Source organism: Desulfosporosinus sp. SYSU MS00001 (assembly GCF_049943955.1).
Lineage (GTDB): Bacteria > Bacillota > Desulfitobacteriia > Desulfitobacteriales > Desulfitobacteriaceae > Desulfosporosinus.
This window is the reverse complement of sequence record NZ_JBNFTW010000001.1, coordinates 57,672-115,342: the sequence shown is the minus strand read 5'-3', so window position 1 is coordinate 115,342 and position 57,671 is coordinate 57,672. Positions and strand designations below refer to the sequence as shown.

51 protein-coding genes (1 of these 51 only partly in view) are annotated in these 57,671 nt (G+C 44.7%); 7 read left to right on the top strand and 44 right to left on the bottom strand.

Annotated elements, in window-relative coordinates; translation table 11 throughout:
- From ACPUYX_RS00525 to ACPUYX_RS00425, 21 genes are all read right to left on the bottom strand, one after another.
- Positions 1 to 751: the 5' portion of an Rne/Rng family ribonuclease gene (locus ACPUYX_RS00525; protein WP_426377799.1), read on the bottom strand. 536 nt of this gene lie to the left of the window's left edge; only the first 751 of its 1,287 coding nucleotides appear in the window; the start codon lies at positions 749 to 751; the stop codon falls past the left edge of the window.
- 177 nt (positions 752 to 928) lie between these two features.
- On the bottom strand, positions 929 to 1,213 hold the full coding sequence (locus tag ACPUYX_RS00520; RefSeq protein ID WP_426377798.1) for a hypothetical protein: 285 nt from the start codon (positions 1,211 to 1,213) through the stop codon (positions 929 to 931).
- Between the two features lie 405 nt (positions 1,214 to 1,618).
- Positions 1,619 to 2,320, bottom strand: a complete 702-nt coding sequence (locus ACPUYX_RS00515; protein WP_426377797.1) for a TIGR03936 family radical SAM-associated protein — start codon at positions 2,318 to 2,320, stop codon at positions 1,619 to 1,621.
- A 5-nt stretch (positions 2,321 to 2,325) separates the two neighbouring features.
- Complete coding sequence (locus ACPUYX_RS00510; protein WP_426377796.1) at positions 2,326 to 4,182, bottom strand: TIGR03960 family B12-binding radical SAM protein; 1,857 nt, start codon at positions 4,180 to 4,182, stop codon at positions 2,326 to 2,328.
- A gap of 110 nt (positions 4,183 to 4,292) precedes the next feature.
- The gene (locus ACPUYX_RS00505) at positions 4,293 to 5,183 is read right to left on the bottom strand and encodes a M50 family metallopeptidase (RefSeq protein ID WP_426377795.1); all 891 of its coding nucleotides are present in this window, start codon (positions 5,181 to 5,183) and stop codon (positions 4,293 to 4,295) included.
- A 74-nt stretch (positions 5,184 to 5,257) separates the two neighbouring features.
- Complete coding sequence (locus ACPUYX_RS00500) at positions 5,258 to 6,040, bottom strand: murein hydrolase activator EnvC family protein (protein WP_426377794.1); 783 nt, start codon at positions 6,038 to 6,040, stop codon at positions 5,258 to 5,260.
- Positions 6,041 to 6,150: 110 nt separating this feature from the next.
- Positions 6,151 to 7,311 carry a rod shape-determining protein RodA gene (rodA, locus tag ACPUYX_RS00495; protein WP_426377793.1) on the bottom strand — a complete coding sequence of 387 codons (1,161 nt, stop codon included), beginning with the start codon at positions 7,309 to 7,311 and terminating at the stop codon, positions 6,151 to 6,153.
- Positions 7,312 to 7,484: 173 nt separating this feature from the next.
- Positions 7,485 to 7,763, bottom strand: a complete 279-nt coding sequence (minE, locus tag ACPUYX_RS00490) for a cell division topological specificity factor MinE (protein WP_426377792.1) — start codon at positions 7,761 to 7,763, stop codon at positions 7,485 to 7,487.
- Between the two features lie 29 nt (positions 7,764 to 7,792).
- Entirely contained in the window at positions 7,793 to 8,587 is a 795-nt protein-coding gene (gene minD / locus ACPUYX_RS00485; RefSeq protein ID WP_088228910.1) for a septum site-determining protein MinD, read from the bottom strand.
- 37 nt (positions 8,588 to 8,624) lie between these two features.
- Positions 8,625 to 9,305 (bottom strand): septum site-determining protein MinC, encoded by a 681-nt coding sequence (gene minC, locus ACPUYX_RS00480; RefSeq protein WP_426377791.1) that lies wholly within the window; start codon positions 9,303 to 9,305, stop codon positions 8,625 to 8,627.
- A 111-nt stretch (positions 9,306 to 9,416) separates the two neighbouring features.
- On the bottom strand, positions 9,417 to 11,522 hold the full coding sequence (mrdA, locus tag ACPUYX_RS00475; protein ID WP_426377790.1) for a penicillin-binding protein 2: 2,106 nt from the start codon (positions 11,520 to 11,522) through the stop codon (positions 9,417 to 9,419).
- A gap of 204 nt (positions 11,523 to 11,726) precedes the next feature.
- The gene (mreD, locus tag ACPUYX_RS00470; protein WP_426377789.1) at positions 11,727 to 12,233 is read right to left on the bottom strand and encodes a rod shape-determining protein MreD; all 507 of its coding nucleotides are present in this window, start codon (positions 12,231 to 12,233) and stop codon (positions 11,727 to 11,729) included.
- Positions 12,233 to 13,099 (bottom strand): rod shape-determining protein MreC, encoded by an 867-nt coding sequence (mreC, locus tag ACPUYX_RS00465; RefSeq protein ID WP_426377788.1) that lies wholly within the window; start codon positions 13,097 to 13,099, stop codon positions 12,233 to 12,235. Before mreC ends, mreD begins: the two co-directional genes overlap by 1 nt.
- A gap of 21 nt (positions 13,100 to 13,120) precedes the next feature.
- A complete protein-coding gene (locus ACPUYX_RS00460) occupies positions 13,121 to 14,140 on the bottom strand; it encodes a rod shape-determining protein (RefSeq protein WP_047810030.1) in 1,020 nt (339 codons plus the stop codon).
- Between the two features lie 135 nt (positions 14,141 to 14,275).
- Complete coding sequence (gene radC, locus ACPUYX_RS00455; protein WP_426377787.1) at positions 14,276 to 14,959, bottom strand: RadC family protein; 684 nt, start codon at positions 14,957 to 14,959, stop codon at positions 14,276 to 14,278.
- The gene (locus ACPUYX_RS00450; RefSeq protein ID WP_426377786.1) at positions 14,928 to 15,566 is read right to left on the bottom strand and encodes a Maf family protein; all 639 of its coding nucleotides are present in this window, start codon (positions 15,564 to 15,566) and stop codon (positions 14,928 to 14,930) included. The genes radC and ACPUYX_RS00450 overlap by 32 nt, the downstream gene beginning before the upstream one ends.
- A gap of 1 nt (position 15,567) precedes the next feature.
- Entirely contained in the window at positions 15,568 to 15,831 is a 264-nt protein-coding gene (locus ACPUYX_RS00445) for a DUF4321 domain-containing protein (RefSeq protein ID WP_088228917.1), read from the bottom strand.
- A gap of 1,129 nt (positions 15,832 to 16,960) precedes the next feature.
- Positions 16,961 to 18,370, bottom strand: a complete 1,410-nt coding sequence (gene aspA, locus ACPUYX_RS00440; RefSeq protein WP_426377785.1) for an aspartate ammonia-lyase — start codon at positions 18,368 to 18,370, stop codon at positions 16,961 to 16,963.
- Between the two features lie 431 nt (positions 18,371 to 18,801).
- Positions 18,802 to 19,278, bottom strand: a complete 477-nt coding sequence (locus ACPUYX_RS00435; RefSeq protein WP_426377784.1) for an N-acetyltransferase family protein — start codon at positions 19,276 to 19,278, stop codon at positions 18,802 to 18,804.
- A gap of 34 nt (positions 19,279 to 19,312) precedes the next feature.
- Complete coding sequence (locus tag ACPUYX_RS00430; protein WP_426377783.1) at positions 19,313 to 19,975, bottom strand: GyrI-like domain-containing protein; 663 nt, start codon at positions 19,973 to 19,975, stop codon at positions 19,313 to 19,315.
- A 3-nt stretch (positions 19,976 to 19,978) separates the two neighbouring features.
- Positions 19,979 to 20,815, bottom strand: a complete 837-nt coding sequence (locus tag ACPUYX_RS00425; RefSeq protein ID WP_426377782.1) for a MerR family transcriptional regulator — start codon at positions 20,813 to 20,815, stop codon at positions 19,979 to 19,981.
- A gap of 355 nt (positions 20,816 to 21,170) precedes the next feature.
- Between ACPUYX_RS00425 and ACPUYX_RS00420 the strand changes: the two genes are divergently transcribed.
- Entirely contained in the window at positions 21,171 to 21,734 is a 564-nt protein-coding gene (locus ACPUYX_RS00420; protein WP_426377781.1) for a hypothetical protein, read from the top strand.
- Here ACPUYX_RS00420 and ACPUYX_RS00415 read toward each other — a convergent pair.
- The 11 genes from ACPUYX_RS00415 to ACPUYX_RS00365 form a co-directional block, all read right to left on the bottom strand.
- On the bottom strand, positions 21,731 to 21,922 hold the full coding sequence (locus ACPUYX_RS00415; RefSeq protein WP_426377780.1) for a hypothetical protein: 192 nt from the start codon (positions 21,920 to 21,922) through the stop codon (positions 21,731 to 21,733). The two genes, ACPUYX_RS00420 and ACPUYX_RS00415, sit on opposite strands and share 4 nt — an antisense overlap.
- Before the next feature lie 128 nt (positions 21,923 to 22,050).
- Positions 22,051 to 23,655, bottom strand: coding sequence for a citramalate synthase (gene cimA / locus ACPUYX_RS00410; RefSeq protein WP_426377779.1), 1,605 nt, complete (start codon positions 23,653 to 23,655; stop codon positions 22,051 to 22,053).
- Positions 23,656 to 24,292: 637 nt separating this feature from the next.
- On the bottom strand, positions 24,293 to 24,925 hold the full coding sequence (locus ACPUYX_RS00405) for a redox-sensing transcriptional repressor Rex (RefSeq protein WP_426377778.1): 633 nt from the start codon (positions 24,923 to 24,925) through the stop codon (positions 24,293 to 24,295).
- Positions 24,926 to 25,123: 198 nt separating this feature from the next.
- Complete coding sequence (locus ACPUYX_RS00400) at positions 25,124 to 25,816, bottom strand: SPOR domain-containing protein (RefSeq protein WP_426377777.1); 693 nt, start codon at positions 25,814 to 25,816, stop codon at positions 25,124 to 25,126.
- Positions 25,817 to 26,009: 193 nt separating this feature from the next.
- Positions 26,010 to 27,017, bottom strand: coding sequence for an anion permease (locus ACPUYX_RS00395; RefSeq protein WP_426377776.1), 1,008 nt, complete (start codon positions 27,015 to 27,017; stop codon positions 26,010 to 26,012).
- Positions 27,010 to 27,636, bottom strand: a complete 627-nt coding sequence (locus ACPUYX_RS00390; RefSeq protein WP_426377775.1) for a DUF47 domain-containing protein — start codon at positions 27,634 to 27,636, stop codon at positions 27,010 to 27,012. The genes ACPUYX_RS00395 and ACPUYX_RS00390 overlap by 8 nt, the downstream gene beginning before the upstream one ends.
- Positions 27,637 to 27,820: 184 nt before the next feature.
- Positions 27,821 to 29,146: a bifunctional folylpolyglutamate synthase/dihydrofolate synthase gene (locus tag ACPUYX_RS00385; protein WP_426377774.1), complete on the bottom strand. Its 1,326-nt coding sequence runs from the start codon at positions 29,144 to 29,146 to the stop codon at positions 27,821 to 27,823.
- A gap of 22 nt (positions 29,147 to 29,168) precedes the next feature.
- On the bottom strand, positions 29,169 to 31,835 hold the full coding sequence (locus tag ACPUYX_RS00380) for a valine--tRNA ligase (protein ID WP_426377773.1): 2,667 nt from the start codon (positions 31,833 to 31,835) through the stop codon (positions 29,169 to 29,171).
- Positions 31,836 to 32,169: 334 nt separating this feature from the next.
- Positions 32,170 to 33,567, bottom strand: coding sequence for an FMN-binding glutamate synthase family protein (locus tag ACPUYX_RS00375; protein WP_426378290.1), 1,398 nt, complete (start codon positions 33,565 to 33,567; stop codon positions 32,170 to 32,172).
- A 317-nt stretch (positions 33,568 to 33,884) separates the two neighbouring features.
- Complete coding sequence (locus ACPUYX_RS00370; protein WP_426378289.1) at positions 33,885 to 34,415, bottom strand: nitroreductase family protein; 531 nt, start codon at positions 34,413 to 34,415, stop codon at positions 33,885 to 33,887.
- A 134-nt stretch (positions 34,416 to 34,549) separates the two neighbouring features.
- Positions 34,550 to 35,461 carry a TIGR04086 family membrane protein gene (locus ACPUYX_RS00365; RefSeq protein WP_426377772.1) on the bottom strand — a complete coding sequence of 304 codons (912 nt, stop codon included), beginning with the start codon at positions 35,459 to 35,461 and terminating at the stop codon, positions 34,550 to 34,552.
- A 170-nt stretch (positions 35,462 to 35,631) separates the two neighbouring features.
- Between ACPUYX_RS00365 and ACPUYX_RS00360 the strand changes: the two genes are divergently transcribed.
- Together ACPUYX_RS00360 and ACPUYX_RS00355 are read left to right on the top strand one after the other, a co-directional pair.
- Positions 35,632 to 36,369, top strand: coding sequence for a LysM peptidoglycan-binding domain-containing protein (locus ACPUYX_RS00360; RefSeq protein ID WP_426377771.1), 738 nt, complete (start codon positions 35,632 to 35,634; stop codon positions 36,367 to 36,369).
- 144 nt (positions 36,370 to 36,513) lie between these two features.
- A complete protein-coding gene (locus ACPUYX_RS00355; RefSeq protein ID WP_426377770.1) occupies positions 36,514 to 37,392 on the top strand; it encodes a DMT family transporter in 879 nt (292 codons plus the stop codon).
- On the opposite strand, the gene ACPUYX_RS00350 is transcribed toward ACPUYX_RS00355, so the two are convergent.
- The 9 genes from ACPUYX_RS00350 to ACPUYX_RS00310 form a co-directional block, all read right to left on the bottom strand.
- Complete coding sequence (locus ACPUYX_RS00350; protein WP_426377769.1) at positions 37,358 to 38,356, bottom strand: sodium:calcium antiporter; 999 nt, start codon at positions 38,354 to 38,356, stop codon at positions 37,358 to 37,360. The two genes, ACPUYX_RS00355 and ACPUYX_RS00350, sit on opposite strands and share 35 nt — an antisense overlap.
- Before the next feature lie 305 nt (positions 38,357 to 38,661).
- Positions 38,662 to 39,471: a ParA family protein gene (locus tag ACPUYX_RS00345; RefSeq protein ID WP_426377768.1), complete on the bottom strand. Its 810-nt coding sequence runs from the start codon at positions 39,469 to 39,471 to the stop codon at positions 38,662 to 38,664.
- Between the two features lie 793 nt (positions 39,472 to 40,264).
- A complete protein-coding gene (gene yihA / locus ACPUYX_RS00340; protein ID WP_426377767.1) occupies positions 40,265 to 40,855 on the bottom strand; it encodes a ribosome biogenesis GTP-binding protein YihA/YsxC in 591 nt (196 codons plus the stop codon).
- A 24-nt stretch (positions 40,856 to 40,879) separates the two neighbouring features.
- On the bottom strand, positions 40,880 to 43,300 hold the full coding sequence (gene lon / locus ACPUYX_RS00335) for an endopeptidase La (protein ID WP_426377766.1): 2,421 nt from the start codon (positions 43,298 to 43,300) through the stop codon (positions 40,880 to 40,882).
- Between the two features lie 72 nt (positions 43,301 to 43,372).
- Positions 43,373 to 45,118 carry an ATP-dependent protease LonB gene (lonB, locus tag ACPUYX_RS00330; RefSeq protein WP_426377765.1) on the bottom strand — a complete coding sequence of 582 codons (1,746 nt, stop codon included), beginning with the start codon at positions 45,116 to 45,118 and terminating at the stop codon, positions 43,373 to 43,375.
- A 402-nt stretch (positions 45,119 to 45,520) separates the two neighbouring features.
- Complete coding sequence (gene clpX, locus ACPUYX_RS00325) at positions 45,521 to 46,786, bottom strand: ATP-dependent Clp protease ATP-binding subunit ClpX (protein WP_426377764.1); 1,266 nt, start codon at positions 46,784 to 46,786, stop codon at positions 45,521 to 45,523.
- A gap of 39 nt (positions 46,787 to 46,825) precedes the next feature.
- Positions 46,826 to 48,109: a trigger factor gene (tig, locus tag ACPUYX_RS00320; RefSeq protein WP_426377763.1), complete on the bottom strand. Its 1,284-nt coding sequence runs from the start codon at positions 48,107 to 48,109 to the stop codon at positions 46,826 to 46,828.
- Positions 48,110 to 48,396: 287 nt separating this feature from the next.
- Entirely contained in the window at positions 48,397 to 49,686 is a 1,290-nt protein-coding gene (locus ACPUYX_RS00315) for a polysaccharide deacetylase family protein (RefSeq protein WP_426377762.1), read from the bottom strand.
- A gap of 144 nt (positions 49,687 to 49,830) precedes the next feature.
- Positions 49,831 to 50,982 (bottom strand): MGDG synthase family glycosyltransferase, encoded by a 1,152-nt coding sequence (locus ACPUYX_RS00310; protein WP_426377761.1) that lies wholly within the window; start codon positions 50,980 to 50,982, stop codon positions 49,831 to 49,833.
- A gap of 236 nt (positions 50,983 to 51,218) precedes the next feature.
- Between ACPUYX_RS00310 and ACPUYX_RS00305 the strand changes: the two genes are divergently transcribed.
- The 3 genes from ACPUYX_RS00305 to ACPUYX_RS00295 all read left to right on the top strand — a co-directional run bounded on the left by ACPUYX_RS00305 (position 51,219) and on the right by ACPUYX_RS00295 (position 52,995).
- Positions 51,219 to 51,911: a DUF421 domain-containing protein gene (locus ACPUYX_RS00305; protein WP_426377760.1), complete on the top strand. Its 693-nt coding sequence runs from the start codon at positions 51,219 to 51,221 to the stop codon at positions 51,909 to 51,911.
- A 106-nt stretch (positions 51,912 to 52,017) separates the two neighbouring features.
- The gene (locus ACPUYX_RS00300) at positions 52,018 to 52,341 is read left to right on the top strand and encodes a DUF4363 family protein (RefSeq protein ID WP_426377759.1); all 324 of its coding nucleotides are present in this window, start codon (positions 52,018 to 52,020) and stop codon (positions 52,339 to 52,341) included.
- 234 nt (positions 52,342 to 52,575) lie between these two features.
- The gene (locus tag ACPUYX_RS00295; protein ID WP_426377758.1) at positions 52,576 to 52,995 is read left to right on the top strand and encodes a hypothetical protein; all 420 of its coding nucleotides are present in this window, start codon (positions 52,576 to 52,578) and stop codon (positions 52,993 to 52,995) included.
- Between the two features lie 90 nt (positions 52,996 to 53,085).
- Here the strand turns inward: ACPUYX_RS00295 and ACPUYX_RS00290 are convergent, their stop codons facing one another.
- The 3 genes from ACPUYX_RS00290 to ACPUYX_RS00280 all read right to left on the bottom strand — a co-directional run bounded on the left by ACPUYX_RS00290 (position 53,086) and on the right by ACPUYX_RS00280 (position 56,006).
- Positions 53,086 to 53,532, bottom strand: coding sequence for a DUF6773 family protein (locus tag ACPUYX_RS00290; RefSeq protein WP_426377757.1), 447 nt, complete (start codon positions 53,530 to 53,532; stop codon positions 53,086 to 53,088).
- Positions 53,525 to 53,734 carry a helix-turn-helix transcriptional regulator gene (locus tag ACPUYX_RS00285; protein WP_047811522.1) on the bottom strand — a complete coding sequence of 70 codons (210 nt, stop codon included), beginning with the start codon at positions 53,732 to 53,734 and terminating at the stop codon, positions 53,525 to 53,527. Before ACPUYX_RS00285 ends, ACPUYX_RS00290 begins: the two co-directional genes overlap by 8 nt.
- A 295-nt stretch (positions 53,735 to 54,029) precedes the next feature.
- On the bottom strand, positions 54,030 to 56,006 hold the full coding sequence (locus ACPUYX_RS00280) for a cell wall-binding repeat-containing protein (RefSeq protein WP_426377756.1): 1,977 nt from the start codon (positions 56,004 to 56,006) through the stop codon (positions 54,030 to 54,032).
- Between the two features lie 779 nt (positions 56,007 to 56,785).
- On the opposite strand from ACPUYX_RS00280, the gene ACPUYX_RS00275 reads away from it, so the two are divergent.
- Positions 56,786 to 57,634 carry a DUF5667 domain-containing protein gene (locus tag ACPUYX_RS00275; protein ID WP_426377755.1) on the top strand — a complete coding sequence of 283 codons (849 nt, stop codon included), beginning with the start codon at positions 56,786 to 56,788 and terminating at the stop codon, positions 57,632 to 57,634.
- Positions 57,635 to 57,671: the final 37 nt, after the last annotated feature.

The following is a 57,671-nucleotide window of genomic DNA, read 5'->3' as shown; positions in this document are numbered from 1 at the left end:
CCTGATCGACGGTAATCTTCTCCACATCCTGATCCACCCAGTCACGAACTAAGCGCGAAACCAAATCAACATCCTTATGTACTAATCCCGGGACAGAGACATGGGGAATTTTACGCTCCAGAGCTTGCCAGGTCGTCACCAGATGACCAATATCTTCGGCAATTTCCTCACCATCAACTCCTACCGCCAAGGTGCGAATAATCACACCCATCCCTTCAGGTTTGACCTTCTCCGCCAAATCCTTTAACCTCGCCCGTTCCTGCGCATCGCTAATCTTGCGCGACACCCCAATATAACTCACCTGAGGAAGAAGGACAACATACCGCCCCGGCAGCGTCAAGTTAACACTAATCCGGGCCCCCTTCGTACTCACAGGTTCTTTAGTAATCTGCACCAGAAGTTCCTGACGGGGCTTTAAGATGTTCTCAATCCGCTCTTGAATCACCGAAGAACCCTTATCCTCGTCCTCAAAACGAGAAGGGGAAGGAATAGCATCGCCGACATAGAGAAAAGCATTCTTCTCCAAGCCAATATCAACAAAAGCCGCCTGCATCCCGGGCAAAACGTTTTCCACCCGCCCTCGATAAATATTCCCCACCAAATGGGAAGAACCACCCTCATCCTCAAAGACATCCATCAAATCACCATCTTCAAACACAGCCGCCCGAATCCTTTGAGATTTGGATTTCGCCAATTGTTCACTTTGAAGAACAAGTTCCTTCTTACAGCTCCCCGAGCTTTCAAGTTTCATAGATTGATTACACCTCCCCGACGAACTATATGAGAGAACTTGCGTTACAACGCTCCCTTGCATGATCTCGCAGATCAAACTAAGACCCAAGAGCCTGATAATGAGAGGGCGGGGTTCCCGGCATATCGGACATCCCTGTCCGAATGCCGGCAGTGTACGTCCTGTACACTGCCCCGCCTATGAAAGCGCTCTTGTGTCAAGTTTGATAGCTGCTCGATCAAAGAAGGTCGCTTTTGTAAGCGCAAGTTCTAGGCTAATTCTGCCCCAAGCATTTCTAATAGGAATACAAGCAGGAATCCCAGGTCGCCGCCCGAGCTTCAGAGCGAGGGGCGCGATCACCGGCGTGAAACCTCTGCGGGAGCCGCTGCCAAACTCGGCTTTAAATTCTCTTCCATCCAGCAGGGCGGGAAACAGGACGTTTCCCGCCGGCCTTGCGACAAGGACGTCGCATAGGCCGGGCACCCTGCCCACTTCCATCAAGAATTTAAAGCCCTAGTTTGGCCGGCTCACGCATGGTTGAACAAGGTGACGCGCCACTCGCTCCCCAGCAGGACCCGCGATCGGCCCACTCAGCGAGCCCCAATAGGAATACCCAAGCATTGCCGCCCGAGCTTCAGAGCGAGGGGCACGATCACCGGCGTGAAACCTCTGCGGGAGCCGCTGCCAAACTCGGCTTTAAATTCTCTTTCATCCTGCAGGGCGGGAAACAGGACGTTTCCCGCCGGCCTTGCGTCAAGGATGACGCATAGGCCGGGCACCCTGCCCTCTTCCATCAAGAATTTAAAGCCCTAGTTTGGCGCGGCTCACGCATGGTTGAACAAGGTGACGCGCCACTCGCTCCCCAGCAAGACCCGCAACGCACGGCCCCTACTCAGCGAGCAACTCAAACGGCGAACTCTTCCGCCCCTGATAACTCACATGCACACCCGTCCTCTTAACCCGCAAGTTATCCAGATCAAGCGGCAAATTCTCCAACTCCCGGAGACTGCCCAAAACTTCCTCCGGCCGAACACTGCCCGCATTCCCCATCTCGACTTCCAATTCAAAGACAACCTCATCGCCCTGAATTACTCCCGTCAAACTCTTCACCCAGGGACGAATATCCTTATCCGTCGGTCCCTTTTTGGAATAACGGGAAAACGTCACATGTTCCCGAGCCAGCCAGGCTTGCAGTCCTTCTTGGAGGCGATCCTCCTGAATCGGCAGAGCCATTGGAACACGCATCCGGTAACTGGCCGCATTCAAGACAGCCATCAAGGGCTTAGCTCCCGTTGTCAAAACCTGACCTTCCAAGAGCCGGATTCCCGAGGGCAATTGTTCTTGAATTCGTCCCAGGACATCTCCCAGCTCCAGGTCCCGTTCCAAGTCAATATCTACATATTCCCGTTCTCCTTCTGTTCCCACCGCTAAAGCGAAACCAAAGGAGATTTTGGGCCGGGGATTAAAACCTTCTGTATAGACCATTCTAATTCCTGCCCGTCGGATTGCCCGCTCAAAGACCCGAGTTAAATCAAGATGGGCAATAAACTTAGCATCTTCTTTTTTGGTATAGGCGATTCTTAGCCGCATGGCACTCACCCTTTCAAATCAATCTGAACTCCCCTGCCCGGGCAAATACCACACCCGGTACAGACATCATACCGACAATCAATGGTCCTCGCTTCCTGCAGCGCCCGATGATGCTCTTCAACCAAGAATTGTTTGGTTACACCGCTTTCCAAATGCTCCCAGGGCAGGATATCATCATAATCCATAGCCCTGTTGGCATAAAACTTAGGATCGATGTCCAGTTCCTTAAATCCTTCCATCCAAGTCTCCTGGTCAAAATGTTCAGACCAACCATCAAAACGGCAGCCATGTTTGAACGCCCATTCCAAAAGCGGAGCTAAGCGCCGGTCTCCCTTGGCAAAAACGGCTTCCATATAGCTGGTCTCCATGTCATGGTAATTATATTTTATGCGTCGATCCCTAAGTTTCTCTTTCAGATATTGCTGTTTCAGTTTAACGGAAAGATGTGACTCCTGAGGTTCCCACTGAAAAGGAGTATGTGCTTTCGGAACAAAAATGCTGGTGGAAACCGTCACATTCACATTGCGGCGCCCGTGCTGGGTTCCCAGATTGGCCACTTTTTTGGCCAAATCCGCAATTCCGTCAATGTCTTCCTGAGTTTCTGTCGGCAGTCCCATCATAAAGTAAAGCTTAATGTTGGACCAGCCTTTTTGGAAAGCAGCTCCTACAGCAGCCAGCAGATTTTCCTCAGTAACCCCTTTGTTAATCACATTACGCAAACGCTGAGATCCGGCTTCCGGAGCAAAGGTCAAACCGGATTTGCGGCTTTTTTGGATGGACTCGGCGAGATCCACATCAAAAGAGTCAACTCTCAGAGAGGGCAGTGAAACCCCCACTCCTTCACAGCTATGCTTTTCCATAATGGAATGAATCGTGGGCTGAATGCCAGTATAATCTCCGCTGGAAAGTGAGGTCAGCGCAATTTCATCATACCCTGTGGAGCGAACCAGTTCTTCCGTTTGTTTAAGAAGAGTTTCTGTCGATCTCTCCCGTACAGGCCGATAAATCATGCCCGCCTGACAAAAACGACAGCCCCGTGAACAACCGCGCATAACTTCCAGCATCATCCGGTCATGGACGATTTCCATATAAGGGACAATCGGCTTCGTCGGGAAAAAGGCTTGATCGAAATCCTCCACAATGGCTTTTTCCACGACAGCCGGAACACCGGGTTCTGCTTTAATCTCCGCAATCCGTCCGTCCGGCTTATAGGATACATGGTAGAAATCCGGAACATATACGCCTTGGACTTGGGCAACTCGCAGCAAAAACTCCCGGCGCGGCAGAGGATGTTTCTTCTGCTCAGCAATCAGACGCAGCACTTCCGGCAATTGTTCTTCGCTTTCGCCTAATAAAAAGAAATCAACAAATCCGACCAAAGGTTCAGGATTAAAGGCACAGGGTCCCCCGGCAATAATCCAGGGATCCTCCTCTTTACGTTCCTCGCAGCGCAGAGGAATACCTGCTAAATCGAGCATATTGAGAATGTTGGTAAAACTCATTTCATACTGCAGCGTGAAGCCGATAACATCAAAGGCTTGCAGCGGCTGAAAGGATTCGAGGGTATATAGGGGAAGCTTCTTTTGCCGCAGCATTTCCTCCATATCCACCCAGGGAGCAAAAACCCTTTCACAGAGAAACTCCGGAAACGAATTTACCAAATGGTAAAGAATCTTAGTTCCCAGATGGGACATTCCTACTTCATAGACATCCGGGAAAGCAAAAGCCATATGGACCTCTGTTTTATCCCAGTCTTTTTTTATCGCGTTCCATTCCGAACCCAGGTAACGGCTTGGTTTCAAAACTTTAGGCAAAAACATTTCTACCTGCCGGCGAAGCTCCGCCGCAGTAAGTTCACTCATGATTTTAGTGAAGCCTCCTTGCACTCCTTTGTGAACTTACATTATATCACAGATAGTCCAAAATACCCAATATTTTGTCCAAGTTCCCTTAGGTTTCCAGATCATTAAAATCAGCCGCTCTTTTTCTCCAACTTCCCCACGGGAAAACGAATTCCTTCTCTTAACATGCCCTCTAAGACATCCGTTTCTGTCAGAATTTTTTCCAGATCCATTCCTTCCTTTGTCAAACTGATAAGGGTGTAACGATCTGGGGTAAATTCCTCAACAATGCGTACCAAGGGCGTATTGGGCTGAACCGTGAGCCACTTGCTGCGCATAAGTCCCTTCTTGAGCAGTTCCTCCTTCTTATGGGTTAACTGCCGGAGAAAGGTGATATGCGCGGCCGAAATTTCCTTGCTGCCTGCCAGCCAGAAAAATCCTCCCAGAATAATAAAGGTCAGAGGGCCTTCAGAAAACTGTCCCTTACTCCAGAGAAAGATCCCATAAAGAGCCAGCAGGACCCCCAGCCCTTTCCCTGCCCAGGCCAAAAACTTCGTCGTCCGCACAAAACCGAAAGCATCCGCCCAAAGTGCCCGCATAATCCGCCCGCCGTCCAAGGGCAAGACAGGAAATAAGTTAAACACTGCCAGCCAGAGATTATAGCGGACAAAAGCATCGGCAAAATCACCTGCCCAAATTCCCTGCCACCTTAGGCCTTGGGCAGCAAATAAAAGAACGATATTAAAGGCCGGACCGGCCAGAGCCATAATGCTCTCCTCGATTTTTCGCCCCTCAAAAAGATCATCACAATAGGCTGCACCGCCAAAGGGGAAAAGTTCCAGACCGACGACTCTGAAACCATAGGCCCGAGCCGTTAATAGGTGGGTCAACTCATGACCTAAGACCAAGGCGAAGATGAGAAGAGCCTGGGCAACAAGACCCAGGACCCCATAAATTGCCATGAAAAGAAAGAATGTCGGATGGATTCGCAGGCTTATGCCAAACACTTTAAAAAGCTCCATAATTGAACCCGGTTTTCGTAAACCGGAGATTTCACCTCTTTCTCTAGATTCAATAACCCACAGGGAGTAAGCCCCTAATTTTTAGACTGAGGTGGAATCAAGTATGGTATCGGATCAAGGGGTTTGTTGTTCTTGCGCAGTTCAAAGTGCAGCCAGGGCTTCTTCAGAGGAGCTGATAAACCAACCGTCCCCAGAACGCCTCCCCGATTGATCCGTTGGCCTTTTTCAACATAAACTGTGCCCAGATTTCCCAGCACCGTCGTCCATCCGTCACCTAAATCGGCTTTCACGACATTCCCTAACTGAGGGTCACTGCCTACGAAGGTGACGACTCCGTCGGCCGGTGCAGCCACAGGGTTTCCCAAAGCGCTGAGAACGTCAATGCCTTGATGGACTGTACCGGATGCATTCGTTCCGCCTTCGCCTTTTACCCCAAATTTAGCCATCACTTGCCCGGAAATGGGCGGCAAAAACTGTCCCAACATCTTGGCATCAACGGGAACACTGTTATTGCTGACACCACCGAGAGACAGGGCATCTTTGGCCATTCCGTTCAGAGTATCATAATAATTTTCTGAGTCCATGGCACTGCGATAGAGGCCGTGGACCGCCTGCGAGATGCCGTCCGTACCATTGGCACTGAAGAAAACCAGAAGAAATAACATGGCTGCGATAAGCGTCTGTTTCTGGATTCCGTTCCAATGCTTAAAGATGTTGCCCCAGGTCTCCCTGGGCGATGGCCGCTGCCCACCGGGATTATAATTACGGCTCCCTGCTCTTCCCTGTCCTTTCTCTTTCCCAACCTCTTGGATCGCTCGTTCCCATTCCCAATCATCCCAACGTTCAAAAGGATTCATACTGCAAGGCCTCACTTTACCGTTGATCGCTATGACCAAGCTCGTACTAGTTCTTTACTAGTCTATGAGAGGGCAAAAAAAATAGAACTCCTGAGAGTTCTATTTCTGATTCAGAACATTAGCCTTTGACTCCTGAGATTGATGCTCAGCAGCAGTCCAACTGCCGCCATATTGGACCACATGGCACTTCCGCCAAAGCTTATCAGCGGTAAAGGAATACCAGTTACAGGCATAATCCCCGAAGTCATCCCGACATTGACTAAGATATGAAAGGTAAACATCGATATGATTCCTGTTCCGACCAGCATCCCGTAGGGCCCTCGGGCTTTCATGGCAATACTGATACTGCGAAGAATAAAAATCAAAAAGATAAAGAGCAAGGTCACCGATCCAATAAAGCCAAACTCTTCACCAACCACGGAAAAAATAAAGTCGGTGTGATGTTCGGGTAAAAAGTTTAACTGTCCTTGTGTCCCCATTCGATACCCTTTTCCCCAAAAGCCACCCGATCCAATAGCCCAGAGCGATTGAACAATATGCCACCCATCTGTAGACTTATCTGCCATAGGATTCGTGAAAATGATTAAGCGTTTTAACTGATAGTCCTGGAGGGGAAGCGGAAGTCCCTGAGCCCAATGCAGCCACCAAGGTAAATCCGTCGCGAAGTGAAGCCAGAGAGCAACCGCTATAATGCAGGCTCCGGCCAATAACAAACCGCCGAATTTGTAGGGGTTGGCCCCGGCAACAAACATCATGCCGATGAAAATCGCTGCAAAAACTAAGGTAGTTCCCAAGTCAGGCTGTTTAAAAATCAAGAGCATGGGGATTAAAACGAAGAGAAAAGGCGGAATAAAGTCCTTGAAATTATTAAGTTTTCCTTGACGATCCGCTAAAAAGTCCGCAAGGGTAAGAATAATGAAAATCTTAGCGAATTCCGAGGGTTGGATACCAATCGTTGAGGTGATGGGAATCCAGCGGGTTGCTCCCTTGGCGGTGGAACCAAAGAGGATAACCGCCCCGAGCAGAGCCAGATTCAGACCGTAAATCCACCAGCGAAAATGCCGCCATTTCTGATAATCAATGGCAACCAGAACAACTGTAATCACAATTCCAGTGGCAATCCAAACCGCTTGTGCCTTGACATAATGCATAGGGTCTGCCTTGTCCACATTAATAGAAGCGGTACTGAGAATAAATAAGCTCGCTGCTAAAAGCAGGAATGTAAAGACTACAAACAACAGGTCTATGTTTCTATATACACGTTTATCCACAAAAATTGTCCCCTTCAGTTATAATCCTTAAACATTATAACACAACTGGACTTTCCCCCCCAATAGATTAAAAAGGAAAGAAATAGAAAAAGGCCGCAGCAACTTATTTATGTCGCTGCAGCGTTACCAACATTCTCTCTACGTATTGACCTGCTTATTGACTTATTGTTGACTTAACATTTTGCCGCATAATCGCGCTTCATCTTAATCACCGGAATATTAGCCACCAGGGCTACATCCCGTTCATCTTGACAAAGATTAAATTCCAGGGCAGTTTCGTCAATTTCCATGTAGTTGGAGATTACTTTAACCAAATCTTCCCTCATGCGGTTGAGCATGGCTGGCGATATACTGGCACGGTCATGAACCAAAACGAGCCGCAGACGTTCTTTGGCCAACGACTTGCTTGAGGCAGTTTCCTTGCCAAGGATGCGGCTGATAAATTCTAACAAGGACGATCCCTCCTCTCACTACCGAACGATTAACGTAAGCCGATGAGTTTCTTAAGTTTATCCATAAGTCCTTCCGGTACCTCTAAATTCATCAGAGGGACCTCCTCGCCCTGAATCCGCTTGGTGATTCTGCGATAGGCCTCTCCAGCCTTAGAATTCTTATCCATAACACAAGGTTCTCCCCGGTTCGTAGAAATGACAATACTCTCATCTTCCGGAACAACCCCGATCAAGTCAATAGCCAAAATATCCAGGATATCATCGATATCCATCATATCCCCGCGTTTTACCATCTGGGGACGAATGCGATTGATAATTAATTTAGGGTTTTTAAGATCTGCAGCCTCTAAGAGGCCGATAATCCGGTCAGCATCCCGCACCGAACTGACTTCAGGAGTGCAGACAACAACTGCTCGATCTGCTCCGGCAATCGCATTACGGAAACCTTGCTCAATGCCTGCGGGGCAATCGATAATTGCATAGTCAAATTCTTTCTTTAACTCCTCTGCCAAGGCTTTCATCTGCTCCGGACTGACGGCTGTTTTATCCTTCGTTTGTGCCGCCGGAAGCAGGTGGAGATTGGGAAAACGTTTATCTTTAATGAGCGCTTGCTTTAAACGGCAATTTTCGCTCGTCACATCCACAAGATCATAGACAATTCGGTTCTCCAGTCCCATCACAACATCAAGATTACGTAACCCGATATCTGTATCAACTAAAACGACGCTAAAACCTGCCGACGCAAGTCCAGTCCCGATATTCGCTGATGTTGTGGTCTTGCCTACGCCCCCTTTACCGGAAGTTACGACGATTACCTCTCCCATAGTTTGACCTACCTTTCCGCTTAGTTCTTTATTCTTCTCAACGACCCTTGGCACGATAACCAGTTAAACCGGCTGCTTCTACAATCAAGCGGTCATCTTTGATTCTGGCAATTTCCGGTCCACGTTCCTCTGAATCCTCATCCGGCGCTCTGGTAACTAAATCTGCGATTCTTAGCTGCGTAGGGGCAAGATGATAGGCGCTCACTGAGGCATTCCGTTCGCCGGTTGCTCCTGCATGAGCAACACCGCGCAAGGATCCTAAAACAACAATGTTCCCCGTTGCAATAATTTCAGCACCAGGATTGACATCACCCAGTACAACTACATGACCCTCATATTGCACACTATTGCCGTTACGCAAGTTGCGCTCTACGAAGAGGCAGGGCCCTTCCACCATTCCTTCATCTCCAAGTCGCGTTTCTTTCTCAATTGTCTGGGATTGAACTTTTCCTGGCACGTACACTTCCTCTGTCGTTAACCATCCCCCAAGTTCCAACTGATGCTCTTGTAAAAGATTTGTTAGCTGATCATGTTCATCCTCTGAGTATTCTTTGTCTCCAGCAAAACATCGAACTGTCGCACCTTGCAGGAATTGAACTGAATCCTTCAGCAGCTTGTTAAGTTCCGTTAGCAACAATCCGAAATCCGCGAGGGGATCAAAGTATAGAACCAACCCATCGCGGGTACCCTTCAGGGCAACATGTTCTGTCCGTGTCAACCTGCACAATCCTCCATTGCTTCTCATAATCAATGCTTACTATAAATTCTACAAGCCTGTCCCAATTCCCTTTTCTTCTAAAAAAAAAACGAGGAGAAATTTCCTCGTTTTTTAGCCCCCATTCGTGGATTTCCAACCAAAATACTTCATAAATGCTGCTCTAGCGACGTATCCTGCGGTATCCCCGCCGTGACTGCCATATTCAACAACACCGGCAAAGGCAATCTGAGGATGATCATAAGGAGCAAAGGCCACAAACTCACCATTATAGAGTTCACCCGAAATTGTATCTTTCGACCCGATTTGCGCAGTACCTGTCTTAGCACCCCCTGAGAATTCCGGGAGGTCGGAGAATAGAAAGGACGCTGTTCCTTCTCCTTGTGTCGTAGCCTGCATTGCTTGTTTAACGGTATTTAAAACATCAGGCGAAATGGACACCGTATTTGTAACTTGCGGCTCATTTTGTTTGACAACTTTTCCCGTGATGGGATCTGTGATTTTATTGACGATATAGGGACGATAGTGTTTTCCGCCATTCACTATAGTTGCCACATAATCCGCCAGTTGGAGAGGTGTATAATCATTATACCCCTGCCCAATAGCATTGTTATAGCTGTCATAAGCTTGCCAATCAACTTCCTGGCTGATCATTTGCTGATACCAAACCTGAACCTGTTTTTTCTCCTGGTCTTCCTGGGCCTGGAGTTTTTGTTTAGTCTGGGCATCCTTAGCCTGAGCGATTTTGGACGCATATTTGCTGTCAATGTCGGCCAGTTTCTGATCCCTCTGTTTATCATAGGTAGGCTGATTATTGGCTTTTTTCCAGGCCGCTGACGGTACAAGTCCCTTCGCTTCTCCGGGCAAGTCAACGCCGCTGTACGTACCTAAGCCGAATTCATGGGCAATCTGGCCAATAAATTCTGGATTTGAATCAAACACTCGCCGGCCTATGACCTCAAAATAAATATCTGACGATAAGGCTATGGCCCGATAGAGGTTTACAAGGCCAAAGTTATTGCCGCCCCATTCAACAAAACCCTGTCGCTGGGCTACCATATTTCCCAAGGATGAAATAACGTCATTGATCTGTTCCTGCGGATTCGTCACTTTCAGTTGTAAGGCAGCCATGGCTGTAATCATTTTAAAGGTGGAGCCGGGCGGGTAAAGTCCGGCAAGAGCACGATCCAAAGAGGCAGCAGGTGCATCTTTATTGGTAAAGTATTTATCCGATACGGCCTGAGAAATATTGCCGATTAAATCATTCGGGTCCATACTCGGACGGGAAGCCATAGCCAGAATCTTGCCGGTATTAACATCAATAACCACAGCGGCACCCGACTTGGCGTTAGGATTCGTTGTCTTCTGGACATCAGAAATAACCTGATCAAGGCTGTCTTCAACGGTTTTTTGCAAATCCGCATCAATGGTTAGCTGAACTGTCTTTCCCGGTTCGGGGGGCTGAACCACTTTTTTGGACAGGGGGCGGGCATTATTATCAACTTCTACTTGTTGAACGCCTTCCTGGCCGCGCAGCCAAAAATCATAGCTTTTTTCCACACCGTCCTTACCGACTAAATCTCCTTGAGAATAGGTAAAGCCGGCCTTTTGGGCATCCGGGTTTTTATTAAATTGATCTATCTCATTGGGACCGATCTCCCGCACATAGCCAAGAATCTGGCCAGCCAAAGTATGCTGAGGGTAAGAGCGAATCGGTGTCGCATCGACACTGACACCGGGAAGCTCATCCTGATGTTCCGCAATGATGGCTTGAAGTTCCTGAGGAACATTGTCCAAAATCGTCACAGGACGGTAGCGTTCCCATTGATGGTTTTGAATATTGACTAAAATATCCACATCGATGTTATCAACGCTCTCATTGGGATTCGTCCAATAGGGTTTAATAAAGCCCGCTAAACGTTTGACAACGTCCTTCCAGTTTGTGGTTTTCGACTGCTGCAAATCGAGCCAGTCCAAGGTTAAAACAAATTCCGGTACACTGGTGGCAAGAAGTTTATTGTTTTTATCAACAATATCCCCCCGGGTTGTTGGAATTTTCACGACCTGCATCACGTTACCCTTGGCCATTTCCGAATAGTAAGATCCTTCAGCAATCTGCAAGCGCCAAAGGTTGAAGCCCAAAATTAAAAATACGAGCACAACCACCGTGGAGAGTCCCCAAAAGCGATGTGTATATGGCTTTCGTTCTTTGTCATCCATCTCAAAAACTCCTCCAATTTACTATTCGTGGTTCGAAACGGATTCTATGAATCGAAGAACGGCAGTTACCAGTTAAACTTCACTTAAAATAGAGTCGATCCAACTGCTAAAATCTTTCTAGCCTTTATTACAAGTAACCTTTTATTATTTTATTTGTGTATAGCCTCTTTTATATGCATATAAAGGTCATGAGTTATTAATTATTTATCTATCATACCTGGGACGATAGCGCAGCCAGCCGTGCAAAAAGGACCTATGGATCAAAGGATAGGTTACAGGAACCAGAACAGCGTTATAAAGCGCGACTCCAAAGACTAATTGAGTAATATCCCCCAGGGACCATTGCAGCCCGGCTCCCAGTCCTAAAAAGGCAACACAGATTTGGCCAACAACCGTGACAATGAATACCATGAAGGTGGTTAACAGAAAGTTATCACGATACCAACGTTCCGTCAGCCAATTGCTTAAGAAGGCCACTACCAATAACGTGAGGGTATACATTCCTATATACCTGCCTAAGTAAAAGTCTTCCAATAAACCTGCTCCCAAACCCCAAAGCACACTCGAAAGACGCCTGTGGTGCATGGCCATATAGATGGTTAACAAGATCAGAAGATCCGGTTTAATCCCCGACCAGGCCCAGAAGTGAAAGAGAGTTCCCGGCAGGATCAGACTAAGGAAGAACATTAAAGCAATTAGGATGTAGCGCATTATTTCGCCCCCAACACTTTAACTATATACACCTCTTCTAAGGAGTCAAAATCAACCAAAGGCTCGATATAAGCTGTTTTGAGAAGTCCTGAAGGATCAAGCTCAATTTGTTTGACTTTCCCGATGGGAACATCTTGAGGGTATACTCCTCCTTGGCCTGAGGTCAGGACCAAATTGCCGACATTAACATTGTCGGCCCGACGAAAGAGCATCTCCAGATTTCCCTCGGGGGTCAGACGCGAGCCTCGCTTATACGTCCCCTGGACGATTCCGAAAGTACCGTTGCCGGTACTGCCGCGAACAACGGCACTCACTTCTCCTTCACCGTCGAGAATCATCAGGACTTCGGACGTCGTTGGCGAAACAGACACCACCTTACCAACAAGCCCCAAGTCTCCGATCACGGGATCATTAACCTGAACCCCGTCCTGACCACCCCGATTTACGGTCAGTGTCCGGTACCAAGTCGTCGGATTACGGTTGATGACCGAAGCGCCGACTTTGGAATATTTGTCAAGTGTCGGGCTGCGAAAGATCCCCTGATCGAGCTCGTTGTACCTTAATCCGGCTAAGACTTGTTGTTTAAGTTTAAGGTTATCGCCGGTTAACTGATTAACTTTTTTTTGTAAGTCTTGGTTTTCTTGTTCTACATTTCTAAAATTCCACAAGGCTTTGGTATTATCCCGAATCCCGTTTCCTAACTGAAGAATTGGTTTTTCTACAACACTCAACACTCGCTGCATCGCTCCCCCAACAGGGTTGGGAAACCGGCTGCCGAGACCTGTCAAGCGAATACTTATTAATACCCCTAGCAACAGAAAGAAAACGAGAACCGCAATTCCCGTTACATTAACTCTCTTCCCCACCAAGATTCCTCCCCGCTATCCTTAGCTTTTTTGCGAGGCAGCTATTTTACGAAGAACATCAGCGTGTTCCAGGACATGCCCTGTCCCGTGGACAACACAGGATAGAGGGTCCTCCGCCAAGTGCACCGCAATTCCTGTTTCATCTGAAATCAACCGATCGAGATTGCGCAGCAATGAGCCTCCTCCCGCCATCATAATCCCACGATCCATAATGTCTGACGATAATTCCGGCGGAGTTTTCTCCAAACATGATTTTACCGCATCGACAATAGCCATGACAGGTTCCTGCAGCGCATCTTGGATCTCTTCCGCAGAAACATCGATGGTTTTGGGAAGTCCTGTCAACAGGTCACGCCCTCGCACGGTGTAATTCCCCGGTTCGGACATGTAGGCATAGCCGATTTCAAATTTTAACGATTCAGCAGTACGATAACCCACCGTCAAATTATAGCGTCTCTTAATATGAGCAATAATCGCATCATCCATTTCATCGCCTGCGACGCGGATGGAACGGCTGGTTACAATTCCTCCCAAAGAAATGACAGCAACTTCCGTTGTTCCCCCACCGATATCAACAATCATGTTGCCCGTAGGTTCACTGACGGGAAGTCCGGCACCAATAGCCGCTGCCATGGGCTCTTCCAAAATCATCGGATCTTTGGCTCCGGCAGCCATAGCGGCTTCTTTAACTGCCCGTTCCTCTACGGGAGTTACACCGGAAGGCACGCAGATTACCACCCTGGGACGAATAAACGGATGATCTGTGCCAAGGGCTCGGCTGATAAAGTATTTCAACATCTTCTGAGTTATATTAAAATCCGAAATAACCCCGTCTTTAAGAGGACGAATGGCAACAATATTACTTGGAGTACGGCCAATCATTTCCTTAGCCTTGTCTCCAACAGCCATCGGGGTCTTCGTCATAATATCCATCGCAACAACAGAGGGCTCACGTACAACAATCCCTTTTCCTTTTAAATGAACTAATGAGTTCGCTGTCCCAAGGTCAATCCCTAAATCCCGGCTGAAAATACTAAACATGGTTTATAAAAACTCCTTCCAGTCACTCTCTATATACGAACAGTATACCCGTTTAACCCTCAAACTACCAAATCTTCTATTCGAATCTGATAAATTGATTGTCTAATTAATTATGAGCATAATTTTGTGTCTCTATTAGAGGATTCCCCGTTCTTTCAAACTAACATAACGGTTATCTCCAATAATTACGTGATCAAGAACTTCAATTCCAAGAATCTTCCCCCCGTCTGCCAGACGACGGGTAACGTCTATATCTTCTTTACTAGGTGTTGGGTCACCGCTGGGATGATTATGTAATAAAATAATGGCATTGGAGTTTCTCCGAATAGCCTCTTTAAAACATTCCCGCGGATGAACCAACGATGAATTCAGCGAACCAATAGAAATGGGACTGATCCCCAAGACATGATTTTTCGTCGAAAGAGAGACGACTCGAAAATGTTCTCTGTCGAGATAGCGCATCTCTTCCATGACAATATGGGCCACATCCTGCGGTGAATTAACGGTTGGCCTTGACATTGGATCTACAGAAACCGAACGGCGTCCCAATTCAAGGGCAGCTTTCAGCTCAGCGGACTTCGCCTTGCCTAAACCGTGAATTTGAGCTAATTCGTGAACGGTAAGCTTTCCTAACCCCGAGAGACCGCCAACCCCGGCTAAGATACGTTCTGCCAGAGATAAAACGTTTTCACCTTTAATACCGGTGCGCAAGAGAATTGCCAGAATTTCACTATTGGACAGTACCTCAGGTCCCAGTAGGCAAAGTCTTTCCCGAGGCAATAATTCCTCAGGTAAATCTTTCAGACGCCGATACTCCATGATACACCTCGCGTGAAGCGATATTTGTCTGCTTAATCCCCCACGCCTTCAACTGTTCCATTAGATATTCCATAGGAAGACCAATAACGTTTGTCAGCGATCCCTCGATGGCTGTGACAAACTTTTTAGCTCCCCCCTGAATTCCATAGGCACCCGCTTTATCCATCGGTTCTCCGCTGCGAACATAATCTTTAATTTCCTTAGCGGAAATCGGGCGAAAAACAACAGAGGTTTCAATCACCTCAGTCTTCAATTTCCCCAAACCATTGAGCAAAGCCACGCCGGTCAGAACAGCGTGATTGCGTCCGCTTAATCCTTGCAGCATTTCTTCTGCTTCCCGCGGATTCGCTGGTTTCCCCAAAATTCGAGTATCCAATACAACCATAGTATCCGCACCTAACACAACATCCAAGGAGTCTCCCCCAAGTTTCAGCCACTGCTCAAGGCCTGCTCTTGCTTTGCGTTCTGCTAATTCTCTAACCCCGGGCTTCGGTAACATTCCGTTGGGCAGCATTTCCGAAACAGTCGATTTAACGGTTTCGAATGTGAAGCCAGCCTCGCGAAGCAACATTGATCTGCGGGGAGATGTCGATGCAAGTACAAGCATCTTACCACTTCCTTGATAACATATATCCGCCCAGGGCACCGAGTAAGGTAGCACTGGTAATACTCAAACGAAAACCAAAAGAAAGGGAGAGAAAAAAGAAATCGAGGTAAGTATGTGACGGAAAATCGATGACGGCCGGCTTTAAAAATGGCGCAAAAATGCCATATTTATCCAAGCCAAATCCGACTAGAGTTCCCAGGGCAGCACCAATCAAAATGAGCAATATTATTCTTCCTGTCCCCGAAGAATTACGCCCAACCGCCATAGTTTTTTCCCCTTCCATCTACAGAAATTCAGTCTTTTATCTACAAATCCCCAAACTATGACTTCTCACTAAGTTTAGCATCTTCCCCCTGACTAAGCAAGTTCAACCCCTTGCCTGAAGCCTAAAAAGAACGCCTTTGAAAAAATAAAAATACTTCATGACAACAATGCGAATCAACGTTTCTGTGCCAAAGTACCTCAAAGTCTTGGGAGATGAAGCCGGGGTGAATTTCTCTCAAGAACTACAGGAACGTCTAAAGGAGAAACTCATTAACAGCTAACTGAAGCAGCCTTAATCGGCTGCTTCACCCCCAATAGAAAAGAGCCTTTTCAGGCTCTTGAAGCTTACCAATGACGATGTCTCCAACCGAAATGATGTCCCCAGCCAAAAAACGGATGATGATGGAATCCCCACCCAGGATATCCCATATGGCGATAACCCCAATAACCAGGCATGCCGTACATATATTATTCCCCCTATTTCCTATAATGGAGTTGGATTACTATACATTCCATAATATGGTAGGGGAATTTTGTCCCGTGCATGTACGTAAAGGGGAACCACCAAAACCTGAACTTTGATCAGTAAATAAAGAAATGAAGAACGGTTCTTTACGGCATGAAAATTGAGTTCATACAGTAAAGAACCGTCCCTTGTTTCTTTCGAATTCCAATTGTTCTTTCTTAACCCACAGCTTGTTGATCAGTGAAACAAAAGGTATGAAACACCTATGACACACAATGCAATTAGAACACACACCCCGATGATAATTTTATTTTGTTTTCCGGCATTCATTTTATGCCAAGGTAATGGTTTATCCGACAAATAAGATTCCTCCTAAACAAAATTCTTACCTCAACTGTAGAATATAGCATAGAAGGTGTAAATAGTCCATATAGCCTATCTTTTGCTAAGGATTCGCCGGGGAAACAGGCCACTAAACCAAGAGAATCGCGTCACAACGCGTGATGCCTCTGCGCGAGTCGCAGCCAATCTCGGCTTTAAATTCTCTTTCATTCGTGGGGCGGGAAACAGGACGTTTCCCGCCCCACCCGCTTGCATCAAGAATTTAAAGCCCTAGTTTGGCGCGACGAACGCATGGCTGAATAACTGTGACGCGATTCTCTCCCTATTTTCTCTCCAACAACTCCGCCCCCGCGATCCCGGGTTTCGTCATTTCATAGGGATGTAAAATTATATCAAGCTCTTCAGAAGTCAAAACTCCCTTTTCCAACACAATATCCCGAACAGGTCTGCCACTCATAATCGCTTCCTTGGCCACACCGGAAGCTACTTCATAGCCTACATGCGGGTTAATCGCGGTAACAATCCCCACACTGTTTTCCACCATGTGCCCGCAGCGTTCTACATTTGCCGTAATTCCCTCTACACAACGTTGGCGGAAGACACGGATCACATTACGCAATATATCTAAGGACTGCAGCAGATTAAACACAACGACAGGCTCCATAACATTCAGCTCAAGCTGACCGGCTCCACAAGCTAAGGCAATAGTAAAATCATTCCCCTGAACCTGAAAAGCTACCTGATTAACCACTTCAGCCATTACTGGGTTTACTTTTCCAGGCATGATTGAAGATCCCGGCTGCATCGGGGGCAAATTAATCTCATTCAAACCGGTTCTCGGCCCTGAAGCCATCAGACGCAAGTCATTTGCCACTTTAGAAAGATTAACAGCCAAAGTTTTCAGAGCTCCCGAAACCTCCATAAAGGCATCCGTGTTCTGAGTGGCATCAACCAAATCATCGGCCATACGCATTGGCAGGCCTGTCCAGTCCACAATACGTTCCGTAACCTTCTCAATATACCTGGGGTCTGCATTTAAACCTGTACCTACCGCAGTAGCACCCATATTAATCACTTCAAGAGATTTCATCGCCTGCTTTATTCGCTGAAGATCGCGGCCTATCATATGAGCATAGGCCGAAAACTCCTGACCAAGTCGGATCGGCACTGCATCCTGTAAATGAGTTCTGCCCATTTTAATGACACCGTCAAATTCCTGAGCTTTCTTCTCCAAGGATTGGCGCAATTCGTCTAAAGCCTTCACTAAATCCGTAGCCACATTCAGACTGGCGATCCGAATTGCCGTAGGAAACACATCGTTGGTGCTTTGTGCCATGTTGACATGAACATTGGGATGAACTTTAAAGTACTCTCCCTTTTTACCGTCAAGAAGCTCTATCGCCCGATTGGCAATAACTTCATTGGCGTTCATATTTATAGAAGTCCCGGCCCCCCCTTGAATCACATCAACAACAAACTGATCATCAAACTTCCCGTCAATAAGCTCCTTCGAAGCTTCAACAATCACTTTGCCTATAGAAGGACTAAGAGAACCGACAAACATATTTGCCTCAGCCGCCGCCCCTTTAACCATACCCAAAGCACAAATCAACTCTCGATGAGGATGATACCCCGTAATGGGGAAATTTTCGGTTGCTCTTAATGTTTGAATCCCATAATAAACATCATCCGGAACGTCATGAACACCTATCAAATCTTTTTCTTGACGCATAGTATGTCCTCCCCAATCATTGCGAAGTAAGTATAATGTATTCTGTATACATTATACAACTATTCTAAAAGGTTGTCGACGGAAAACTAACAAGCCCTTAAAGAACGAAAAGATCTTCCCTTTACTTATTAGCCAAGAGTGGCGCAATTATACGGCATTGATTTTAAAGGTGTCCTAAGGAAGCAGAATGAGCATTTTTCATCTTTTTGTAACAATCCGGTATTATATTCCTTTGTCACCAATACCCCTAGACAAATGTACTCAATATTTCTTCTACATCATTAAATTCTATATTATTCTTAATCTTAACCATCTCTGGCATTATTTCACTTCCGAATCTCAAACTTATAGAAGTTCATGCGCTATATGAGTTTAATGTAAAAAATAACCTGGTTTGGTATTTACCCAAAGTCCAGGTCAGGAAGCAAATGCTATAAGTCTAAATACATAACCTTACTTAAATCTTTAAAACCCTTCCTTGAATAAAATTTATCCGCTGAAATATTGAAAGAATAAACCTTTAATTCAATCCTTACTATTTTCTTACTTTTAGACCATCCAATAATTTTTCTTAATAACATAGAACCAATTTGATAATTCTGGTACTCTTTCTTCACAGCAATACCGTCTAACTGTACCCATTCCCTCTTCTTGATAACTGGAAAATCTGTTGATTTTTGAATACAACACTCCGCAAAAGCTACAACTGTCGAATCAACAACTGCAACAAATAGGGCCTTATTGCTATCATTGATGATTTCTGATATATATTCTTTTGCCCTTCCATAATCTTCAGATTTCTTGAAAAGCTCAGGATGATTTAACCTATGTTGTTCATCAAGTTCAACATAAATTTCACATAAGTCTTCGTAATCAATGATCTCTGCTTCTCTTATCTTTATGTCCAAATGCAAGTCCTCCAGCGACTGATTAAGTATAAATCTAGATTTTTTTGACTGGGTGCCTCAATACTGTTCTTAACTTTTCGGGTGTCGTCTTTCGTGGGTCACTTAGGTAGATTTCATGGTGACGTCTAATTTGACCGGAAGGGAGTATATCGGAGATTGCACATCTATATCCATTATCCAAAAGGAATTGTTCCATTTGCCCAAGAGTAACCGGTTCGCTATCATAGGGGCCGTTATGCATCATTTGTACACAGAGTCCCTCTGTCAAAGATACTAAACGCGCCTTTGTCGGATCAATCTTAGGCTTTTTCTGTTTCAACACACTAACGGCCCAGTCAAAAACTTCTTCGGTGACAAATTCAGGTTGACGAATCATAGATGTCCATTGAAATTTAGATTTGTCTATTAACTGTGTACCGTCAAAACTATCGTCCTGAAACCACCAAAGTCCCTCCAAAGGCGGTACAACATATTCAAAATATCCTGCAGGTTGCTTTCCGCTCATCTTACTCATCTTAATGGCAAAGCTTAAACCGTAAAGAATTTCCAAGGCCTCCTGATATTCTTCTGAAGTATTCGGGTCCCCAGCACCATCAACCATAATAAAATTCATCACTGGAACGTCAATTAGGACAGGCTTTTGTTTGGGCATATACAAATCCTTATATTCTTTTTTGTAATCGAATTTACCAGCCATAGTTTAACCCTCCTGTTCAATGGGAATCACAATTTCCGTAATGTACTTATTGGGATTTCCTTTAAAGACTAGACCAGGTCCTTTATGGTAAATCTCTCTCGAAGGCAATATAGACTTAAGTCTATGTTCTTTTGCATAATCCAACACAGCTTTGTAAGCTAAATTTAAAGTTTCATAAGTACCGACATGAATGGTGCAGATTGCTCGTATTTTGGGCAACAGCTTTGCTACAGTCTTCTTTCCGGCCACCATCCCTTTAGTAGGAACGCAGAGTTCAATATCAGCCTCTTCCTTAAAATCGTCATCGTAATAGCAGCAAAACGGTTCTCCGGAAGTTTCTCCTTTAGCCTCTTGATAGATCATGCCTATGTATTTACCAACATCGCTATACTTTCCTTTAAATCGAATAGCTGCAACTGTCAGTGCATTGAATTCTTTTAACTCAATTTTGTAGTTCATACTACCTGCCTCCACCTTTTTCGGCTGAAGGAAAAGGTCAATTTTACTAATCAGTTCTTTTCCTTTATTGATCTGTTCAGCAATCATTTCTTTCTTCTCGGATAAATAATATGATAAATCATCATGGCTATCACAATTGGCAATGATATCTCTAATTTCTGAAATAGAAAAATCTAAATTACGTAATAAAATAACAACCTTTGCTCTTTCAAAATCATTGTCATCATAATAACGATAAGCGTTTTCTGCACGGTAAGACGGCTTCAAGATATTCTGTTCATCGTAATACCTCAAGGTCTTAACCGTTAGATTTGTAATTTTTGAAAACTCACCGATTTTATAAATGACCTCACCTCCTCGTAAGCAGTATAAACCCTCCATTGCAAGGGATAGTCAATAGGCCTTTCTGGAATCTTTGCTTTATATGCCTTCACCTAACCAGGATAAACCAACTATCGGGTATACCTGGTTCAAAATCACTTTGTTCTCTGACGAATTCCACTACTTGTTCAATTGTGAAATCTACCCATAATTCACTTTGATATAGCGCAACTTTGGGATTAGTCCTATACCGAAAAAACCCCTCAGCATCCGTTTCTTTAAATTCCTGTGCGACCAATACCCCTAGACAAATGATAAATGATTATGGAAATAGCTGTTTGAAAAATCCACAATGCAAATTTCCAGTATCATATTTTTCAACCTGGAAACTCTAACTAAAAGGAGTGTGATAAGGTTGAAAAAAATAAACGATAGAATTTTCCTTGGAATGTTATCCGGTATGGTTGGTTTAATCGCTTTAATGGTCACTGATAATATCTCGTCAAAAATGAGAATTTCACAACGATCATTTGCAACGACGGCTGCTGGCGTGTGGGTATCTTCTCGAAGACAAGCGGAAAAATGGCAAGGACAACTTCTTGGAACATTAATGACTATAGGATTAGGCATGGTCGGTGGTGTTTCAGCGGTTAAACTGTTAACTACTTATGGTCGTGACAAATTAGTTCCTAAAGGTATTTTTTTGGGAGTTACGTTTGGGTCGGTGATAACAGCTATGCTTAGCGGCCTTGCTCATAACAAAGTTAAACCCAAAGATGCTAATAGTAATCTTTCATATCTGATATCTCATGCAATATTTGGTTTAGCAACAGTAATAACAGCTGCTAAGGCAGGTGATGATTCTTTGTTTGACGCTCCCCCTAAAAATGATTACTTACAATCAACAGAACAAACAACCGAGCAAATCATAGGGGCGAAAAATGATGACATTCAACCTCTCCAGCCTATATATCATTAATAAAATGTTTTGGCACTCATACAAAAAATCGTATGAGTGCCTTCTTTAATAACAAAGCCAAGAGGGTCGCAATTATACGGCGTGAAGCCTCTGCGGGAATCGCAGCCAAACTCGGCTTTAAATTCTCTTTCATCAGTGGGGCGGGAAACAGGACGTTTCCCGCCGGCCTTGCGACAGGGATGTCGCATAGGCCGGGCACCCCACCCACTTGCATCAAGAATTTAAAGCCCTAGTTTGGCGCGACGACCGCATGGCCGAACAAGTATAATGCGACCCTCGGCAGAATAAGAGACCCTTTAACAAACCCCAGCAGGGCTTAAACCCGCGCCCGACGCGCCCCCTCATCAAACTTCCAAATCGTCCAATTAATCGCATCAAGCAAAGCCTGCGCACTGGCTTTAAGAATATTATTGGAAACCCCAATCGTCCCCCAAACCTCGTGCCCCAAACGCGTATCAATAATAACCCGAACAATAGCCTCAGTCCCTCGCGAACCATCCAAGACCCTAACCTTATAATCCACCAGTTCACTCTCCGCCAGAATCGGAAAGAAACTTGCCAGAGCCTGGCGCAGCGCCGAATCCAGAGCATTCACAGGACCATTTCCTTCTGCGGCAATTTGCACAGTTTGTTCCCCAACTTTGACCTTCACAACAGCCACTGAATCAAGTTCACCGCGCAGCGGATCACTCCAGACATGATAATCTAAAACTTCAAAGGGAGATGTAAAACGATTTAAGGTGCGGACCAGCAGCAAATCAAGACTTCCCTCAGCAGCCTCGAACTGGAACCCATTGTTCTCCATGTCCTTAATCTCGAGCATGGCCTTTTCCACCAAGGGATCTTCTTTAACAATATCCGGATCAAAACGGCGCAGCCGTTCAAAAATATTCGCTTTCCCCGCTTGATCGGAAATCAAGATTCTCCGTTCATTCCCTACTTCGCCCGGATCCATGTGTTCAAAGGTCCGATGATTCTTAAGAATCGCATCGACATGCATCCCGGCTTTATGAGCAAAGGCGCTGCGGCCCACGTAAGGCTGCTTCTCGTCAAAGGGCGCATTGGAAAGCTCTGCGACAAAGCGGGAAAAGGGGGTGATTTTGTGCAATGCGGAATCCGGAAGAACATTATAGTTTCCCTTGACTTGTAAAAGGGGAACTAAAGTACTTAAATTGGCGTTTCCGCAGCGCTCACCGTATCCGTTCCAGGTTCCCTGGATTTGAGTTACCCCTGCCTCTACGGCCACCAGAGAGTTAGCCACTGCTAAACCGCTGTCGTTATGAACATGAATTCCTAACTCTTGCGGCGCAAATTCACGCCTTACCATTTCTACTCCCAAGGCGATATCCTTCGGCAAAGAACCGCCATTCGTATCACATAAGATAGCTATGGAAGCTCCGGCTTCAAGAGCCATCTTAATACACTGCAAAGCATAGTCAGGGTTTTCTTTAAACCCATCAAAAAAATGCTCAGCGTCAAAAAAGACATCATGTCCTTGTTTGACTAAAAAGGAAACAGATTCACTAATCAGGCGCAGATTTTCCTCCAAGTTCGTCCGTAAAACATCGCGAACATGCAGATCCCATGCTTTTCCGAAAATAGTAATAGTTTTAGCCCCGGAAGCCACCAACTTAAGCAGAATCTCACTGTTTTCCGGCGCTTCATTCACTTTGCAGGTACTTCCAAAGGCAGCAATATGTGTCATAGGAACCTCTTGTTCCTTGAGAAGCTGAAAGAAATTATCATCTCTGGGATTAGCTCCCGGCCATCCTGCTTCGACAAAGAGACTGCCCATTTCCCCGATCCGCTTGACATAACTCAGCTTATCTTGTGTCGAAAAATGAATCCCTTCTCCCTGCGCACCATCTCTCAAGGTTGTATCATAGATTGTAATTTTTCTTTTGACCCCATTTTGATCCATTTTTCCCCTCCTGAATTCAAAAGTAAACCAAATGGTATCTGAAAGCCCCGCAGCCGTTCCTAAGAACTTCCACAGGGCTTTTGTCCCACACGGTGTAGTTGGGTATTATCCAACCTGTGTTGCTCGGTCCAGACCCGTACGGCGGAACCCTTAACACACTTCTTGCATTCTATTATATGACACAAACCCCTTGATGTACAACAGTGCATTTTCCATTACAATAATCAATTACGAAACAATAGCAGAAATTTCATAATCCTTGCGCCTAATTTTGTATAATTATTTTATTAAAGGACAAGCATATTTATTTAAATAGTTAAGTTAATTATTTTTTTAATTTGCATAAATCGATTTTCTAAGGTCAATTCACCGGCGCTTAAAAAGCAGAATCTAAAACCAATTAACAAGGAACTCATTTTCTTTGAAGAAACAACAATGAGAACGGTCTATGCCTATTTAAAGGCATTTGACCGAACTCATTAGTTAGCAACTATTTTCATATGAGGCTATTCCATTAGTTAATTCATTATAGTCAAGTTCCTATAGTGAATTAACTATAGGAAATTTCCCTTGAGTTAATCCCGATAGTTAATTTCTCATCGTTATTTCTTAGCAGCATAGTTCCTTATGCATGACTCTAGAATCTTTGAGCTCCAACGTTAAAGGTAAGTACTTCAAGGTTAACAGCAAGATCCACATTCCTCAGTTCAATCTCAGGCGGAACATTCAAGACGACAGGTGCAAAATTTAATATTGCCTGCACACCGGCCTTAATAAGTTTATCCGCAATTTCCTGAGCGACAGACGAAGGTACGGCTATAATACCGATCTGGGTTTGATTTTGCCTCGTAACTTCTTCAATCTCTTGAATTGGTAAGATTTCAACGTCACCGATTTTAGTTCCTATCTTGCTAGGATCCGAATCAAAAATACTGGTAATGATGAACCCCCGCTCACGAAAACCTTTGTATGAACTTAACGCCAAACCTAAGTGCCCGGCACCGACCAAAGCAACGCTCCAATCAACACTTAACCCAAGAATCCTTAAAATATGCTGACGAAGATCTTTGACGTTATATCCTACACCCCTTGTTCCAAACTCTCCGAAGTAGGCAAGGTCTTTCCGGACTTGTGCGGGGCTGACGCCGACTCCTTCCGCGATATCCCCTGATGAGGTGGTAATTATTCCTTTTCTATCGACGTCTGTCAGATGTCGTGAGTAAACTGAAAGTCGAATAATGGTAGCCTCTGGGATTTTAAGCGTTTTCAATAAGTTCCCTCATTTCTCATCTGATATTTAAATCAAATAAACTTAATCGGTTAATACTTAGATAATTATAAGATAGTTATGTTAATTATATCACTATTAATAAAAAACGCAAATAGTTCCATTTTATAATCTTCTGACTATTAGTCATCGCCCTTAATACTCTCCCTTTAGCATTTTTTAGCTTATATCTTATAGTTATTATTTCCCAGAAAACGCATTTATAATCCTCGTGGCGGCAAAATATAGAGCCAATCCTAAAAGCTGCTGATCTTGCGGATCATTCTTCGACCGAAGCAAATTATAGAGATTATGAAGCTGAACTAATTGGGTAGGGGAATGCTCTCCAGCCAGACTATTCCATAGTTCGAGTTCCTGAGCTAAGCGTTGAGAGCAGATTCCTTCCTGCAAGAGAGCATTGACGTTGGTCAGGAGTTCTATCGTCAGACGAGAGCCATTTCCTAAAACACGAAACGTCCGCTCCGGAAGTTCAACTTGTTTAATCACAGCGGGAATACCCCTGGTAGCAAGAGCTTCTTTAACACCGCTTAATTCCTTTGCCGTATGGCCAAAACCGATAGCGACAATCCAAGGGTTCCTGCTGATAATGCCACCCGCATTTGCTAACTCCTGAAGCTGCTTAAGGCAGGACTGAGCATTTTCTTCACTCTGAAAAACACCAATTTGGCAGGTCCAAAAGGTTGCTTTGGGCAGCACCAACGTGTCGGCTTGATTTTTTATTTGACTGTCAGATGTGGTTTGGGGAATGCTTACCTTTGCCGAATGTTCTACAAGTTCTAAATAGGCCTTTCCGATTCCCCAGGTCAGTAACCCCAGAGCCATCATCGCCAAGAGCACCAACGTGAGAATACGCAGCCGCTGAAAATAATTCATCCTTCTACTCCTCCCGTAGGGTCCGGACAACCCTTCTACCGGAAGATATGTAGCAAAACCGAAAAATAGACTCCAAAATTCAAAAAGGGGCTGCCGCAAACTCTTAACAGTTTACGGTACCCCTCTTTAGCTTCGTTATCCCCATCTTAGACCCTCACTTCTCCAAGTGGGAGTTATTACTTCGATTTCACTCCTACATAATTCTAGAAACGATAAGATAGTATAGGGCAGCTATCAGCGAAGTTGTGGGAATTGTCACAATCCAAGCAATCAGCATTTGTTGGGCAACGCCCCAACGCACAGCCGAAACCCTTTTGGCACTGCCGACTCCCATAATAGAACCGGAGACAACATGGGTCGTCGAAACCGGAAGGTGAAGACTTGGAAATACAGTCGCCGTCCAGATGACAATTGAAGAGCTCAGATCGGCAGCAAAGCCGTTAATGGGTTCCAGTTTAAAAATTTTCCCGCCCATGGTATGAATGATTTTCCAGCCCCCGGCAGCCGTCCCCAGAGACATGGCCAGAGCACATGCCAGTTTAACCCAAAGAGGAGGTGCCAGAACTGTCTGAGCCTGAATTCCAGTGGCGATGAGAGTCATAGTAATAATCCCCATGGATTTTTGGGCATCATTGGAGCCATGATTAAAGGCCAACAAGCCTGCAGAAAGAACCTGCATTTTCTTGAATCCATGATTGACACGTGACGGTGATAATTTACCAAAGGCCATACTTAAGATTTTCATAATGATAAAGCCTAAAATCATACCAACAATGGGAGAAAAGATCAAGGCTGCCAGGATCTTGCCTAAGCCATCCCAATGCAGAACAGCAAAGCCGGCTTTGGCGGCAGCAGCACCGGCAACACCTCCCACGATAGCGTGAGAAGAGCTGCTGGGAATTCCTAAATACCAAGTTACAAGATTCCAGGTAATAGCGCTTAGCAAGGCAGCAATAATGACCTCTTGGGTTGTTAACTTGGGCGAAACAATATCCTTGGCAATCGTCTGGGCGACTCCCGTGCTGACCAATGCTCCCAGCAGATTAAATGCCGCAGCTAAAACAACGGCATGCTTCGGACTCAAAGCCCGAGTTGATACGCTGGTGGCAATGGCATTTGCTGTATCATGGAATCCATTAATATAGTCAAAGCATAAGGCCAAAAAGACAACAACTACTAATAATACGCCAATATTAGTCATATTTGAGAACCACACTTTTTAGAAGATCGGCAATAGATTCACAATGATCTAACGTCGTTTCGATATGCTCAAGAATCTCTTTCCATTTAATAATCTCTATGGGATCCTTTTCAAATTCAAAAAGTCGAGCCACTTCCTGGCGATAAAGTTTATCTCCCGCGCTTTCCAGATGATAGATTTCCTCCGCTGCGGCAAGGATCGTGGTCTTTTTGAAATGAATATTGCCTAAACAAGAGAAGGCTGATTGGATTTGCTGTGTTGCCAGTTCCACTAAATGAACAAGTTCTTGGGCACCAAGGGAAGGCTTTCCGGTTCGGTAGAGAAGCATGCGTTCCACAGTACCTTCGGCAAAATCAACGATATCATCCAGTACTTGAGCGAGTTTATAGATGTCTTCTCGATCCAGGGGTGTGATAAACGTAGAATTAAGACGTTCCATGATTTGATTGGTTATATTGTCCGCTTCATGTTCAAAACGATGCATTTGAGCCGCATCTTCCGAGGATACTGAGTCTTGCTGCATAATATCCTGGAGTCTCTTTAGGGTCTTGGAAACGATTTGGGTACTTTGAGTGAAAAGCAAATAGAATTTATCTTCTTTAGGCGACAAACCGAACATACGAAATAACCCCCAACGTATTTTTTTCAGCTCCCTAGAAAACGCAAACTATTTCATGTCATTCCAGGGAGTATTGTATCAAATCTTTGGGGGTTTGTGTAAAAAATATGTTAAGTTTTTCGAAAGAGTTTCCAAAAAAGTGACTTTTGTTAGGATTTTAGGCCTTTATGATGTTAAGAAAAAATTATCGTTTCTTTAACTCCTCAATTAAGGCTTGACGAGCATCGGCAAGCATGTAAAGTGAACCTGTAACACAGAGCATATCCTTTTCACCCAGGCGGCTTAGGGCATAAATAACCGCCTCTTTGGGATCTTCAATACATTGAACGGGACGGCCGTGCTTTTCGGCCAGCCTCCCCAGAGACGTCCAATCTCCGGCCCGCGGAGAATTGGGGCGGGTGACAATTATCTCCTCAGCCATGGGCACCAGCATATCCACAACCTTTTCCCGCTCCTTATCGGCCAGCATGCCGAAACAAAGGATGAGGCGTTCCCGGGAATAGAGGGGCAGGGCTTCCGCCAAAGCTTGAGCCCCATCAACATTATGAGCCCCATCTAAAAGAATTTTAGGTTTAAGGGAAAGTAATTCTAAGCGTCCGGGCCATTCGACATTGCGCAGGCCCGCATAGATAGCCTCCCTCGGAATTGTTACTCCGTAATTGCTCTGCAAAAGTTCGCAGACGGTTACAGCTGTTGCGGCATTACGCAGCTGATGAAGACCTATAAGGTGAAGACGCAATTTGTAATACGTCGAGTGCAGGCCCACCAGGTCAAATTCCTGTTCCAGTTCACCGCTCCAAATGCTCTCCCAGTTGACATCTTCGCCAACCAGGTATAAGGGCACGCTGTTGGCCTGTGCCGTGTCACGCAGGACTTGAATAACATCAGGGTTTTGCGCAGCCGTTACCACCAAAGACTCCGGTTTAATAATTCCGGCCTTGACGTTGGCAATGGATACCAGGTCAGAGCCCAGATAATCCATATGATCCATGGCGACATTGGTAATCACAGAAATCAGGGGGTTTACTACATTGGTGGAATCTATGGCCCCGCCTAAACCGACTTCTATGAGAGCATAATCAATTTCTTCTTGAGCGAAGTAAAGGAGCGCCAGAGCAGTGCTCACCTCAAATTCTGTGGGATGCTCAAACCCTTCTGCCACCATCGCCTCCAAATGGGGACGAAGGTCATCAATGATCTGGATCATTGTTTCTTTGGGAATCATTTGCCCGTTGATTGTCATACGCTCACGATAATCGTGGAGATGAGGCGACGTAAAGACACCAACCTTATAGCCTGCTTCCCTTAAGATCCGGGCAATCATCACTGTCGTTGAGCCTTTGCCATTGGTCCCCCCCACATGGACGACGCGCAGTTTCTTTTCCGGGTTGCCTAACCGTTTCAGAAGCTCCCGGATTCTGTCCAAGCCAAAGTTCATCCCAAATGTTGTCAGGTTGACAAGGTAATCAAGACTTGCTTGATACGTTTGCTCAAGTTCCATTGATTTCATCTCGTTTTCCCCCTGTAACTTATTAACTCTGCTGCAATTCCTTTAGACGCTCTTCTAAAGCAATTTTGCGAGCAGCTAAACCTTCCGCTCTTTCCCGCTCTTTAGCCACAACAGCTGCCGGCGCTTTGCCGACAAAGCCTGGGTTATTAAGCTTCACTTCCAGTACCTTCTGTTCAGAAACCACGAGAGCGATCTCTTTCTCTAAACGGGCCACTTCCTTATCCAGATCCATGAGCCCTTTTAACGGGAGATAAATTTCCACACCCTCTAAAACAGCGCTGGCCGCTTGTGAAGGTTTTTCGGCCGCAGCTTCGAGCAGTTCCACACTCGCTCCTCCGGCAAGCTTTAAGATATCTGCTTTTCCCCGTTCCAAAACCTGACGCTGGCTGGGATCGGCGGCCAGGATCAGAATCTCCACTTTCTGGCCGGGTGAGACTTTCATTTCAGCTCGGATATTTCGTATGGCTTTAATAGCATCCATCAAAAGCGTCATGTTTCTCACAGCATCTTCTTCATGATAAGCCGGTGCCTCAGGCCAGGACTGCATCATAATGCTGGCTCCTTCAACAGGAAGGTTCTGCCAAATTTCTTCTGTCAAGAAAGGCATAAAGGGATGCAATAAACGCAATGTCCCTTCGAGGACTTCCAGGAGAATAGATTGGGCGGTATGACGGGCAAGCACATCTTCTTTGTTATAAAGGCGGGGCTTGCTGAGTTCAATATACCAATCACAGAATTCATTCCAAATAAATTCATACAGAATTCGGCCAGCTTCACCGAGATCGAAGGATTCCAGGGCTTCTGACGTTTTCTCAACGATGGAGGCGTAACGGGTCAAGATCCAGCGGTCTGCCAGGGTAAGCTCTCCCCTTGGACCAACCTCGTAGTCTTCTAAGTTCATGAGCACAAAGCGGGAAGCATTCCAGATCTTATTGCAGAAATTCCGGGTTGCCTCCAATCGTTCCGGATGAAAGCGCAAGTCGTTGCCCGGAGTATTGCCGGTAATCAACATAAAGCGCAGGGTATCGGCTCCATACTGTTCAATAACCTCAATCGGGTCAACACCGTTGCCCAGGGATTTGCTCATTTTTCGGCCTTTAGCATCGAGAACCAAGCCGTGAATCATTACCTTCGGGAAAGGCACTTCTTTCATGAACTCCATAGCCATAAAGATCATGCGCGCGACCCAGAAAAAGATAATATCCCTGCCGGTTACCAACACCGACGTCGGATAAAACTGCTTCAGTTCCGGTGTTTTTTCCGGCCAGCCCATGGTGGAAAATGGCCATAGTCCTGAGGAAAACCAGGTATCTAAAACATCAGGATCTTGCTTGAGATGAACTCCTCCGCAAGAAGGACAGCTTGTGGGGTCTTCCTTCGAACAGATCTCCTGACCGCAATCGTCGCAATACCAAACCGGAATGCGGTGTCCCCACCACAGTTGACGGGAAATACACCAATCACGAATATTTTCCATCCACCCGAGATAAATCTTATCAAAGCGATCCGGCACAAATCCTAAACGCCCGTCCTTAATGACCTCAATGGCCGGCTTAGCCAAAGGCTCCATTTTCACAAACCATTGTTTGCTGACCATGGGTTCGATAACTGTGGCACAGCGATAACATTCCCCGACAGCATGAGCATGGGCATCGATTTTAACTAAAACACCCAAGGCCTTGAGATCCTCGACGATCACTTTGCGGGCCTCAAAACGGTCTAACCCTTGATATTTCCCGGCGTGCTCATTCATTTTGGCTTCTTTGTCCATCACGGCAATTTGAGGCAATTGATGGCGCAGACCAATTTCAAAATCGTTGGGATCGTGGGCCGGGGTTATTTTCACGGCACCGGTGCCAAACTCCCGATCCACATACTCATCGGCAATAATCGGAATTTCTCGTCCCACCAGCGGCAAGATCAAGGTTTTGCCGATTAAATGCTGATAACGCTCGTCCTCTGGGTGAACAGCCACTGCTGTGTCTCCCAGCATCGTCTCCGGTCTTGTCGTGGCAACAATTAAGGTTTCATCACTATCTTTTACAGGATAGCGTAAATGATACAAGTTTCCTTCGCTGTCCACATGCTCAACTTCAATATCCGAAATCGTAGTGTGGCATTTTGGACACCAATTGACAATATAATTTCCCCGGTAAATCAGCCCCTTTTGATACAACGTTACAAAGGCTTCTCGAACCGCCTGGGAACAGCCTTCGTCCATAGTAAACCGTTCCCGCTCCCAGTCACAGGAAGCACCTAACCGGCGCAGTTGCTGGGTAATCCGCCCGCCATACTGATTTTTCCATTCCCATACCCGATCTAAAAATTTCTCACGTCCAAGTTCCTGCCGGTTCGTCCCTTCTTTGACGAGCTGAGCTTCCACTTTGGCCTGCGTAGCAATCCCGGCATGATCCGTCCCGGGCAGCCAAAGGGTATTAAAACCGCGCATGCGCTTATACCTTGTTAAGATGTCCTGGATCGTTCCATCCATGGCATGGCCTAAGTGCAGAGCACCTGTAACGTTCGGCGGCGGCATGACAATACTAAAAGGGTTTTTCTTCTCATCAACCTCCGAATGAAAAAATCCGTTTTCCTCCCAAAATTGATACCATTTTCCCTCAACTTGACTTGAATCATAGGCCTTAGCCATTTCTATTTTTTCCGATTTTTCATTAAGAATTTCATCCATAATGTGCCAAACTCCTTCCTGCATTGTTGAATTAAAAAAGCCTTTCATCCTGATAAAGGACGAAAAGCGATCGTGGTACCACCTTAATTTAGTGAAACAACCTTAAAGTCATTGTTGGTTTCACACTCATTGTTTGTCTAACGGGTTTTCCGTCAGAGAGTACTCCATTCCCCTCTGCCCCTCCTGTGCGACCCAAGCGCTTCTCCGTAAAGACCTCTCAGCTCATAGTCTTTTTCTCTGGACGGTATCCTGATGCTATTCCTCACAATCATCGAGTTTTAAACAATATTTGATTTGAATACATTATACTCAGCCGAATGACTATTGTCAAAATTTATGAATTTTGAAATGTATAAGCAGGTTTTACGCCGGTGACTTTGGCCGTCCACTCGTCCAAGGCAACCAAATCATTAGGACCAAGCTCAGCCAACGCTGTTTTTCCCAAAGCCCGTACACCCTCCTCCATTTCCTTGGTCATCGACTTGAAAACATTGGCGACACTTTGGCTGGCCAAATTAATATCCAGGCGGTCTTTATAAGGAGAATTGTACCAGACCAATTGAGTTAAGGGTTCCCAAGGGAGAACCTTATGAACCTGGCGATGGACTAAGGCAAATAAAGGCACCGTTCCCAAATAAACGGCGTCGGCTCCCAGGGTTAGGGCCTTCAAACATTCTCCGCTGGTAGCATACCCGCCGGCAACCACTAAGCTAACCTCTTTGCGTGCTCCCTGTTCCACTAAAAATCGTTCCGCCCGCACCAGGCCGAGCAAGCTGGGGATTCCTAAATCGTCGCAAATCATGGGGGAAGCACCGGAAGCTCCCCCCTGTGCCCCATCGACAACGATCACATCAAAACCTGCCTCTAAAGCAACTGCTAAATCCCTTTCAATTGCCCCTGTCGCCATAATCTTTAAAGCAATGGGTTTCCCCCCCGCCTGAGCCCTCAGATCCTCCACGTACTTAATCCAGTCCCAAGGGCTTTGGATCCCCGGGATAACTGCAGATGTAACAACGGATTCAACGGGCGAAATTCCCATCAGTTTTTGGGCTTTGCCTTTAACAACACACGGATCTACGGTAAAAGGGCCCATACGTGCCCCTTGGCCCATTTGAACTTCAAGCATATCAGCAGCCGCAATGGCCTCCGGCGAATGTCCCCATGGACTTCTGCTGATTTGCCAGATAAACTTTTCTGCCTCTTGCCGTTCTTCCGGCAAATAGGGGCCCTCGCCGGAATTAGTGGCCGTCTGAAGCTGCTTGGAGGCCTTTGCCAAGGCCCGCTTAGCTTGTTCACTGAGGCCAATACCGTAGCCCATGCCGCTGATCATGAGCGGAATTTCGATGGTTAACGGTTTTTGAGCCTTAGGTCCAAGAGTGACCTTCATATCGACAGGAACGTTACCCTCTTTAGGCAGCCGGGCCATCTGACCAGGAACGAACATCAACGTATCAAAATGAGGCAGACGCTTAGGGGACCCCAGTGGCCGCTCGATAAGACCGCCTTTTTCGGCCCGTAAGCTGATTTCCACGATGGTCTGGACTGAGGTCCGGCGAACCGCACTCCAGAGTTCCATTAGATTCTCGTGATACTTATCTTGAAGCAGCCTATCGATCACCAGGCCAAAAAGCCGCTGTACGATGGTGCGAAAAAACCGTTTTCCTGTAAAAAACATCAGCACCAGAAGCAAAATTCCCGCCAGGAACGCTCCCAAGGCCGAAAGGACAATAATCAGCAGAGCAGTCTGCAGCAACAACGACAATCCCCCATCTTTGCAAATATGTTACTATCTTAGAGTAGTCTGCACCACAAGTTAAAGAATATTCGCTGAACAAAATTGTATCCAAAGTGGAGTCTTACGATTGGATAAAAAAAGAGGCGGACATTAGTTCCACCCCTTGACGTTATAAATTAATTTACTTATTTCAGAATTTACTTTTAAGCATTTACTTATTTTATTTATTTGAATTTATTTCATAACTGGTTTTTTCATCGAAATAATTCAATTATCCATTTATCCCACATATTTAGCTTCTTTATTACTTCGAGTTATTTTTGGCCCCACTTGCCATGGAAAACAATCTCCTCCATAGCTTTGCGGGGGCGCAGGCGGCGTTCTTCTGCAGCATATCCCAGGGGAGTCATAGCCAGCACACGAACATTTTCAGGAATCTGCAAAGCTTCCCGAACCTTTTCCTCAGTAAATAAGCCTTGCCAACACGTCCCCAGCTCTTGTTCCGTCGCTGCTAAAACCAGATGTTCCATAGCAAGGCCTGCATCCAGCATCATAAAGTCCTTGCCTTCCCAGATTTCTGATTCCTTAGGCACTGCACAGAGTACTATAACGATGGGAGCCCCCGTTAACGCCTTTCGTCCGGGATTTGACTCTCCCATACAGTCGGCAAGGGCTGCTCTTCCTGCTGCCTCTTCCACAACAATAAAGCGCCAGCACTGCATGTTCTTCCAGGAAGGTGCCAAGCGAGCCGCTTCCAGAACATACTCTAATTTTTCCTTCTCCACCGGCGTATCTTTATAAGTACGCAAGCTCCTGCGGGTCTGAGCTAATTCAAGAAAATTCATCATTAATAGTCTCCTTTTTCTGCTGCTTACACTCTAATGATTTTATTATTCTCAATTTCGAGTTCTTCTTTCAGAATTCTCTTTAATATTTAGGATTCCTTCCCCCGCAAGGCCCTTTGGGAAATTTTATTTTGTCATTCCCACCACGGCTTTTCATCCTTCGCAATATGAAAATTACCTTTCGTATTATAATGATCACCTTTTACAGGATCATCCTTCCCCTTCTTTTCATCCTCTAGCTCCCTATCCCAAGGCCATTCAATCTGCGAATCAGGGCGCGAATCCAATGTTGAATTCAGTGAATCTATTTCGAAATTTGAAACTGATTTTGAATTAGATTTTGCGTCTGATTTAATATCTCCTTCCAGATCAAATATTGAATTATCCAACATTAAATCCGAATCCGGATTTGGCTTAGAATTTAACAAAAATTTAGAACCGGAACTTGAACTAGAATCAGAATTTAACTTAGAATTAGACGTTGTACTTAAACCAGAATTAAAATCCTCTTGATCCGAGTTCATAAACCAATCATCAGTGTCAAGACTGCTGCCGGCGGCCGAAGATCCCTCCCGGCTATGCAGATCATCGTTCACATCCCAATCAAGATCGCTGCCCGTCGGTTTTTCACTGCCATATCCGGCATAATACGGCCTATAGTTGGTATTAGCTTTTCCTCCGCTCCAAGAACTTCTAACGCTTCCCTTCGAACCTCCTGCTCCAAAAGCCCCTGCAATGATGCCTAAAATTGCTCCTTCCCCCAAAATCTGAATAAAACCCCAGACCCGAATCGGAAGAAACAAAGCCAACAACAGAGTCCCAACAGTTACATAGCCAAAGCCTGTGATCCCGCCCATTATCCATTCTCCGCTTTCCCGCGACGTACGATAGCCGCCTATCAGGCAGCTTGCCAAGAGCCCAATATCTACCAGATTGGAAACACTCAGTCCTCCTAACCCCATGGTTCCCCACAGCATTCCGGCAACAAGGGTTAACAGGGTAACCAGCAAAGCCGTTGTAATCCCCCTCAAAACGCATGAAAGCATGAATAGATCCCTCCTAACATTATGAATTTTTCAGCCTTGAAACACTCTTATCTTTCTATAACTACGCTGAACCCGTCCCATACATTCCATCTATCTCCATAATTATCCATTACCACGCACCCTAGCTGGCGAATATAGTGTATTATGCCGTAGCAAAAGGAGGAGTCCTTATGGATTATGCACGTTATGTTGTGCGAGCAGGGGATACCATTTATAAAATCTCTAAAGCATACTCAGTTGAAATGTCTGAGATTATTCAGCTCAATCATTTAAAACATCCCGATCGTATTTATGCCGGTCAAATACTATTGCTTCCAATTACAAAAACTCTAGAACAAGTACCGGGAGAAATACCTGAGCCAAATTTTACATATGCCATTTGGCTCTACGATGCTTATGCCGGTACAGATTCGGAACTAACCGCTATTACCACATATCTTTATCAGGCCGTATTGCTTGATCGTCCGGAATTTGACGCCTTATTAAGGCCTATCGCTTATGATGAACTCCGCCATTTGGAAAAGCTGGCCCTTGCTTTACGACATCTTGGTGTCGATCCCAGGTACGGTGCCTTAAGCAGCGGTCACTGGGTTGACTGGCGGTCCCGTTTTATCAACTATACTAGTGAACTTTGTGCACTCCTTGACGCAAATATTGAAGACGAAGCCAAAGCCCATCATCTCTATCTTGAACTGGCCAAAAAAATCCCCATCCCGGAAATCCAGGAAATTTTAACAGAAATAGCATGCGATGAAGAGCGACATTATTATCTGTTCTGCCAAGCAAAGGAACAATTCTGCAGTAATTGCGCTTGCCCGCCTCCGCCCCCTTGCTCTCCCGATCCCGCTTATACCCCTTCTGAGGACCCGCCGGAACAATCGGGGCCCCCTGATGGAGCCCGAGGCTAACTTTTTCTTTTCAGTTCCGGCAAGTTCCGCTATACTATAATTGCGTGATTATCAGGCAAGACAATCTGTAACAGCAGAAAGGCCGTTGCGTCTCAATACGCCGCGGCCTTTTCATTTTAAAGCATGTAAAGGGGCTGAACCGACTTGAAGATAACTCGTACTCAAGGGGCTGATTTTTCGTTACTGCTCGTGGCTTTCGTTTGGGGCTTGACCTTTGTCGTCGTTAAATGGGCTATCGCCGATCTGCCGCCCTTTCCCTTTCTCGCAATACGTTTTTTTCTCGCCTTCATTAGCTTGTTGCCTTTCCTCTGGCTGCAAAGAGCTCATATCTCCAAAAAAAATATCCTCAAAGGAATGGCCGTCGGCGTCTTTCTTGCTTCCGGCTACATATGGCAAACCATCGGCCTGCAATACACATCTGTCTCCAACGCCGGTTTTATAACAGGACTTTCCGTCGTCATAGTCCCTACCTTAGTCACCATAACAACAAAGAAAATTCCTCGTCCCAGTTTGATCCTGGGAATCTTAAGTGCTCTAGTCGGCTTAGCCTTACTCTCCCTGGGAGACCGTTTACAGTTTAACAAAGGGGACCTTATGGTTCTGATCTGCGCCGTCAGCTTTGCCTTGCAGATATTCTTTACCGGACGTTTTGCCCCCGACACCAATGCAACCGTACTCGCTGCTTTTCAAATCCTTACAGTCAGTATCATAAGCACTATTTTCTCCCTGATTTTACCCCAACCCCCACTGCATTTCACAATGGCAGCCTGGTCAGGACTGCTCATAACTGCCATCCCCGCCACCTCCCTTGCTTTTTTCGTCCAATCGAAAATGCAACAATTCACAACCTCCACCCATACGGCTATTATCTTCTCGATGGAACCCGTCTTTGCCGGCCTAGCGGCCTATTTCATGGCTGGAGAAGTACTCACCCTTAAAGGCTTAATCGGGGCAGGATTGGTCCTGGCAGGCATGATTATCGCTGAATTCAGCGGTTCGGAAAGCGCAGCACCGTCAAAATAAACATCAGATAAAAGACTCCTCCCATGAGAAGACCCGTGGGATGAATAGCTCCTTTGCGGCGAAGCGAAAAAACCGGAATCATCGCTGAGCCAACCGCCAAAAAAGCACTCCAAAGAGCTAACGTATCTAATTTCCAGGAGGTCAAAGCAATGCCAATAGCGGGAATAACGGAACTTTGGAAAACCATCGCTCCTGTTAAATTCCCCATAGCCAAGGTATCTTTACCGCGCATAATCCAAAGGACACTGTTAAACTTCTCCGGCAGCTCCGTCGCCACAGGAGTTATAATCAAGGAAAGTACAAAAACCGGAATCCCCAAATCGGCTGCAATAGGCTGAACAGCATTGACAAAGCCATGGGCCCCAAAGACAATAGCAACCAAAGCCATGGTGATCTGCAGCAGAATAGCCGTCAGCTTAGGATCATCCGCTTTGCGCGCCATGTAAAGAGAGGCCAATTTTTCCTCCTTATGCCCGCCCCGATTGGAACGCAAGGTTAAAACAACGTAAATCACGTAGGCTAAAACCAAAGACCCGGCGGCAATAGTTTTGTAATTCTGGTTTCCTAAAAAGGACGCTAAAATAGCAATTGTAAATACGAAAAGAAAAAATTGCAGATCACGCTGCACAACCTTAGTATCAAGCTTTAAGGGATCATTGCTCCGGCGAAATAAAAGAGCAGCCAGTCCGGTTATAAAAAACGCCAACGTTGAGAGCATAAAAGGCGCCCCAAGAATCGCCCCAATCCCAATATCCGATCCCTCAGTTCCTTCCCGAAAACCAAGAAAAGCAATAACCGGAACAACCGTCTCCGGCAAAGCCGTCCCCACGGCCGCCAAAAGACTCCCCACAGCCCCCGCCCCAAGCTTCAGCTTTTGCCCCAGCCACTCAATACTATTCGTAAAAGCCTCCGCACCAACAAGAATTATCCCTAAGCTTAATACGAGCATTATGACATCCCTCAAGCCCTCTCTCCCCCTTCATCCCCGCTTAAACCCCTGAGACATTCCTCACTGTAACTATACGAGGTTGACTACATATTTATAACGAGAACTTTCAAGCATAAACAAGAAAAGCTCAACGATTGAAGTTGAGCCTTTTTATTGCCAAAGGCATGTCAAAGCATGTCAAAGGTGTGTCAAAGGGACGGTCCTCTTAACACGCCTTAACGTGTCAAAAGGACCGTCCCCCCGACTCTCCCTGACTTGATAGCAGTACTCAATGTGATGACACAAGCCAGACGTCTTTGCGTAAGAACTGCAACCTTCACTCAAGCTATGGAAAATACCTCTTTTACAAAAGAAAGATACTCCGGAGCATTTTTGATGTTAGGCAAACCGTTACTTTGAGCTATTCCATGCCGAATAGCCCGTTTGATCACAGTGTCAAAAACCTTTATATCCGAGTTTTCAGCAAAAGATTTCCGTAAATTTTGCAGCATTACATTATGAAGGTTCGTATAATCCTGAACCATTGTTGGTAATACCCCTAAAATATTTATCTTCGCGCCTTGTGCCCGAATACGCTTGACAAGGTTAATCGTATCATAAACGCCATCAATAGCTAAGCCCTCCGGAAGAGCAGGGATAATGATATCCGTGGATGCTAAAAGGGAATTCATCGTTTGCAGATCATTACTCGGTGAAGTATCAATTAATATATAATCATAGAAGGCTTTTATCTGACCAATTGCATTTTTCAAAAGATAATTAGGAGCAGGAAATCGCTTGTCATTAGAATGCGCCAACACCATCGGAGTTAGATCATTCAAAGAAGTGTTTGATAAGTACAAATCCACACCAAAGGCATTTTGCTTGATTTCGCTCATTTTTGCTTTACCAATTAAAACATCATAAATGGTTTTCTTTATATTAACTTTTTTAATCCCGAAGGAAAATGCGATGTGCCCTTGAGCGTCCATATCAATAATAGCCGTCTTATATCCGAGACTAACCAACCCTACGGCCATGTTTGTAACAGTAGCCGTCTTGCCAACTCCACCTTTTTGTGATGCAACGGCAATGACACGTGCAGTTTTTATCGCTTTCATAGATTTTCCTAATCTTCTATCCCTATTCATGCCACACATCCCCTTTAACAGTTGTATTACTGGTATATTTTACCATATATAAGGTCGAGTGTATATACTTGTTACTTTTAGTTAAAGGGAAAACCTGCATTCGGCAGATAATCTCTAAAGATTGATATGATAGAAGACCGAAAGACAATCAAAACCAGGCTTTTATTATCAGCATGGCCATAAACAATCCCTGTATAACAGACGACAGCACATAAAATGTGCCGACGCCAAAAGCGTGTTAAGGGGACCGTCCCCTTAACACGCCCCAAATTAACGTCAAAACAGAAGATGTAGCACAATCCTTCCAATATATCTCCCAAGTCGACTCCGAGACTGCTTCCGGAACACAAAACGTCTCCGCAGCCTCACAAGAACAGTTGGCTACCGCGGAGGAAGTTTATTCCTCAGTTAGCGACTTCCGGCAACGGTTGATGAATTAAATTCTATGGTTCAAAGGTTTAAAGTTTAGCTTAGGTCTTAGTTTTTTTCCAGGACATCAAAGTGATTACCTACTTTTAATGCCATCAGCACTTAAAGTGCTGATGGCATTAAATATCCTAAGGAACTATTTTTAGTGAACTCGTTCAGCTAAAGCTGAACATCGGAGCTTCAGATGGGGACTCTACCCCACCTGAAGTTACCAAAAGACCCACCCTCACTTACAAGAAGTGGGGATCTTAAAACCGGATAAATTTGTAAATCTTGCAATTAAAAGCCCAGTCGCTTGCTAACCCCCTATGTCAAAAGCGTGTCAAAAGGACCGTCCCCCTAACACGCTTGACTGAGGGCTGTGTCACACAAGTCCCATCTCGGAGAGGGATTCATTCAGCTCTTCCACCCCGGCCCCCGTCTGCGCAGAAAAGGGCAGAATCAGCGACGCGTCATCAACCTCCAGAGCCTTGGCTATAATCGTCAAATGCTTAAGCCACTGTCCCCGGGAAATCTTATCCGCTTTTGTCGCAACAACCATCGTCGGGACCTGCCTCATCCGCAGCCATTGATGCATTTCAACATCCTCGCGGCTGGGTGCATGCCGGATATCGACAATTTGAATCACAGCGCGCAGAGCTTCTCGCTTTTTGAAATAGTTTTCCATCATGGAGCCCCATTGGGCATTGACCGTCTTAGCCACTTTGGCATACCCATAACCGGGCAAATCCACGAGAAACCAAGCGTCATTGACACGGTAAAAATTAAGAGTCTGGGTCTTCCCCGGCGTGTTCCCCGTTCGCGCCAAGTTTCGCCGGCCTAAAAAGCGATTGATTAAGGAGGACTTGCCGACATTAGACCGCCCGGCCATGGCGATTTCGGGCAAACCTCCTGTTGGATACTGTTCATATTTAACTGCTGATGCCACATATTCGGCTTTGCGAATAACAATCAAAACCTCATCGTCCCTTTAAAAAAATTAAGACACTACCGGGCGCTCTCCTGGTCCGCTATCGCCCACAGGCACTCCCTTACCTCCATAAACAGTATGTCTTGAGTCCTTATTGTTAACCTCATCGGATTGCGCCAAAGGAAGCAGCGCTAGTTTCAGAACTTCTTCGATCCTGCTGACAAAGTGGAATTCCAAAAGTTTGCGAACCTTCTCCGGAACGTCTTCCATGTCCTTACGGTTCTCCTCAGGAAGCAAGACCACCTTTATTCCGGCACGATGGGCGGCCAGAACTTTCTCTTTCACTCCGCCGATGGGCAAAACATTGCCTCTGAGGGTTATTTCCCCGGTCATCGCCAAATCGGCACGAACGGCACGTTTGGAAAGAGCAGAAGCCATTGCTGTAGCCATGGTAATACCGGCTGACGGACCATCTTTGGGAACAGCGCCTTCCGGCACGTGAATATGAAGATCGGTATGCTCATAGAAATCCTGTTCAATGCCTAACTCTAAAGCATAGGCCCTGATAAAGGTCCAGGCCGCTTGAGCAGATTCCTTCATGACATCTCCCAGTTTCCCAGTCAGGGTCAAATTCCCCTTACCGGGCAAGGGAGTTACTTCAATAGTCAGCACAACTCCGCCGACTTCAGTAAAGGCCAGTCCCGTTACTGCCCCGATCTCAGGAGCTTTAGCCGCTACTTGGAAATGATAACGAGGTGCCCCTAAGGCATTCTCGATATCCTCGTGAGTCAAAGCATGGGATTCCCAGTCTTCCTTCACCACACGAACGGCAATCTTCCGACAGACATTAGCAATTTGCCGCTCTAAATTACGCACCCCGGACTCCCGGGTATAGTCCTGAATAAGTTTTAGCAGTATTTCCTCGTCCATGGTGAAAACTTCTTCCTTAACTCCGTGAGTTTTCATTTGTTTAGGCACGAGGTAACGCTTAGCAATATTAACCTTTTCGTCCTCGGTATATCCGCTTATCGAAATAACTTCCATGCGATCCAAAAGGGGGCGCGGGATCGTATCTAAAGTGTTCGCCGTTAAAACGAAAAAGGTCTGTGACAAATCAAAGGGAACTTCCAGATAATGATCTGTAAAGTTAGCATTTTGCTCAGGATCCAGCACTTCAAGAAGTGCCGATGCCGGATCGCCACGAAAATCCGAAGACATCTTATCAATTTCATCCAAAAGGAAGACAGAATTACGTGTTCCTGCTGTGCGAATCCCCTGAATAATTCGTCCCGGCAAAGCTCCGATATAAGTACGGCGATGTCCTCTAATCTCAGCTTCATCCCTTAATCCGCCCAAGGACATACGGACAAACTTACGCTCTAAGGACCTGGCAATAGATTTCGCCAAGGACGTTTTGCCGACTCCGGGAGGTCCCACTAAACAGAGAATCGGGCTTTTCATTTTGGGAGTCAGTTTGCGAATCGCCAAGAACTCTAAAATACGTTCTTTAACCTTCTCCAAGCCATAGTGATCTTCGTTAAGTATATCCTCAGCCTTTGCCAAGTCTATTTTATCCCTAGTGGTTTTGGTCCAGGGAAGTACCAGGAGCCAATCCAAATATGTGCGCACAACCGTACCTTCTGCCGAAGAAGGAGGCATTTTTTCCAAACGTTCAATTTCCTTTAACGCCTTTTGCTCAACTTCTTTAGGGCATTTGGCTTTGGCCACCTTTTCGCGGTATTCATCAGCTTCAACCTGACGCTCATCCTTATCGCCTAACTCTTTCTGGATCGCCTTAATCTGCTCTCGCAAATAATATTCCTTTTGAGCTTTATCCATCTGTTTACGGACTCGTAAACCAATGCGGCGTTCCAATTCCATAATCTCAATCTCACGCATGATAAGCTCTGTCAAACGTTCGATACGTTCGTCAATTTCTAAAGCTTCTAAGATCGTTTGCTTGTCAGGAACTTTGAGATTAAGATGCGAGGCGATTATATCCGTTAGCTGCCCCGGCTCTTCCACTGCTAAAACAGTTCCCAGAGTTTCAACAGGTACACGTTTACTGAGTTTGGCATATTCCTCAAATTGATGGGTCATTCCCCGAACTAAGGTTTCAGTTTCCGCTGACATAGCTTTCTTCTTCTCAGCTAATTCCTCAACTCGAACTTTAAAATAAGGCTCCTCTTGAAGAAATTCGAGCACATGACCTCGAGCGATCCCTTCGACTAAAACACGCATGGTGCCCCCCGGAAGTTTAAGGAGCTGTTTAATTTCCGCAACCGTCCCCATGGTGTACAAATCAGCCGTCGTAGGAGAATCAATTTCCGTCTCTTTTTGAGAGGTTAAGAGAATAATCCGATCTCCCAGCATCGCTTCTTCGATAGCTGCCATAGAACGCTCTCTGCCGACGTCAAGGTGAATAACCATATATGGAAAGACTAGAATTCCACGCAGCGGGAGTAATGGTAATTCACGCTCTTTGCTCATTAATATCCCCCCTAATAGATCTATAGAAAAAGACACACTAAAGCTAGTGTGCCAAACTTATCATTAACTATTCTAACATGTTTTGCCTCGTTCAGGCAAATTTACTGCGGCATTATTAACCACTTTATTTACCGCAAAATCTAAACAGCTTAATACTTCTTCAAGGGGCGGGCGCATTTCTGTTTTCTCCAGCTTAATCTCCGAACGAAGGGCAAGTTTCAAAACTTCAGAAAGTTCCTCAACTGGAATTATCTCAATTTCGCCTTTATATTCGGCAAAACGTTCCTGCCAATTTTCCTTGGGAATTAAAACCCGTTTGCATCCTGCCTGTCGGGCCGCTTCAATCTTGGCCGTAACCCCGCCGATAGGTTTTACTCTTCCCCGAATGGACAGTTCCCCTGTCATCGCCAGGTAATTATCCACGTTTTGCTGCAAGATTGCGGAAGCCGTAGCCGTCGCAATGGCAATCCCTGCAGAAGGCCCGTCTATGGGGGCCCCGCCGGGAAAATTGACATGAATGTCATAGTTGCCGGGCTGAATCCCCAATTGTCGTCTTAACACCGTAAGGACGTTTTCGACCGAACTGCGCGCCATACTTTTACGCCGAATCTTTTTCCCGGCATTTCCTTGTTCCTCTTCCTCAACAATACCTGTGACCAGAAGAGTTCCTGTGCCGGGAGAAACAGGCAGTGCCGTTACTTCAAGTTCTAAGAGAGCACCCATATTAGGGCCATAAACAGCAAGGCCGTTAACAACACCAACACCGGCTTCTGTAGGAACTTTCCTCTCGGGACGGGGAGTGTATTGTCCTGTCGTTACCACCCATTCCACGATTTCTACGTCAACTTGCTTCAGACAGTCTGTTAATGCGACCCCTGCAGCTAATTGGACCATATTGACCGCTTCTCGTCCGTTGGACGCATACTGTTTGATAACTTCAATAGCCTCGGGAGTAAACAATATATCCATTTTCGCTGCAGCTACGCGAGCAATCTCGGCGATTTCATCAGGAAGCAAACCGCGAAAATAAACCTCCATACAGCGAGAGCGTATGGCCGGCGGGATTTCCTCCGGGCTGCGGGTGGTAGCCCCAACAAGACGAAAATCTGCCGGAAGGCCATTCTGGAAGATATCATGAATATGCTGAGGAATATTTGGGTCCTCTGAACTATAATAGGCGCTTTCCAGGATTACTTTACGATCTTCCAGAACTTTCAAGAGCTTATTGATCTGAATTGGATGAAGCTCGCCAATCTCATCAATAAATAAAATGCCTCCATGAGCTTTGGTCACAGCACCCTGTTTGGGTTGAGGGATCCCGGCTAAACCCATAGCCCCAGCCCCTTGGTAAATAGGGTCATGAACTGAGCCAATCAAAGGATCAGCGATCCCCCGTTCGTCAAAGCGTGCTGTCGCCCCGTCAATCTCAGTGAAGCAAGCATTTTCATTAAACGGAGACAGGGGATTTTTCTTAGCCTCTTCTAAAATCAGGCGCGCCGCCGCAGTTTTTCCGACGCCCGGAGCTCCATAAATCAAGACATGCTGCGGATTAGGACCGCAAAGAGCCGCTCTCAAGGCCTTGATTCCTTCTTTTTGCCCGATGATCTCGTCAAAATGTGCAGGGCGAGTTTTTTCAGACAAAGGCGTTGTTAAGGCAATTTTGCGCATCTTCTGTAGTTTTTCAAGTTCTTTACGTGATTCGCGTTCAACGGAGATTTTATTCCCCTGTTGTGACTTGAGCATTCCCCAAAAATACAGCCCGATGACAACAGCGAAAACCAACTGAACGACCATGACTATTCCGCTCAGTCCACTCATATACTCATTCCCTCTCAGTTTTTTCTCACTGATAGTATTGCCAGCAGGCTGAAATTCAAACATATTCTTTCACAAAGTCCGCAAAATTAGTAACTCGTCAACTAAAACTGAACACTAGTGTATCGGTAACGAAAGCGCCTAGCCCATAACAAACTCTATCGCGCCGAAGGATGGACTCAAACCCCACTGAAAGAAGGTATAGGAATCACTCCCACTTGTAGTTGTAAAAGGGGAGCCTGGAGTCTTACGATTGGACAAATACCTTTACAGCCCTGCGAAAACATTCGCATTCTCATAAAAAAGGCTGCAATAAAACTGGAAGAACCAGTTTTATTGCAGCCTCAACGTTCTTAAAGAATATTAATCTGTAATAGCTTGATTAGCTTGTTCAAGCTTTGAATATTAGGCAGATTCTTCTTTCTTACCTTTTTTTACCTTGTCCGCCACGACGAGCACCGGCTCTTCCTTCTTCTGAACCACTTCTTGGGTAACGACGCACTTCGTAACATCTGTGCGTGAAGGAAGATCATACATGACGTTAAGCATAAGCTCTTCCACAATGGCTCTTAAGCCCCGAGCTCCGGTATTGCGGCGTATCGCCTCACTGGCGATGGATGTAAGAGCTGAGTCTTTAAATTCCAGCGTAACACCATCTAATTCCATCAGTTTTTGATACTGTTTAACCAAAGCATTTTTCGGTTCTGTCAGAATTCGAACCAAGGCAGCTTCATCTAAAGCTTCCAACGTTACGATGACCGGAAGACGTCCCACAAATTCGGGAATAAGACCGTACTTTTGCAGGTCAGCGGGTAAAATTTGTTTAAGAACTTCCCCAATTTTCATATCCTTTTTATTTTTGATATTAGCCCCAAAACCCATGGTTTTTTCGCCGGCACGGTTTTGAATAATCTTTTCGATGCCATCAAAAGCTCCGCCCACAATAAACAGGATATTTGTGGTGTCTAACTGGATAAATTCCTGATGAGGATGCTTGCGCCCGCCTTGCGGAGGAACACTGGCAACAGTTCCCTCAAGGATCTTGAGCAGCGCCTGCTGAACGCCTTCGCCGGATACATCTCTGGTAATGGAAGGATTTTCAGACTTACGGGCAATTTTATCGATTTCATCGATATAAACGATACCTTTTTCAGCTTTTTCGACGTCGTAATCAGCAGCTTGAATTAATTTCAAGAGAATATTTTCGACGTCCTCACCTACATAACCGGCTTCAGTAAGCGAGGTGGCATCGGCGATAGCAAAGGGAACATTAAGAACCTTAGCTAGAGTCGAGGCCAGCAAAGTTTTTCCCGAACCCGTTGGGCCAAGCATAATAATATTGGACTTCTGTAGTTCTACATCATCAATTTTCATGCCAAGATTAATACGCTTATAATGATTATATACCGCTACGGAAAGTGCCTTTTTCGCTTCTTCTTGACCAATAACATATTGATCAATAATAGCCCGGATTTCCTTAGGCTTTAAGATCTCACCAATTTCAACGCCGAGGTCGTCTGTGAGTTCTTCCTCAATAATTTCATTGCAAAGTTCAATACATTCATCGCAAATATAAACACCCGGGCCGGCAACCAGTTTCTTGACTTGTTCCTGAGTTTTACCGCAAAATGAACACTTCAGTTGATTTTTGTCGTCGGTGTACTTTGCCATCCTCTCACCTCTATACCTCAGAATTTCCCTCTAAGGCGCTTAGGCATTCTGTTCCACTAAGAAGTTGACAGTTTTTTCCTGAATCAAACTTTGCTTATAGAACTCCATCTGTCCACGCTCTAGAAGGGATTGTTTGAGCGACGCAGGGTCTTGTTTAAAACGCTCCCCAAGATTTTTTAGTCCCTCATTTACTTCGTCTTCCGTAACCGTAATTCCTTCTGTTTTTGCAACAGCTTCTAAAACTAAATCTCTTTTAACGCTTTCTACGGCTTGAGGGCGTAATCGTTCACGCATAATTTCTTCGGAAGAATTCGTAAATTGATAATACTGATCCATGTTCATTCCCTGCTGAATAAGGCTCGTGTTTAATTCCTCGAACATCTCATTAATTCGCTGGGTAAACATTACTTCTGGAATTTCAACGCTGGCATTGTCAACTACTTTGGAAATAATCGCTTTAAGGTGATCATCTTTAACTTTTGATTCAGCGATCTTCATTAATTTATTCCGCAAATCGTTTTTCAATTCATCCAGAGTATCAAACTCACTAACATCTTTTGCAAATTCATCATCTAAAGGTGAAAGCTCTTTACGTTGGATTTTATTAACATGACATTTAAAAATAGCATTTTGCCCTGCTAGCTCTGCACTATGATATTCATCTGGGAAGGTAACGTTGACATCAAGATCCTGACCGACTTCTGCACCAATAAGGCCTTCTTCAAAACCGGGAATAAACGTTCCCGAACCAATCACGAGTTCGTAATTCTCAGCTTTGCCGCCCTCAAAAGGCTCGTCACCTTTGAAGCCCTCAAAGTTGAGGGTGACAATATCTCCCTCTTCAATTTTACCATCTTCTATTGGCAGGAGTCTAGCATGCTGCTGCTGTCTGCCCTTTAATTCTTCCATAATTTCTTCTTCAGTAACACTGGCAACATCTTGTTCAACACTTAACCCTTTATAGTCACCCAAAATAACTTCCGGGCGTACAACAACTTTGGCTTTAAAGATCAGTTCCTTGCCTTCTTCGATTTGAACCAATTCCACATCAGGCCGGTCAACTGGGTTAATTCCGCTTTCCTCAACAGCTTGAGCATAAGCTGGTCCAATAACATGATCGAGGGCTTCATCATAGAGAGCTGCCTTGCCCACTTGAAGTTCTATCATTCGGCGAGGCGCTTTTCCTTTACGGAACCCAGGAACATTCACTTTTTTAGCCAAATTTTTGGCCGCTTGGTTGACAGCATTCGTAAATTTTTCTGCTTCAACCGTGACTTGCAAAGCTACTACATTTTTTTCCACGTTTTCTACAGAGACTGACATATGTTCTCCCCCTTAAAACACTAATTACTCTATGTGCAAGGCAAGTTGGGATACTACGATAGTCTTACCTTTTTTTCAAGACTACAAACCCCGCTTAAGCCAAATACATCCAAAAATAGTTTTGTTTCAGCTATTATAGCTTAAATCCGCCTAAGGGGGAACATATCGTTCCCCCTTTAACACAAAGTTCCCGTTAAATGTTCAAATATTGATTCTAAAAAATTCACTAGCCAATTATACCAGACTTGGGCTTTGTAATCAAATATTCGATCCCCATTGGATCCAAGTCAGGAATTTAGGTTATGAACTATTTTTTGGGCGGATTTGAGATCCTCAGCGGCATAAGAAAGTAACTTTTCCCGGCTAATCCAAACCAGCTTCGTTTTATTGCCTAAGCGTTCATTTTGGCGGTCCTTCCCTGCCGGATGATAGATGCGCATAATCGTCATCTGCAGCAGGGCTATTCCCTTGCTCTTCCACGTATCCGGCAAATCCTGAACCGTAAAGCCAAAACCCTTAACACCTCGATAGAGTAACGTCTCACCTACAAACACTTTAATGTCGGCATATCCGGGATTATCAGCAATATACCGAGCCAAATCCGGCATCGATATTCGAGCTTGACGCAAGGCCTTAAGGGCCGTTTTCTGCATATCCCGTCCTTTGGCCTGAAGCCGAATATTATCTATGTGAATTTCCGCTGCCGGATCTCCTTTCTGCGCTAATAACCGTCCGTCTTCAGAGTAAAGTTCCGGTCCGTCATAACTAGTTTTTTCCAATCGAAAAATATTAGTATCATCAACCCGGTCTACATGATGTGTTTTAGCGTAATAGTGTTCCCATTTTTCCCAAACTCTGAAGGTCAGCCGTTGGCCAAAGGACCAGTCCGGAAAGTCCAGGGGTACAAAAGGCAATTTCAAGTCACGGGGAATTCGTTCTGCCAATAAATCCAAGGCCGCCAGAGTATTTTCCGGAGCCCCGCTTTCTCCGCCGCTGTCATGCATCACAACGATTGAACCCTCATTAACCCTTTTCATGATTCGGGCGGCGATGTCTTCAGGTGTGCGCCGGACCTCCCAATCGTGACCCTCCACGTTCCACAAGACTGCTCTCATATTGTGTCGTTTAAGCCACAGCCAGGTCACAAGATTAAACGTTCCCCAAGGCGGACGCATCCAAGTTATTTTTCGACCGAGGATTTGCTCCAAGATACGAACACTGTCCGTCCACTCCTGGCTGGTTTTCCGCGGGGAGGTGAACCAGGCATAACGATGGCTGAACGAATGAACGCCAATTTGGTGTCCTTCTCTAACCATCTGCTGAATCAATTCCGGATATTTAGCGGCCTTTTCGCCAATCACGAAGAAGGTGGCGGAGATCTTATGGCGTTTTAGCGCTTCCAATAAACGGGGCGTAATCATCGGGTCCGGACCGTCATCAAAGGTAAGCGCGACACCCGGGCTGAATTGTCGTCTCCAGCTTCCGATTCCCCAACGATGGAGAAACAAGTCAGGAATGATTGTATAGATCGCCGCACCTATTAAAATAAGACCAAGCACCAAAGTTCCCCAAACCATGATCTATCTCCCTACCATTAAGCTTAACAAGTGAACTCGCTTACGCTAAAGCTGAACATCGAGGCTTCGGATACAATAATGTCCGGTGGAAATTATTGCCGAGCCGCCTTTCCCAATAGGAATACTTAGCGGCGAAGGAGGACTCTACCCGATCCTTTGAGCACTCCGCCGCTCTTCCACAAGCCGCAGAATTCCTTCCACGGCACGCTCTGCAGCGCGGCCGGGAACTGCTTGAGCCGCAGCCCGGCGCATTTGCTCCACAGCCTCAGGATGCCGCAAAAGGCTAAAAATTATCTTCTCTAACCCTTCTTCATTATCTGCTGCTCGGCCTGCCCCGATCTTCTCCAAATAGCAGGCGTTTTCCTCTTCCTGACCGGGAATAGGTTTGAAAATTACCAGAGGCAGCCGTTTGGTCAAAGCTTCCGAAACAGTAAGCCCGCCTGCCTTAGTAATAATGATATCCGCCGCACTCATTAACTCCTCAACATTGTTAACGAAACCGAAACGCACCAGCGGATTCTTACAGTCCTCAACTAAAGAATCCAAAGCCTTGTATAATTTTTCGTCCTGCCCGCAAACTACGATAGTCTGAAGAGGTATTGCGGCTTCAGAAAGAATTTTGCAAATCCATTTGGCACCGCCTAAAACTCCGTAGGCTCCACCCATTACTAAGACTGTTGGCAGCTCTGGATTCATTGTTAGCTTCTGCAAGATCATCCGACGGTCTAATTTAAATTCAAACTTAGGACTTACCGGAATTCCGGAGATATGAATTGTTTGGGGATTTATTCCCCGAGCCACTAACCCTTTATAAACGTCTTCACAGCCTACGATGTAATGATCAACCCCCGGGTGAATCCATTGGCTATGTACCGCATAATCCGTAACAACAGTCACCAAAGGAACATTTAAAACTCCGCGGAGCCTCTGTTGAGCTAAAACACCTGCAACTGTCGGATACGTACAAATTACAAGGTCAGGCTGCAGAACCTGAATAAATCTCACGAATTCGCGGCGTCCCAAGCCATTTAAAAAGCGCTGGAATAACGAATCCGGGGGAATCTTAGACGTCCGATAGTAAAACTTGCCCCATAATCTGGGGGTATGTTTAATAAGTTCAATATAAGTATTTTTAACAACTGAATTAAATGTCTTACTTAAAAAAGCTCCAAAGTCCAGGTGGGTAATTTTGACGTTCGGGTCCTTAGCACGCAGGGCTTCAATAATCGCCTCTGCGGCACGAACATGCCCAGCGCCAAAGGACGCTGAAAAAATCAGCACATTTAAGTGTTCCACGAACAAACCTCCTCATTTTTGACTGTATGTTTGTTAGATTTGTTACAGGAAGAATAACCCTCTGAAAAAACTCTGTTCTTTGACCATTATACCGTGAAACTGGCAATTCACCAAATTATGGTGGAAACGCTGAGAAACAATGGCTGTGCAAAAGGGATAACAGGCAAAATTTGAGGGAACTATACCTTTTGCAAGGAATCGTTAATGGTCAAATCGTCCAAGAAGGAGTATTGAAAATGATCATTGTTGTACTTAGGACTCTGATATTATATGCCTTAGTTATTATAGCCCTTCGTTTAATGGGAAAAAGGGAAATAGGTCAGCTGCAGCCTTTTGAACTGGTCGTTATTATCATGATTTCAGAGTTGGCTGCCATTCCAAGTGAAAATATCGGTGTCCCTCTCCTTAGTGGTATCATTCCCATTTTAGTTCTGCTTCTAACAGGCATCACCCTGGCCTGGATTTCTTTAAAAAGCGAACGAGCCAGGGCTATTATCTGCGGCACACCAAGTGTCCTTATCGAACGCGGGAAAATCTTAGAAGATGAATTAAAAAAGAATCGTTATAGCCTTACTGATTTACTTGAAGAACTGCGCATTAAAAATGTACCCAACATCTCCGAAGTTGAATTTGCAGTTTTAGAGACAAACGGACAACTAAGTGTTTTTCCCAAATCTCAAAATCGGCCTACAATTCCCAAAGATTTTATGCTGAAAACTCAATATGAAGGACTGCCCTTAACAATGATCATGGACGGAGTTTTAAATCAGAAAAATCTGCAGCAAAGCAATAAGGATCTCAACTGGTTAATGACTGAACTAAAGAAACAAAAAATTGACCGTGTAGAGGACGTCCTTTTGGCCTCTTTGGATAGTTCGGATACACTCTTTGTTCAAGTTAAAAGCGACCCTAACATTAATAACAAGTAAGTAAAATCAAAAACCAAATCATTAAGAAAAAATATCGAGGTGAAACTTTTTGCGCACCCATCTAACGATCGTCATTATCGTTATCCTCTTACTCGGAGGGTCTTTGGTGTCTTATCAATATATTGAAAGAACAACCCAAAGTCTTGGCACTCAAATCTCCACCGTCGAACAATCAATATCCGGCCAACAATGGGATATAGCTCAAAGAAAGTTAAAGGAAACTCAGCAACGCTGGGATAAAAATAAAATCTGGTGGACCATCCTGCTCGATCATCAAGAAATCGACAAAATTGAACTCAGTCTATCTCGCCTTGACAAATACGTAGAAACCCAAAACCTTCCCCTTTCTCTTGGTGAAGCTTCGACCTTAGAACTTTTGATCAATCATATTTCAGAAACAGAGAAATTTACACTTGAAAACATTTTATAGAATTGACTTTACTTTTTGCCATTTACTAATTATTGATTTATAAAATTACATACTATTCCTATACTATTCCATTTATATACTATTCATTGATATACAAATATAATCCCATTCATCTGAAACCTTTACAATTCTTCGAATCGCTATAAGAAGTTTAAAACGTGATAAAATCATCGTTTGACATCGTATAAAATATATTGGAATTTAATATTATTATAATTTCTGAGGTGAGACAGTTTGAAAAAGGCGCGCTATTGTTTAATGGTATTAATGATCCTAACAACCGCAGTTTCATGTGGCACCAAAAATCCCATAACAACAACCAATAATGCTGCAAAGACTTCTTCTAATTCCAGTAATGCAATAACCTATACAGAAGAATTTTCATACCTCCCCGCCTACAACGGTGTCAAGTCAGCAGTTTCCTATAAACCTGCCAGCACTACGCAACCACTCGGCGAGGCAACATACCTTATCCAAAACACAAAGGATACCAAAGTGTTCGAGGATTATGAAGCCCTATTAAAAAAGAATGGCTGGACTATTACTCAAGAAAAACAAGTCATTAGTTTTTCAGCGAAAAAACAAGACCATGTCGCCAATATTTCTGTTTCCATATTTGGCACCGGGGTGATTCTAACGGTTCAGTCAAAATAGAAAGCAGCCAGAACTAACGAAGGAGTCTCGATTATCGAGACTCCTTCGTTAGTCCAAATTTTCAAATCGGAGTTAATAACATGACAGTTCTTATTTATCACATTCTTGCTCAAGTGCTTCTTTTCTCTTTTTATACAAATAACTTGAAAACTGTAAGGCAGCCAAACAGAGGAAAAATGTGGATATGCCTATCAATGCGGCCGATGGAACCAATAATCCATGCTTATTATTGACATGAAATTCAATTCCAAAGATTACAAACACCGCCAAGCCGGCAAGTAGGCTCATAAAAGTATTCGTTTTCAAGTTCGGTTTTAAGCGCCTGTCCCAAATCCCGTTCTTGATACAAGAGATTAATGTATAAATACTAAGCAGCATAAAAATAAACCATTCTCCGGCAAACTGTTTAAAATCGGCTCCTAAACATATTTGAATCATAATAACTGCCAGCAGACCCCAAAAGGCGAGCCACATACCGTTATGTTCAATATTCAATAATTTATTTTCCTGCATTTCATCCAAATTGTTTTTACGCATCTTCATTCTCCTCCCCAAACAGCTCATCAAGAGATTTCCCCAGCACCCTGCATATATTGCGGCATAACCTTATTGTTGGGTTATATTCGCCTTGTTCAATGGCGTTCATCGTTTGACGAGATATCCCCACGGCTTCAGCTAAAGCCTTTTGGGTCATGTCAAGTTCTGCACGGGCAACTTTAATTTTTAGGTTTCTTGCCATATTAACACCTCGAATATTACTTTAATATATATAAGAATTTATGTCAACTATATATTACATAAATTCTTATATATATTTCATTATCTAAGATCTAAGGTCACCTGAAAAGTTTTTTAACTTAAAACCATCTTTAACCCAAATACCTCGAATATTCAACTAATGCCACGCTTCTAGAATAGCAGTAAAGAGAGGGCGTGATTTCCCTCTCTTTACTGCTATTCATATTCATTTAAGATGCATCTATCTAATAGAAAAGACTTAGCTTTATTCTATGGTAATGAATCTAACAAAATCCCTATAGGCTTAAAGTAGCAGTTGTTGTAACATTGCTATTTGAGTCAACACCGGTTATTGTGACGTTAGTGAGCGACAGAGGATTAATATTCGAGAAAAACCTCAATTGGATTAAACCTTGTTGTGCTGTAATGGTGCCCACATTTGATGTGAAGTGAATATTATTTGCAAGATACGAGTTTGTAATGTCACCGCCGTATTGATCAGTTACAGTATATGTTGCATAACCAATTTTCTCATTTCCATTAGAAGGGGTTGTCGCCAGTTTAGTCGAGTTTATCGTAATTTTACTGACCTTTTGATCTGAATGTTGGCTGGAGCTTTGATTTCCAGACGTTGAATTATTAGTAGGGACACTGGAACTTGAGGAGCTTGTGCTGGAAGAAGTATCAAGACTCACAACTCTGCCGGTGATTAAGTCTACAAGAGTAATAATCGGTTTATCCGTATCTGAAGAAGAGTTATAAGTTATTGTACCGATACCTTTGCTTGGATCTAAGGTAATTGATGAACTTATAGAGGTAACGGCTGATAACTGCGCAGCCGGAACGGTTGACGTAATATCTTTCCCGGTTTCATCGAGTACTTGGTACTTAAAGGTTGCAGTAGTTGCCCCAACTTTTGAGTAATTACTCAAGTTAAGAGTTCTTTGGTTTCCAATTACGGTATCTCCATTTGAAGCAGCATCGGTCGAAGAAGAATTATAACTCACAACCCTGCCGGTTTTTAGATCCGCAAGGGTAATAATAATCGGTTTATCCATATCCGAAGAAGAGTTATAAGTTATCGTACCGATACCTTTGCTTGGATCTAAGGTAATCGATGATTTTAGAGAGGCAACAGCTGATAACTGTGTCGCCGGAACGGTTGAGGTAATGTCTTTCCCGGTTTGATCAAGTACTTGGTACTTAAAGGTTGCAGTAGTAGTCCCAACCTTGGTAAAATCACTTAATTTAAGAGTCTCCTGATTTGAAGAATTTCCATTCGCTGTATTGGACGAATTCAGATTAGTAATTACAGATTCAGGAATAATCCCTGTTCCACCAAATACATAAACCCTGCTGGCATTGGTAAGCCTTTGCTGATAATAGCTTCTCGTAGTTGCCGGAGAATCAGTATTAATAAGAACTATAGGTTCAGATAGGTTAGCACAAAAGGCTGTTCCGGTTAACGCATCGGCAAAGCCTTCACCTGTGGCTAAACAAATACTGTCTGACTTGAAATCAGTATTAAATAATTGATTTACGGCTATATTTCTCGCATATTTATCAGCCCCCGAGATCCGTTCTGCATTAGGGAACTGTTGGGCTACTTGATCGCTAATGATATCCGAATCTCCGACAATATATGTTTTACTGATATTGAGCGTTGAAATGTAATTCTTAACGACGTCGGGTATGGCATCATGTGGTACAAGAATAATTGGACTTTGCTTTATGGAAGCGATGGATCCAACGGATAACGCATCGGGATAGTCCTCTCCGGTGACAACAAACAAAGTTGAAGGATTTGAGGCAACTTGTTGGGCAACTTGAATCGCAGTCGCGTACCGATCAATCCCGTAAACTCTTGTTGTCTCAAGTCCCATCGTTTGAAGTTCAGACTCGACCGCTTGAGATATTACTGCTGTCCCGCCAATAATTACTACGTTTTTCACTTGCAAATCTAACAGTGTCTGCTTCGTAACCGTTGTCAAACTTCCGGTATTTGTTAATAAAATAGGGGCATTAAATTTCTTGGCTAAGGGGGCAGCAGATAGCGCATCAGGATAGTCTCCGCCGAAAGCCAAAATAGCATAATTAGACTGAGACCAGCCCGACATAGCGATCTGGGCTGCTGTTTCATAACGATCAAAACCAGCTAAGCGAGTAATCGTTGGCGTTGAATTTGCTAAGGTTGCTGCGGGAAAAACTAAACTGATAAGGGTAATTAAGCTTAGGATTATACATAACCTTGATTTTCTTTTTCTAAGAGACATAATGATAATTCACTTCCTTAATATTTAATCAGATAAAGTATAATACTTTGTCCTGAGATTTTTTTGTCACAAAATGTAATATTTTGTCCTTAATAAAAATTTAATATTTAGGTAGATTAACCCCAGATTACCTTAAGTACATTCAACTATTGAGCTCATTTCCTGACCCATCCAGAATCGTATTCCCCTGATATACAACGATCAAACGTAACCATTTACGGACATGCTGAATACAATGTATCAAAACCTTCTCGATCTCGTCTTATGTAATCTAAAAAGAGGAGGTGCAGCGAATGTTTATTTTCGGAATAGTTGGCGCAGCTTTAGCCTTGATTATTGGTTTGGTGTTAGTTATTCTTCATTTAATTTTTGGCGGCATAGCGGCAGACGCTTAATTCAATAGTCCTAGGTTTTAAACCTAGGACTATTGAATACCCTTATTCTTTCGCATCGTCAAAATCGGCCTTTCAGGACTCTCTATCCTGCGTAGCAGCCGTAACCGTTTAAAATAATATACCCAGACTAATGAGAAGGATGCCTTACCGCATCCTCCTTTGGCATATTTAACATTGGGTCTATACCACGCTGATTATCCCTTTAGAACATAATTAAATAGTACCATGAAGCCCTTGTCTCTTATGCTAGGACTAGAACATGAAAAATATTAGTCTGAAAGTCCCTGCTTTTTAGTCCAATTTCCCGAATTATTGAATTAGTCTAGATTAGCTATATCAAAATCGTTATAATTTAGTCAAATTCAACTTGGGAGATGGTCATAAATGAAAAAACATTATTTTCTTACATTCGCCTTATCTATATCACTTACTTCTCTCCCCCTTATAGCTCCTCTAGCCCTAGCTGAAGATAGTGTTCCGGTGAGTACAAGTACGGATATAAATGCAACAACAAGTGTCGATGCCACAACTAATTCCTCTTCAAATGATTGGTTAACACAACTTATTGATAAACTTCAAACTATATTAGGAACCGATTCTACAGTTACTACTGACTCCCAAACGGGTCAAACTTCGGAAAATACGTCTGAGACCAGTACTTTATCTGAAGTTGGAGATACTGGAGAAACACAAGTAACTACGGATGAGTACTCCAAGAGACTAAAGGAAGCTCAAGATTTTTTAGGAGGACTTTCCGCAGAGGACTCGGACACAATGCAAAAACTAGAGCTTGCCGTTAGTAATAATCACGCGCAAAACATTAAAGTATTAGGAAATTTATTAGATAAACTTCCATCCCAGGCCTCTGAAAGACTGGCTTTTAATATTGTTCGTTCTATGGAAAAGAGCGTTAATAAAACGGAAAAGGCTGGTCAGCAAACCCAAGAAGCAACAACTACAACAAATGAAGTGACAACTACAGCAAATAGTATTGAAGACGATTCCTTAAACGCAGCAGAAACGAGCAGTTTAACTGAGGAAGAACAGACTGCCCTAGATTCGCTTGATCAAACCTTTGGAGTAGATGAAACTACCTCCGGAACCGCAGATACGACACCCCACTTAAATGCCGCAGCGAAGGTACACGCCGAGAAAAAACAAGGCGGACAAAGCGAAAGAGCCGGTGGGGGAGAAAAACATCAGCATTCCAATAGATCGGGAAAAGGGCATTAAAAAACCAACATTCCTAATATATTGGCAGGAACACAAA

Coding starts and splice junctions, on each gene's coding strand:
- ACPUYX_RS00515 (WP_426377797.1), bottom strand. CDS start 2,320: ATGCGGCTAAGAATCGCCTATACCAAAAAAGAAGATGCTAAGTTTATT.
- ACPUYX_RS00510 (WP_426377796.1), bottom strand. CDS start 4,182: ATGAGTGAACTTACTGCGGCGGAGCTTCGCCGGCAGGTAGAAATGTTT.
- ACPUYX_RS00505 (WP_426377795.1), bottom strand. CDS start 5,183: ATGGAGCTTTTTAAAGTGTTTGGCATAAGCCTGCGAATCCATCCGACA.
- ACPUYX_RS00500 (WP_426377794.1), bottom strand. CDS start 6,040: ATGAATCCTTTTGAACGTTGGGATGATTGGGAATGGGAACGAGCGATC.
- minD (WP_088228910.1), bottom strand. CDS start 8,587: ATGGGAGAGGTAATCGTCGTAACTTCCGGTAAAGGGGGCGTAGGCAAG.
- mrdA (WP_426377790.1), bottom strand. CDS start 11,522: ATGGATGACAAAGAACGAAAGCCATATACACATCGCTTTTGGGGACTC.
- mreD (WP_426377789.1), bottom strand. CDS start 12,233: ATGCGCTACATCCTAATTGCTTTAATGTTCTTCCTTAGTCTGATCCTG.
- ACPUYX_RS00460 (WP_047810030.1), bottom strand. CDS start 14,140: ATGTTTAGTATTTTCAGCCGGGATTTAGGGATTGACCTTGGGACAGCG.
- radC (WP_426377787.1), bottom strand. CDS start 14,959: ATGGAGTATCGGCGTCTGAAAGATTTACCTGAGGAATTATTGCCTCGG.
- ACPUYX_RS00450 (WP_426377786.1), bottom strand. CDS start 15,566: ATGCTTGTACTTGCATCGACATCTCCCCGCAGATCAATGTTGCTTCGC.
- ACPUYX_RS00445 (WP_088228917.1), bottom strand. CDS start 15,831: ATGGCGGTTGGGCGTAATTCTTCGGGGACAGGAAGAATAATATTGCTC.
- aspA (WP_426377785.1), bottom strand. CDS start 18,370: ATGCGTCAAGAAAAAGATTTGATAGGTGTTCATGACGTTCCGGATGAT.
- ACPUYX_RS00430 (WP_426377783.1), bottom strand. CDS start 19,975: ATGGCTGGTAAATTCGATTACAAAAAAGAATATAAGGATTTGTATATG.
- ACPUYX_RS00425 (WP_426377782.1), bottom strand. CDS start 20,815: ATGGAGGGTTTATACTGCTTACGAGGAGGTGAGGTCATTTATAAAATC.
- ACPUYX_RS00415 (WP_426377780.1), bottom strand. CDS start 21,922: ATGCGACATCCCTGTCGCAAGGCCGGCGGGAAACGTCCTGTTTCCCGC.
- cimA (WP_426377779.1), bottom strand. CDS start 23,655: ATGGATCAAAATGGGGTCAAAAGAAAAATTACAATCTATGATACAACC.
- ACPUYX_RS00400 (WP_426377777.1), bottom strand. CDS start 25,816: ATGAATTATTTTCAGCGGCTGCGTATTCTCACGTTGGTGCTCTTGGCG.
- ACPUYX_RS00395 (WP_426377776.1), bottom strand. CDS start 27,017: ATGACTAATATTGGCGTATTATTAGTAGTTGTTGTCTTTTTGGCCTTA.
- ACPUYX_RS00390 (WP_426377775.1), bottom strand. CDS start 27,636: ATGTTCGGTTTGTCGCCTAAAGAAGATAAATTCTATTTGCTTTTCACT.
- ACPUYX_RS00385 (WP_426377774.1), bottom strand. CDS start 29,146: ATGAAATCAATGGAACTTGAGCAAACGTATCAAGCAAGTCTTGATTAC.
- ACPUYX_RS00380 (WP_426377773.1), bottom strand. CDS start 31,835: ATGGATGAAATTCTTAATGAAAAATCGGAAAAAATAGAAATGGCTAAG.
- ACPUYX_RS00370 (WP_426378289.1), bottom strand. CDS start 34,415: ATGAATTTTCTTGAATTAGCTCAGACCCGCAGGAGCTTGCGTACTTAT.
- ACPUYX_RS00365 (WP_426377772.1), bottom strand. CDS start 35,461: ATGCTTTCATGCGTTTTGAGGGGGATTACAACGGCTTTGCTGGTTACC.
- ACPUYX_RS00360 (WP_426377771.1), top strand. CDS start 35,632: ATGGATTATGCACGTTATGTTGTGCGAGCAGGGGATACCATTTATAAA.
- ACPUYX_RS00345 (WP_426377768.1), bottom strand. CDS start 39,471: ATGAATAGGGATAGAAGATTAGGAAAATCTATGAAAGCGATAAAAACT.
- lon (WP_426377766.1), bottom strand. CDS start 43,300: ATGAGCAAAGAGCGTGAATTACCATTACTCCCGCTGCGTGGAATTCTA.
- lonB (WP_426377765.1), bottom strand. CDS start 45,118: ATGAGTGGACTGAGCGGAATAGTCATGGTCGTTCAGTTGGTTTTCGCT.
- clpX (WP_426377764.1), bottom strand. CDS start 46,786: ATGGCAAAGTACACCGACGACAAAAATCAACTGAAGTGTTCATTTTGC.
- tig (WP_426377763.1), bottom strand. CDS start 48,109: ATGTCAGTCTCTGTAGAAAACGTGGAAAAAAATGTAGTAGCTTTGCAA.
- ACPUYX_RS00315 (WP_426377762.1), bottom strand. CDS start 49,686: ATGGTTTGGGGAACTTTGGTGCTTGGTCTTATTTTAATAGGTGCGGCG.
- ACPUYX_RS00305 (WP_426377760.1), top strand. CDS start 51,219: ATGATCATTGTTGTACTTAGGACTCTGATATTATATGCCTTAGTTATT.
- ACPUYX_RS00290 (WP_426377757.1), bottom strand. CDS start 53,532: ATGCGTAAAAACAATTTGGATGAAATGCAGGAAAATAAATTATTGAAT.
- ACPUYX_RS00285 (WP_047811522.1), bottom strand. CDS start 53,734: ATGGCAAGAAACCTAAAAATTAAAGTTGCCCGTGCAGAACTTGACATG.
- ACPUYX_RS00280 (WP_426377756.1), bottom strand. CDS start 56,006: ATGTCTCTTAGAAAAAGAAAATCAAGGTTATGTATAATCCTAAGCTTA.
- ACPUYX_RS00275 (WP_426377755.1), top strand. CDS start 56,786: ATGAAAAAACATTATTTTCTTACATTCGCCTTATCTATATCACTTACT.